This is a genomic window from Desulfopila aestuarii DSM 18488, from assembly GCF_900143695.1.
Classification (GTDB): domain Bacteria; phylum Desulfobacterota; class Desulfobulbia; order Desulfobulbales; family Desulfocapsaceae; genus Desulfopila; species Desulfopila aestuarii.
In genome coordinates, this window is record NZ_FRFE01000026.1 from 1 (window position 1) to 57,671 (window position 57,671).

44 protein-coding genes and 1 pseudogene (1 of these 45 running past the window's edge) are annotated in these 57,671 nt (G+C 48.5%); 41 read left to right on the forward strand and 4 right to left on the reverse strand.

The genetic code is table 11. The features are described from left to right. Positions 1-598 precede the first annotated feature (598 nt). The 8 genes and pseudogenes from BUF15_RS19910 to BUF15_RS28440 all read left to right on the forward strand — a co-directional run bounded on the left by BUF15_RS19910 (position 599) and on the right by BUF15_RS28440 (position 13,362). The gene (locus BUF15_RS19910) at positions 599-1,873 is read left to right on the forward strand and encodes a replication initiation protein (RefSeq protein WP_073615475.1); all 1,275 of its coding nucleotides are present in this window, start codon (positions 599-601) and stop codon (positions 1,871-1,873) included. Between the two features lie 279 nt (positions 1,874-2,152). After that, positions 2,153-2,350, forward strand: a pseudogene (locus tag BUF15_RS28435) (DUF4172 domain-containing protein); the annotation flags it as partial. 1,565 nt (positions 2,351-3,915) lie between these two features. After that, positions 3,916-4,530, forward strand: a complete 615-nt coding sequence (locus BUF15_RS19925; RefSeq protein WP_073615478.1) for a hypothetical protein — start codon at positions 3,916-3,918, stop codon at positions 4,528-4,530. Positions 4,531-5,039: 509 nt separating this feature from the next. After that, the gene (locus BUF15_RS19935; protein WP_073615480.1) at positions 5,040-5,315 is read left to right on the forward strand and encodes an HU family DNA-binding protein; all 276 of its coding nucleotides are present in this window, start codon (positions 5,040-5,042) and stop codon (positions 5,313-5,315) included. Next, a complete protein-coding gene (locus tag BUF15_RS19940; RefSeq protein ID WP_200802433.1) occupies positions 5,316-10,589 on the forward strand; it encodes a RecQ family ATP-dependent DNA helicase in 5,274 nt (1,757 codons plus the stop codon). Positions 10,590-11,388: 799 nt separating this feature from the next. Beyond that, entirely contained in the window at positions 11,389-12,378 is a 990-nt protein-coding gene (locus tag BUF15_RS19945) for a MarR family transcriptional regulator (RefSeq protein ID WP_073615482.1), read from the forward strand. Continuing rightward, complete coding sequence (locus BUF15_RS19950) at positions 12,372-13,133, forward strand: hypothetical protein (RefSeq protein WP_073615483.1); 762 nt, start codon at positions 12,372-12,374, stop codon at positions 13,131-13,133. Before BUF15_RS19945 ends, BUF15_RS19950 begins: the two co-directional genes overlap by 7 nt. 121 nt (positions 13,134-13,254) lie before the next feature. Further along, positions 13,255-13,362 carry a DUF262 domain-containing protein gene (locus BUF15_RS28440; protein WP_200802434.1) on the forward strand — a complete coding sequence of 36 codons (108 nt, stop codon included), beginning with the start codon at positions 13,255-13,257 and terminating at the stop codon, positions 13,360-13,362. A 122-nt stretch (positions 13,363-13,484) separates the two neighbouring features. Here the strand turns inward: BUF15_RS28440 and BUF15_RS27840 are convergent, their stop codons facing one another. Then, entirely contained in the window at positions 13,485-14,504 is a 1,020-nt protein-coding gene (locus tag BUF15_RS27840) for a YecA family protein (protein ID WP_073615484.1), read from the reverse strand. Between the two features lie 173 nt (positions 14,505-14,677). Next, positions 14,678-15,547 (reverse strand): DUF72 domain-containing protein, encoded by an 870-nt coding sequence (locus BUF15_RS19965; protein ID WP_073615485.1) that lies wholly within the window; start codon positions 15,545-15,547, stop codon positions 14,678-14,680. 617 nt (positions 15,548-16,164) lie between these two features. On the opposite strand from BUF15_RS19965, the gene BUF15_RS19970 reads away from it, so the two are divergent. From BUF15_RS19970 to BUF15_RS20040, 14 genes are all read left to right on the forward strand, one after another. Next, on the forward strand, positions 16,165-17,655 hold the full coding sequence (locus BUF15_RS19970; protein WP_073615486.1) for a PAS domain-containing sensor histidine kinase: 1,491 nt from the start codon (positions 16,165-16,167) through the stop codon (positions 17,653-17,655). Beyond that, positions 17,642-18,310 carry a response regulator gene (locus tag BUF15_RS19975; protein ID WP_159441338.1) on the forward strand — a complete coding sequence of 223 codons (669 nt, stop codon included), beginning with the start codon at positions 17,642-17,644 and terminating at the stop codon, positions 18,308-18,310. The genes BUF15_RS19970 and BUF15_RS19975 overlap by 14 nt, the downstream gene beginning before the upstream one ends. A gap of 396 nt (positions 18,311-18,706) precedes the next feature. Beyond that, entirely contained in the window at positions 18,707-19,483 is a 777-nt protein-coding gene (locus BUF15_RS19980; RefSeq protein WP_084554269.1) for a substrate-binding periplasmic protein, read from the forward strand. Positions 19,484-19,915: 432 nt separating this feature from the next. Next, positions 19,916-21,571 (forward strand): fatty acid--CoA ligase, encoded by a 1,656-nt coding sequence (locus BUF15_RS19990; RefSeq protein WP_073615490.1) that lies wholly within the window; start codon positions 19,916-19,918, stop codon positions 21,569-21,571. A 52-nt stretch (positions 21,572-21,623) separates the two neighbouring features. Further along, entirely contained in the window at positions 21,624-22,760 is a 1,137-nt protein-coding gene (locus BUF15_RS19995; protein WP_084554272.1) for an acyl-CoA dehydrogenase family protein, read from the forward strand. Between the two features lie 61 nt (positions 22,761-22,821). Continuing rightward, a complete protein-coding gene (locus tag BUF15_RS20000; RefSeq protein ID WP_084554274.1) occupies positions 22,822-23,622 on the forward strand; it encodes an electron transfer flavoprotein subunit beta/FixA family protein in 801 nt (266 codons plus the stop codon). Between the two features lies 1 nt (position 23,623). Then, positions 23,624-24,640: an electron transfer flavoprotein subunit alpha/FixB family protein gene (locus BUF15_RS20005; RefSeq protein ID WP_073615491.1), complete on the forward strand. Its 1,017-nt coding sequence runs from the start codon at positions 23,624-23,626 to the stop codon at positions 24,638-24,640. Positions 24,641-24,711: 71 nt separating this feature from the next. Further along, positions 24,712-26,184, forward strand: coding sequence for a 4-hydroxyphenylacetate 3-hydroxylase N-terminal domain-containing protein (locus BUF15_RS20010; protein WP_073615492.1), 1,473 nt, complete (start codon positions 24,712-24,714; stop codon positions 26,182-26,184). Positions 26,185-26,299: 115 nt separating this feature from the next. After that, on the forward strand, positions 26,300-27,904 hold the full coding sequence (locus BUF15_RS20015; protein WP_073615493.1) for a BCCT family transporter: 1,605 nt from the start codon (positions 26,300-26,302) through the stop codon (positions 27,902-27,904). A gap of 279 nt (positions 27,905-28,183) precedes the next feature. Continuing rightward, a complete protein-coding gene (locus BUF15_RS20020; RefSeq protein WP_073615526.1) occupies positions 28,184-29,440 on the forward strand; it encodes a thiolase family protein in 1,257 nt (418 codons plus the stop codon). 31 nt (positions 29,441-29,471) lie between these two features. Continuing rightward, complete coding sequence (gene fabG, locus BUF15_RS20025) at positions 29,472-30,212, forward strand: 3-oxoacyl-[acyl-carrier-protein] reductase (RefSeq protein ID WP_073615494.1); 741 nt, start codon at positions 29,472-29,474, stop codon at positions 30,210-30,212. 104 nt (positions 30,213-30,316) lie between these two features. Continuing rightward, the gene (locus tag BUF15_RS20030) at positions 30,317-31,918 is read left to right on the forward strand and encodes an acyl CoA:acetate/3-ketoacid CoA transferase (RefSeq protein WP_073615495.1); all 1,602 of its coding nucleotides are present in this window, start codon (positions 30,317-30,319) and stop codon (positions 31,916-31,918) included. A gap of 51 nt (positions 31,919-31,969) precedes the next feature. Further along, positions 31,970-32,788 carry an epoxyqueuosine reductase gene (locus tag BUF15_RS20035; RefSeq protein WP_073615496.1) on the forward strand — a complete coding sequence of 273 codons (819 nt, stop codon included), beginning with the start codon at positions 31,970-31,972 and terminating at the stop codon, positions 32,786-32,788. 20 nt (positions 32,789-32,808) lie between these two features. Further along, positions 32,809-33,342, forward strand: coding sequence for a PaaI family thioesterase (locus BUF15_RS20040; RefSeq protein ID WP_073615497.1), 534 nt, complete (start codon positions 32,809-32,811; stop codon positions 33,340-33,342). Here BUF15_RS20040 and BUF15_RS20045 read toward each other — a convergent pair. Together BUF15_RS20045 and BUF15_RS20050 are read right to left on the reverse strand one after the other, a co-directional pair. Next, a complete protein-coding gene (locus tag BUF15_RS20045) occupies positions 33,329-34,138 on the reverse strand; it encodes an alpha/beta fold hydrolase (RefSeq protein WP_073615498.1) in 810 nt (269 codons plus the stop codon). The two genes, BUF15_RS20040 and BUF15_RS20045, sit on opposite strands and share 14 nt — an antisense overlap. A gap of 130 nt (positions 34,139-34,268) precedes the next feature. Further along, entirely contained in the window at positions 34,269-35,003 is a 735-nt protein-coding gene (locus tag BUF15_RS20050; protein ID WP_073615499.1) for a hypothetical protein, read from the reverse strand. An 865-nt stretch (positions 35,004-35,868) separates the two neighbouring features. On the opposite strand from BUF15_RS20050, the gene BUF15_RS20055 reads away from it, so the two are divergent. The 19 genes from BUF15_RS20055 to BUF15_RS20145 form a co-directional block, all read left to right on the forward strand. Then, entirely contained in the window at positions 35,869-36,123 is a 255-nt protein-coding gene (locus BUF15_RS20055) for a FitA-like ribbon-helix-helix domain-containing protein (protein ID WP_073615500.1), read from the forward strand. Beyond that, entirely contained in the window at positions 36,120-36,536 is a 417-nt protein-coding gene (locus tag BUF15_RS20060) for a type II toxin-antitoxin system VapC family toxin (protein ID WP_073615501.1), read from the forward strand. The genes BUF15_RS20055 and BUF15_RS20060 overlap by 4 nt, the downstream gene beginning before the upstream one ends. A 244-nt stretch (positions 36,537-36,780) precedes the next feature. Continuing rightward, positions 36,781-37,023, forward strand: coding sequence for a type II toxin-antitoxin system Phd/YefM family antitoxin (locus tag BUF15_RS20065; RefSeq protein WP_073615502.1), 243 nt, complete (start codon positions 36,781-36,783; stop codon positions 37,021-37,023). Then, the gene (locus tag BUF15_RS20070; protein ID WP_073615503.1) at positions 37,020-37,283 is read left to right on the forward strand and encodes a Txe/YoeB family addiction module toxin; all 264 of its coding nucleotides are present in this window, start codon (positions 37,020-37,022) and stop codon (positions 37,281-37,283) included. The genes BUF15_RS20065 and BUF15_RS20070 overlap by 4 nt, the downstream gene beginning before the upstream one ends. 265 nt (positions 37,284-37,548) lie before the next feature. Beyond that, positions 37,549-37,878, forward strand: a complete 330-nt coding sequence (locus BUF15_RS20075; RefSeq protein WP_073615504.1) for a hypothetical protein — start codon at positions 37,549-37,551, stop codon at positions 37,876-37,878. A 563-nt stretch (positions 37,879-38,441) separates the two neighbouring features. Beyond that, on the forward strand, positions 38,442-38,828 hold the full coding sequence (locus tag BUF15_RS20080) for a RidA family protein (RefSeq protein ID WP_073615505.1): 387 nt from the start codon (positions 38,442-38,444) through the stop codon (positions 38,826-38,828). A 23-nt stretch (positions 38,829-38,851) separates the two neighbouring features. After that, positions 38,852-39,850, forward strand: coding sequence for a D-cysteate sulfo-lyase (gene cuyA / locus BUF15_RS20085; RefSeq protein ID WP_073615506.1), 999 nt, complete (start codon positions 38,852-38,854; stop codon positions 39,848-39,850). Positions 39,851-39,958: 108 nt separating this feature from the next. Then, positions 39,959-41,227, forward strand: coding sequence for a dicarboxylate/amino acid:cation symporter (locus BUF15_RS20090; RefSeq protein ID WP_073615507.1), 1,269 nt, complete (start codon positions 39,959-39,961; stop codon positions 41,225-41,227). A 180-nt stretch (positions 41,228-41,407) separates the two neighbouring features. Then, on the forward strand, positions 41,408-42,403 hold the full coding sequence (locus BUF15_RS20095; protein WP_073615508.1) for a TRAP transporter substrate-binding protein: 996 nt from the start codon (positions 41,408-41,410) through the stop codon (positions 42,401-42,403). Positions 42,404-42,468: 65 nt separating this feature from the next. Further along, positions 42,469-42,969 carry a TRAP transporter small permease gene (locus BUF15_RS20100; RefSeq protein WP_073615509.1) on the forward strand — a complete coding sequence of 167 codons (501 nt, stop codon included), beginning with the start codon at positions 42,469-42,471 and terminating at the stop codon, positions 42,967-42,969. A 12-nt stretch (positions 42,970-42,981) separates the two neighbouring features. Continuing rightward, positions 42,982-44,262, forward strand: a complete 1,281-nt coding sequence (locus BUF15_RS20105) for a TRAP transporter large permease (protein ID WP_073615510.1) — start codon at positions 42,982-42,984, stop codon at positions 44,260-44,262. Between the two features lie 420 nt (positions 44,263-44,682). Next, entirely contained in the window at positions 44,683-45,555 is an 873-nt protein-coding gene (locus BUF15_RS20110) for a hypothetical protein (RefSeq protein ID WP_200802435.1), read from the forward strand. A gap of 320 nt (positions 45,556-45,875) precedes the next feature. Then, a complete protein-coding gene (locus tag BUF15_RS20115) occupies positions 45,876-46,541 on the forward strand; it encodes a GntR family transcriptional regulator (protein ID WP_073615512.1) in 666 nt (221 codons plus the stop codon). A 315-nt stretch (positions 46,542-46,856) separates the two neighbouring features. Beyond that, complete coding sequence (gene tnpA, locus BUF15_RS20120; RefSeq protein WP_073615513.1) at positions 46,857-47,282, forward strand: IS200/IS605 family transposase; 426 nt, start codon at positions 46,857-46,859, stop codon at positions 47,280-47,282. 417 nt (positions 47,283-47,699) lie between these two features. Beyond that, positions 47,700-47,852: a hypothetical protein gene (locus BUF15_RS27845; RefSeq protein WP_234981231.1), complete on the forward strand. Its 153-nt coding sequence runs from the start codon at positions 47,700-47,702 to the stop codon at positions 47,850-47,852. A 230-nt stretch (positions 47,853-48,082) separates the two neighbouring features. Further along, positions 48,083-49,402 carry a group II intron reverse transcriptase/maturase gene (gene ltrA, locus BUF15_RS20130; RefSeq protein ID WP_073615527.1) on the forward strand — a complete coding sequence of 440 codons (1,320 nt, stop codon included), beginning with the start codon at positions 48,083-48,085 and terminating at the stop codon, positions 49,400-49,402. A gap of 917 nt (positions 49,403-50,319) precedes the next feature. Further along, positions 50,320-50,895, forward strand: a complete 576-nt coding sequence (locus BUF15_RS20135; RefSeq protein WP_073615515.1) for a response regulator — start codon at positions 50,320-50,322, stop codon at positions 50,893-50,895. Then, entirely contained in the window at positions 50,882-55,822 is a 4,941-nt protein-coding gene (locus BUF15_RS20140) for an MASE3 domain-containing protein (RefSeq protein WP_159441340.1), read from the forward strand. The genes BUF15_RS20135 and BUF15_RS20140 overlap by 14 nt, the downstream gene beginning before the upstream one ends. 61 nt (positions 55,823-55,883) lie before the next feature. Next, positions 55,884-57,671 carry the 5' end (the start) of a response regulator gene (locus tag BUF15_RS20145; protein WP_073615517.1) on the forward strand. Its footprint extends 2,115 nt past the window's final position, so the window shows 1,788 of its 3,903 coding nt (coding positions 1-1,788); it begins with the start codon at positions 55,884-55,886; the stop codon falls past the right edge of the window.

Here is a 57,671-nt window from a genome sequence, read left to right on the forward strand (position 1 = left end):
GGAATGTTTTCTCTGGAATAAAAGGTCTAGAGATTTACGGTCGAGATCTCCAGCAGATAACTCAAGGCATAGAGATCTACGGTGTGCTTCTCTTCTAGGTCGTCACTGCAGAGGTCTAGGGATGTACGGTGGGGCTGTGGCCGGGTTCATCTCAAGGTATAGAAATCTACGGTGAGAACGATGGAATGTTTTCATAAAACGAAAGGTCTAGGGATTTACGGCCCAGATTTCAATGAGATGTGGAAAGGTCTAGGGATTTACCGGCACTTCCGTCCTTGAGCGTAGCCTTTGAGGTCTAGGGATTCACGGTGGGGGTTCGGTTGCTTTAGAAAGGTATAGAAATCTACGGTGAAATTTTAGCGGTGAGATCGTCTTTTTGAGCAACTCCAGGGGTTGGTTTCTTCGCCCACGCTGTGCCGTTTTTGTGAGTTAGAGCAGTTTTACCGATATTGTGAGAGCGGATTTTTTCTATAAAATCAATTAAAAACAAATAACTACAGATTCAGGTCTAGAGATTTACGGCAAAGGTCTAGGCTTGACACCTGTTCTATACCTTATTATGATGACGCAACCTTACACACACATCAGGAGAACTTTTGTGAGCAGCAAATTCACTAAATCACCCGTTGTTGTACAATCCAATAAGCTTGTTGAATCCAGGTATATCTTATCTGTCAATGAGCAGCGACTCGTTTTTGCTGTTGCGTCGATGATTCATCCCGATGATGTGGATTTTTATCCATATGAGATCAAGATCCGGGACCTGGCAGCTATCCTTGGCATAGACCTGAACAATGCCTATAAGAACGCTGACAGGATAACAGATCAGCTGATGCAGCGTGTCCTGGTTATCCCAGAGGATGATGGCCCATTGAAGGTGGGTTGGGTTTCCTCGTGTAAGTATAACAACAAGAAAGGCACGATCAGTTTCAGTTTCGATCCGCACCTCAGGCCTTATCTATTACAGCTAAAAAGAGATTTTACCCAGTCGAAATTAAGCATTCTCGCGCAATTTCAAAGCATCTACTCCATCAGAATCTACCAGCTTCTCAAACAGTATAAGAAGATAGGTTACAGAGAGTTTGGTGTCGATGAACTCAAAGAAATTCTTGGCATTGATAAGAAAAAATATTCTCAATTCAAACAATTTCGTCAATGGGTCCTGAATCAGGCCAAAAAAGAGTTTGAAAAGAAGAATGAGGCCGGCTTTCCCCAGTGTGATTTAACCTTCAAGTTGGAAACGATTCGAGAAGGGCGGACCATTGCCAGGATAAAATTTATTATTATTCCACTCAAATATCAGGAAGCGCTTCCTTTCGCCAAGTCTGGACAGCTTCTGCCTATTGAGCCTGATCGCACTGAAGATCAAGAACTGCTCGAGAAGTTGGAGTATTTCGGGATATCAGCATTAAGAGCCAAGGCGTTTATTGAAGATATTGGCCGGGAGAAGATTGAACAGATCCTCGATTACTACACGAAATGCCTTGCAGCGGACAAGGTAGAAAAGAAGGATGGGGCTTTTCTAGCCTACCTGCTTCGCGAGCAGATAACGGGAAAGAGCAAGTTTGAGGCTGAGCTTGAGGTAGAAGTTGTTGAGCAAAAAAAGATTGAACAGCAATTAAAGAAAAAAGAAGAAGAGCGGGCACGCCGCCATGAAGAGCAGGCAAAAGTCTCTTTAGGAAAATTTCAGAGTCTTTCTCCAAAAGAGAAAGGGCTTGTACTCCAAGCGTTTCGTGAAAATTTGGTCGAACTGGGGAATAAAACCATGGTCAAGGATTTCGACCAAGCTGGGATCGACAATGCGAGTGGGGCGATGATGGCGTTATTCCGGTTGTTCTTACGAGAACAATATTTTGATGAGGATACTGATTGATTTGATATCCTTTCCGATTTTAAAACAACTGCACAAAAGAAAATTCCACAGTATTGCCGCCTTGGTGGGTCGAGGGCTGGCACTGGTTCCAGTTTGGAACTGCCAATATTAATCTTCGATTTGGTTTCGCACGGTCTTGTTGTGGTATAAACCAAATTCGCTACAAAGCGCTGCCAGAGAACCGCAAACGAGGCAAGGATTTCTCCGCAGGATGAAAAGAACATATCAAAAAGTAAAGAATATACCTCTACTCTTCTTAACAGGATGCGTTTGCGGTGAATAGCAGCATTAATCACCGCAGATATTGTTGTTGCTCGGCACCGGCAGGGGCGTTTACTGGGTAAGATGGAGGCGCTAGGTTTCCCGATCAGGCAGAAGGCCAGCTTAAATACCCTCACAACTGATGCTGTAACCTCGTCAACCATAGAAGGTGAAAGACTTGATACTGATGAAGTCCGATCTTCTATGGCTCGACAATTTTACGGGGCACATGACCTCATCGAAATATGCCAAAATCGCCAAATGCTCATCGGACACCGTTCTTAGAGATATGCGGGAACTTGTCGCTCGCCACATTCTGATTCAAAATCCGGGCGGAGGACGAAGTACAAGTTACCGCCTGATCTCGGCAGAGGAGATGGAGCAATCTGGTAATGAGTTGATAAGAAAACAATAGAATGTAATCGGGGATAGATAACGGTTTTAAACATTCATTCCCTCACTGACCTCTCCTGGCCCCAATGCCTTGAAATTCCGCAATTGCGACCGGGTTGTTCGTTGTCGCGTAATATGTAGCTGATAATACATCATTCTTTTGAGATGTTGAGTGAGCAGAAGTTATTGAATAATTACCTGCTCTGGGCAATAGTTTTTCGGCGTGTACTAAATGCTTATGAGTGGAATAAATTTTGCTAGCCTAACCCTTTGATGGCATTCTGTTGGAGCGTATCAGGTGCCAATTCAATGAAACGATGAACCATGAAGAGGAGACGTCTTGTGGTTCAGTGACCGCTCGTTCGCAGTTTGCTCTACAACAATGATCTCCTTGAGTGTCGAGGTGTGTCAGAATGATAATATGACACACCCTATAGGCTTTTTTCCTGAATATAAGACGACTTCGTGCCATAGAGCGAGGATATGGGTCGCAATATCAAGCGAAGGTTGCAATCTTCTCACTCGTATCACCTTGAGAGCAGGATATCCGCTTTGTCGTGTTTCTTTTAGGGTTGCAGCAATATAAGATCTCTCACGACTACAATAACTTAAGGCGTAAAATCACACTTGAGCTATCTGAGCCATACGTTTTAGCCACCACGATTGAGTTTTGAAGCTTCACCTGTAATAGGGGAGAAGCGCTCCGATTCCTGCTATTGAATATACGAACGAGCCAGTATTAATGAGTAATTAATTAATGAATTCATTACCTGGGAACCTCTCTAAGGGGAACGTTATTGCCGTATAGTGTTGAGGCATTTGTACGCATCGTATCGGTGCCAAACACCCTAACCAAGGAGCTTGAAGATGGGACTCAACCTTGCCGAAGTGATTAACGCCTTTTGTGAAAAGGTAAATCGTAATTGGGAAAGCCCAGCTGGTTGAGTTGTATTCCAACACCACTGGAAGAAGGATTTTTAGAAACTGTCGAATCATTTTATCAACGGTGGAATCTGGAAGATTTCGGCGAGCAACCTTTTTCTATCTTCACACTGACCGGTGAGTGTGAATTGGAAATTCAATAGGCCAGCAATCAGAACCCCGCCGCAACCCTCGAACTGACCTTCAATAACCTGGGGTTACGCCTTAATGATTTCCTGATAGCTGAAAATAACGCTTTTACAGGGATCTTTCTCAGAAATCCTGAGGAAGCGACCTCTGAGGAGAATACGTTCACAATCGCGCTCAAAGCTTCTGGGGGCACGAACTTTCCACAATCGCTGCAAGGTGTTTTTGAGCGGAGCAGAATCCTCAATACATCGTTTTTCATTACTGCCACGATTCATTTAATTGGCCAGGGTTCACCGATTGCGCTTAGGCATGTCGAAGTGGACTTTCCAGCCGATTTTGGGCTTGACCCTAAAGATGAAACTGGACAGAGCAAGATTGTCATTACAAATGCCTCCTTCTCGTATGAGAAAGGTTTTTATGGAACCATCTCTTTGGGTAATGTCAATGCAGATGGCTCTATCGTCAAGCTGCTAGGTAATGATTTTGCGCTCACAAATCTTCAGATTCCTTTTCAGACTAAGCGAGAAGAAGGGGTAGCGTCACAATTCTCTATTACGGGGAAGCTCAAGCTACCCTTCTTTGAGAACGAGATAACTGTCACCCTGAATATTAATTCAGATTCGGAAACATACGTTCTCGGAATCACATTGGATGAGGATCGTATCAATCTGCCGGACGATGATCCCTGCTGTTCCGTCAAAATTACCAAGCTGCAAGTTTCCCATGGGGGAGATCAGAGCATGCTCATGCTTGACGGTAGTATCTGCCCTGAAAGTGGCCTGTGTGATTTTCTTGGTATAGCTGGTGAGGACGCAGAAGATGCGTTGAACTTTCTAGTCGCTTGGGCTCGAAAGTTTTGTCGTTTCATGCTGGCTCCCAGAAAGCCTTTAGACAGGTCGATCTGGAACTGGTCACACGAATTGCCACATTGAAGCGAGAGCAGGGGACTAAACAGCTCATCGTCGTCCTGCCATGGGAGCCGACGAAAATTCCCAGGTGTTTTATAGCCGCATCAAAGGCGAGATGGAAAATGCTCTGCAGAAACTGACTTTTCCGTGCCTACGCATCGTGCGCCCCTCATTGCTTCTTGGCTTCAGAAACGAACTACGCTTTGGGGAGAGGGTAGGAGGGCCGCTTGGCCCGTTGGTAAATTTGCTTTTACAGGGAAATCTCAAGAAGTACCGCCCCATAGAGGCGGAATGTGTGGGCCGCTTCACGGTCGAGGTAGCCAAGCATAAAACGTTCGGTGGTCTGCATGCTTATAAATCCGATGAGATCGCTACCAGTTGTAAGATGCTGTGAACAACCTGCCATTTGTGGGAATCTGATTATTTTTATTGAAAAAACACCCTTGGAAAGCGTAATACTGGTATTTCGTGATGCTCCACGGCCCTTTTAGCCGGCCAAAAGCGCAAAAAACAAAAATTGGAAGAGATGCCAAATGACCAAGAAAGACCTGATCGACACTATCGCCCAGACAGCCGAACTCAATAAGACCCAGGCGGCTAAAGTGCTGGACGCAACACTCGAAAGCATCACCAAGAGCCTCAAAAATAAAGAGGCAGTCACCCTGGTCGGCTTTGGTACCTTCTCCACTGCCGATCGCCTGGAGCGTCCCGGGAAAAACCCACAGACCGGGGCCCCCATCACCATACCTGCAAGGACCGTCGCCAAGTTCAAAGCGGGTAAGGGGCTCGCGGAAGACGTCAACAGCTAAGTGCAACCTCTTCCCCACCCGAGTTCTCCTCCGGTGGTCGATGAGTGCGGGCAGGAGCCCAGTCGCCACGGTACGCTGGACATGGATGACGAGAGACAACGATTTTGTACGCGATGTCTCCTTGTTGACATTGAGGTCAACGAAAAGGGCGTTGTCTACGCTATTGGCGGCGTCCAGGGAGACAGGACCTTTCGCTCACCCTCCGGCAAACCCGTCACTCGCGAGTCCCTTACCGACCTAAATCGGTTTGCAGGAGAGGCCGAGTTTTTGCTTGGTCACAACATCCTCTCCCATGATCTGCCCAACCTTAGGGCGATCCTCCCTGAACTACCCTTGTTTGCCAAGTCGGCCATCGATACCCTCTACCTCTCGCCGCTCGCCTTTCCCGCCAACCCATACCACCGGCTGGTCAAGAACTACCAGCTCGTCCGCGACAGTCTCAGTGACCCGGTGGAGGACGCCAAACTGGCAGGGCAAGTGTTTGTAGAGCAGTGGGATGCGTTTGGCAAGCTGCTTGCGGAACACTCCGATATTCCAGTTCTCTACCGCAGCTTTCTCCACACTGACGAGCGATTAGCCGGTACCGCCAGTGCATTTGCCGCCATGGGAGTGCCGCTGCTGGAAGGCGATGATCTCTACGAGGCCTTTGGCTGGTTTGCCAAAAAACACGCCTGCAGGAGTGCGGTCTATAGATTGCTCGATCAGCTCTATGACAATGACCCGTCACTGCCAAAACCGATGCTCGCCTATGTGGCGGCTTGGCTCTCGGTTGCCGGGGGCAACTCGGTGCTCCCGCCCTGGGTGCGACATACCTTTCCCCTCATATCATCAGTACTTCATGCCCTGCGCGAAAACGGCTGTGACGACTCGCAGTGCGACTATTGCCATACGCACCACAACCCGCGCACCTTTCTTAACAGTTTTTTCAACTTTCCCGACTTCAGGCCGGAACCAGCCACCCAGGAAGGCAAGAGCCTGCAGGGGGAGGTGATCATCGCCAGTGCGAAGAGTGGGACAATCTTTGCCACTCTGCCAACCGGTGGCGGCAAGTCGCTCTGTTATCTTTTACCAGCTCTGATGCGCTATCAACGGCGAAATTTGCTGACCATTGTCATTTCACCTTTGCAGGCCTTAATGAAGGATCAGGTCGACAATTTCTCCAAACAGACTGGAACCAAGCTGGCGGCGGCTCTCTATGGCATGCTCACCATGCCGGAGCGTGGCGAGGTTATGGAGGGGGTGCGTCTCGGAGATATTGGCGTCCTCTACGTCTCTCCCGAGCAGCTTCGTAATCGCTCGTTTATCGAAACCGTCTCCCAACGGGAGATAGGCGCCTGGGTGTTTGACGAGGCCCATTGTCTCTCCAAATGGGGACATGATTTCCGGCCGGACTACTTCTACGCCATTCGTTTCATTCGCGAGTTTGCAGTCAAGCACGGTGTCCAGATCCCCCCGGTGCAATGCTTTACCGCCACCGCCAAAAAAGATGTGAAAGCCGAGATCATTGACACCGTGCAGAGTGAACTCGGTCTAAAGGTCCTGCAATTCGAGGGGGGACATGAACGCACCAACCTCCACTATGAGGCGTTCTCCGTCACCCGCCACGAGAAGCTACAAACGATCCTTCAGCTGCTCAAGGAACGCTTTTCCGGCAAGGGTTGCGTTGTCATCTACTGCGCGACGCAAAAAAACACCGAACAGCTTGCAGAGTTCCTGCAAAAGGCCGGCTATACGGCGGAGGCTTTCCATGCCGGCCTGGAAGCACCGCTGAAAAAAAGGCTTCTCGAACAGTTCATCGCCGGTGAGATCCCGGTGATCTGTGCAACCAACGCCTTTGGCATGGGGATCGACAAGGACGACGTCCGCCTGGTCCTGCACGCCGATATCCCCGGGTCTCTGGAAAATTATCTCCAGGAGGCCGGTAGGGCAGGTCGAGACCGCAAGGACGCGGAGTGCATCCTGGTCTTTGATGAGCAAGACATCGAAAAGCAGTTCAAGCTCAGCGCCATGTCACGCCTCACCCGGCGAGAAATCGCCCAGTTGCTGCGCGGTATCCGCTCAGCTTCACGCAACAATCAGGAGGTGGTGCTTACTGCGGGTGAACTGCTGCGAAGAAAAGAGGTGGACCTTGACCCTGATGCGATAAACGACGGCGATACCCGGGTCCGCACCGCCATTGCCTGGCTGGAACGTGCTGGTTTTCTCGAGCGTAACGAGAACAACACCAGGGTGTTCCAAGGAAAGGTTCTGGTGCCCGACCTCGAGGAAGCCGCCCGCCGCATCGCGAGCCTTGATCTCTCAGAGCGGCAGAGCAAGCGGTGGCTCGATATCCTCCACGCAATTTTGAACAAGGAGGGCAGCCAAACGGGATTTAGTGCCGACGAACTGGCAGCGATCACCTCGTTTGCCCTCTCGGAAGAAGACCCAGGTTACGAAACGGAGACACAGCGGGTGCTGCGAACCCTACACGACATGGCAGAACAAGGGCTGCTCTCTAAAGAGACGACCCTCTCCGCCTATCTCCGCTACAAGGTGGGAAATCATGCCGGGTTGCACCTGCAGCGAACCTGTGCACTCGAACGCGAATTTCTGGCAGTGCTGCGAGAACTGGCCCCTGACGCTGAGCTTGCAGAACCCCTTGAACTAGACCTCAGGCAGTTCAATCAACGACTGATCGACAGATCGTTTCCCGAGAGTACCCCCCATATGCTGAAACTCTTGCTCTATGGGCTCACTCGGGACGGGAAGGGACTGGCCGGCCAGAGTGGCAGCATTAGTTTACGGGCAAGGGGAAACAGCAGCTTTGTCGTCTACCTCCAGCGCGGCTGGGAGTCTTTGGCCAAAACCATGGAGATCCGTCAGCAGGCAGCAAGCAGAGCATTGGAGGTGATCCTTGCAGCCATCGATCCGGCCGAAAAGGCCAACGCCAATCTCTATGTCGAGTTCACCCTGGAGCAGATCGTCGATGGCCTAAAAAGTGATCTCCTGCTTTTTTCCCAGATGAAAAAGCCCCTGGCAGTCGCCGAGCGGGCTCTGACCTTCATGCACGAGCAGGGTGTCCTCGACCTGCAGCAAGGGTTGGCCATCTTCCGGCAGGCCATGACCCTTATGTTGAAGGCCGAAGCGGAGGGGCGGCGCTATGCGGTGAGCGACTTTGAGCCGCTGAAAACCCACTATACCGAGCGCAACTTCCAGATCCACGTGATGAACGAATATGCGCAAAAGGCTTTGGAGAAGATCAGTACCGCCATGCGCCTGGTCGCATCCTATTTCAACGATGACAAGGAGGATTTTGTCCAGCGCTACTTCCCCGGCAGAAAGAAGGTACTCGATCGGGCGACCAGCGAGCAGTCCTACACCCGCATCGTCGATGACCTCAAAAACAAGGCGCAAGCGGCGATTGTCTCGGCCTCTCCAGAGAAAAACATGCTGGTTCTCGCCGGGCCAGGTGCTGGCAAGACTAGGGTGGTAACCCATCGAATCGCCTATCTGCTGCGGGTCGAACGGGTACCCCCTGGGGCCATCCTGGTGCTCTGCTTTAACCGCAGTGCCATCGTGAGCCTTCGCAAAAAGCTCCAGGAACTGGTCGGCCCCGACATGGCTGCGGTGACGACCTTGACCTTCCACGGCCTGGCCCTGAGATTGACCGGGAGGTCCTTGGCCGTTGCCGCCGGCTGCAGCAACACCGGTGAGATAGACTTCTCGCGCATCATCACCGATGCGATAGCACTGCTCAAAGGCGAATCCGCGGCACTTGGTTTTGAGGGGGAATCGGCACGAGATACGCTCATCGGCCGTTTCAGCCACATTCTTGTGGATGAGTACCAGGATATCGACCAGGAGCAATACGACCTGGTGTCGCTGCTTGCCGGCAAGGGTCTTGAAGAGCAGGACCAGAAGATGACTATCCTGGCGGTAGGAGACGACGACCAGAACATCTACCGGTTTCGAGGAGCCAATATCAGTTTCATCCGGCGGTTCCACGAGGACTATGGTGCAGAAAAGCATTACCTCATCGAGAATTATCGCTCGACTGCCAACATCATCGAGGCCGCCAACCAGCTCATCTACCACAACCGCGATAGGATGAAGACCTCTCACCCCATCCAGATCAACCAGGCCAGACGCATGCTCCCTAGAGGCGGTAACCGGCAGATCACTGACCCGGTGACACGCGGTAAAGTGCAGGTTCTCAAGGCCAGTGGAGTACAGGAACAGGCCAGGGGACTGGTCAAGGAGTTGCAGCGGATGCAGCGGATAGAAGGGGGTGTCGATCTCGACAGCTGTGCGGTGCTGGCACGGGAGTGGAAGGAGCTCGATCTGGTGCGCGCCTTGCTTGAAGCCAACAACATGCCGGTCAACCTGCACTGGGGCAGGGGAAGGGGCTTTCCCGGTCTCCAACAGATCCGGGAAAACGCACTTTTTCTCGAGTACCTCAGCCAAAGGCGTCATGAGACCCTCACGGGTGGTGATCTCATCCGGCAGCTGCCTAGCAGACTTGACGTGGGAGACACCATCTGGCTGGCCAACCTGCGACGGTTGATAGAAGAATGGCTAGAGGAGACCAACGACACCCCTCAACCGGTCCCCTTGATCGAAGAATACCTCTACGAAGCCTTCAGCGACCAAAAGAGGGCAAAAAATCTTGGTAACGGTGTCTTCCTCTCCACCGTCCACTCCGTCAAGGGGTTGGAGTTCGACCATGTGTTCCTGCTCGCGGAGCACTGGCCCCAGTTGACACAAAAGGAAATGGAAGAAGAGCGGCGACTTTACTATGTCGCCATGACCAGGGCCCGGGAGACGCTGCAGCTCTTCACCTTAAAAGGTGTCGATCATCCTCACGTCTCCCTGCTCTCAGGTGTTGGATGTATATTTCGTGAGCTGCAGGAAGAGGGGGCAAGCACAGGCCCTGTCTCTCGTCGTACCCTCCTGGGGATGGAGGATCTCTTTCTCGATTATGCCGGGCTACGAAAAGAAGACAGCCCTGTAAGGCGTGGACTTGACGAACTCAATGCAGGCGATATCTTGCACCTCACGATGTGCAACGACAACCTGGAGCTGGTCAATACACAAGGGATCTCCGTGGCCCGGCTCTCAAAGGCTGCCCTGGCAACCTGGTGGGAAAGGGTAAAGGATGTAGAAGAGGTGAGAATCGTAGCCATGGTCAGGCGTTATAGAGACAACCTCGCCGATGAAATATTTAGGAACAGGTGCATTGGCGAGGTATGGGAGGTGCCGATAGTCGAAGTGCGCCATGCCCCCGTCTCTGTATAGTGTTCCTTCCCCCGACTTTTCGGTTTTTTGCTGATGAGGACGTGCACGGTGCTCGCGATCTCTTGCGGCCTGTTAATTCGATATCGGTATGAAGAAAACAACTCAAGCTCAGAAAAATAAATTTTGGGTAATTGTGCTTCTATTCAATAGATGGCTTTACATCTTGAAGGTTCAACATCAACGTCATTGGCTCTATAAAAACAAGTGTACTATTTCATGAACAAGTGTTTGACGAGAATTATACCAAGGTGGACATATTGATCAAATCTTACTCAGAAAGAGTGTGAATGGATTCTAGATGTTCACTCAATCCTGAGCCAAGATGGGTCTATTTGGGATCCTGAAGATTGCCACCGATATGAGAAGAAAAGAAAGGCCGTCAATATAGTTTATAAAAAGCCATTAACAGCCTACTCGTAGAGGATGAATTTATCATTGCTGCTTCCGTTGATTAGTTGCCTGATATGGTTGGAAAATTCAACGAGATCAGAGTCGAGATTTGCAATGATCCAAAACTTAGCATGGATGACATCGATGAGATTGTATAAAAAATGCACAATTACGGAATTTTACGTATGGATGAGCAGATAGATGAATGGTCTGAAAGCAAATTTGCGAAACAACCAGGCTGAAGTATCTAGACTTTCCTACTACCTCTTTAAGGGCGGGAAAATAAACGACCAGCATCTAACATGTGCAGAAAAAAGAGCTGCGAAAAAAGGTCGATAACATATTTTTTTGTACAGTAACATCGTTTATGTTATCGTGCAGAAAATATGTTATCGATAAGGAGCTGCTCATGCAGGATCTTCCACAAAAGTTTGAAAAATATTGTTTTGAAAACCTCGGGGTAACACTCCGACTCCAACCATGGGACCTGGAAAGCGGATTGCCATATTTTTTGCGTGATCTCTATAGGTTATTTAAGTGTGAACTGCTGTCATCACCAGTGCTGGTGATGACAGCCCGGGATGAGGAAGATGCGACACCCGCAACCATCCGCAAGCACATCAGCCAGTTACAAAAAAAGTGGGAGCATGAAGTTCTCTACTTGGCGCCTTCAATCTCGACCTATAATCGTAAGCGTCTCATTGAGCAGAAGATAGCTTTTGTTGTCCCTGGCAATCAGATGTATCTGCCAACCTTTGGCATAGATCTGCGGGAACATGTCCTGCAGCTGCGCAAGGCAGGCACGAGAAAGAAATTCAGTCCTTCGACTCAGGTGGCGTTGTTTTCCATGCTCTATGAGTGGCCTGCAGGGGGCGTAACACCGTCCCAGCTTGCTGAAAGACTGGGCTACACCCCAATGACTATGACCAGGGCCTTTGATGAAATTGAAGCGGCAGGTTTGGTGACTGTGGGTATGGAGTGGCGCGAGAGAGTCTTACGTTTTGAGGAGGACAAGAAAAGTGTATGGGAAAAGTCGCTTCAACGCCTGCGCTCACCAGTTAGCAAACGTGTTAAAGTCACGGGAATTGTCAGTCTAGATTCGTTTCTCTTTGCTGGGGAATCAGCACTGGCACGTTTCAGTATGTTGGCTGAACCATCTTGCCCTGTTGTCGCTGTGAGCAAAGAACGGTGGAAAGCAATGCTCCTGACGGGTTCGGTTACTGTTCTACCGATGTTCGAGCCGGAAGGCACGGAGATTGAGGTCTGGAAGTATCCTCCGGAATTGTTCGCTCGAGGTGAAAAGGTGGATCCGCTCTCCCTGTATGTAAGCTTTACAGACACCAAAGATGAGCGCATTGAAATAGCACTTGAAACGTTAAGCGAGGCATTTCCATGGTAAGGGGGCTGGCTAGGTTTAAAGACCATTTCCAGAGGTACGAAGACCACTATGTGCTCATTGGCGGTACTGCCAGCTCACTTGCCATGGAGGAAGCGGGTCTGCAGTTTAGGGCAACTATCGATCTTGATATCGTACTCTGTGTAGAAGCTCTCGATGCAGATTTTGTAAGAACGTTCTGGGATTTTATCCGGCTTGGCAATTATCAGAACAGGCAGAAAAGCACCGGAGAACGACAGTTCTATCGATTTTCTGGACCGGAAGATCAGTCATTTCCGGAGATGCTGGAACTTTTTTCCAGATTACCTGATGCGCTGGCGTACGAGGGTGAAGGGCATCTTACTCCAATACCCATGGGTGAAGAGGCATCAAGCCTATCTGCCATCTTACTTGATGACTCGTATTATGCATTCCTCCATGCCGGTAAGCAGGATCTCGATGGCCTGTCAGTACTTATCCCAGAATACATCATCCCACTGAAGGCACGGGCCTGGTTGGACCTCTCCGCAAGAAGGGAAGGTGGCGAACGGTGTCTTTCAAAACATCTTAAAAAGCACAAATTGGATGTATTCAGGCTTTTTCAGGTGATTTCGGCGGACACGAGAATTGAAGTGCCTGGCGTTGTTGGTGTCGATATGGAAAACTTTTTTACAAAGATGGCATCGGAATCAATTGATTTGCGGCAGTTGGGCTATAGAAGAGGATCATTGCTGGAAGTGCTGGAAGGTCTGAGGAATATCTATGGCTTGACAAAATGAGGCGGTTCTCATCTGCAATGCAATTATGGCTATCAACCCAATAGGCAAAGGAACCAGAATATAAATGATTGAATCCGTAAATAACTACCTGGTTTCACAACTTTTTGATATTTAAACGGGCGTGGTCTACGCCATTCCCCGTTATCAGCGGGAGTATACCTGGACCAAGAATCAATGGGAAAACCTGTTCGATGATGTGCTGGAAAATAATCCAGTTGGGATCATCTGATTGACGCCCTGGAGGGCTGTATCAAAACTGCGGCTTTCAATTCGCAATCCTGTCTTGTTTTGGACAGCAGTGATTATTCTCTAATGATTTAATGGAGTGAAGGCGGAGTTACAGGGAAATCGCTACGACAGAGTAAAAGTCACAACCTTATCAAGCAATGGTGTCTTTCTCACATCATAATGATCAAGACGACCAGCAGGAGAGGCGGTCGGCAGTACCTCGGCAAGTCCGAAATATCTAAAACAGCGGCGAAAGGTTCGTAATGAATAAATGTTTCGGAGTTGCTCTTCTGCAGTCCGATACGGTTTGTCCTGTACCTCCTTTAGAACATTGGGGAAAGCTTTGAGAAAGATGTCCTCGTAAAATTCTTGTGGCCTGGCTACATCTCCATATTTGCTCAGGATATAGAGCGAAAAGATAAAGGACTGTTGCACGAAGGGAATGTCTTCATACCCATCTCCATAACCCCAGTTGAACTGACTACAATATGCTTGCAGAAGATCCTGGTAGACCACCTCAGGGCCATGTTTGTCCAACTCCTTTCTGTAGGAGGTGCCAATAATAAACTTGCCGTTATATTTGCGCAAAATTCCGCATAGACCAGATAGTAGTCTGAGGCAGTGTAGGTCGTAAAAATCCTCTTCGTTTCGACTCAGTGGTCTTGAGTAGCGATTGATAGGAACACCCTTCTCGGAATAATAGGCGAGGGTGGCCTCTGTGCAGAATTTCCTGGGAAGATTCCCTTTTGCCGTTGCTTTTAAGCCGTCATTGCCAATCGCCTCCATTAGAAGAGATAACAATTTGAGGATAGGAGCGGAAAGATTTGATCCGTTAAGTGCATTGAAGTGTACAAGATCCAGGCTTGAGAACGGATAATGGAGAAACCTGTACATCTGTGAGGAAGACAACCCATGAAAATCTTCTAAAGGTGCAGCATTTTTTTGATTAACGACCTTATCTAACAGCGCCTGGGCTTCTTCCAGTGATGAAAACTCTCTGTGCGCTAATAAATTCTGTATTTTCTGCGATAAAGTTGACGCACCGTTGGCAAACTGATCGCTTTGATGCCGGCCGTGCATGCAGCAGTGTTTATACTTTTTTCCGCTGCCGCAGGGGCAGGGGTTATTTCTTCCAGTAGTCATCGTTGCTTTACCAGGTGAGTTCAGCCATTAACGGCGATTGGTTCGCTACCTTTACCAATGCGTATTGAGTATTCTGATATATTCGGTCAGTCGTTCTAGTTGGAGTTGACCGAACACCAATTCTACGGGATTTTGATCTGCTTTCATAGTGACTTAGGTAAGCCTGATAGATGCTAAAGGTAGTGCATTGCCTCAACGATCCTGGAGATGGTTCTGGGGGCTGAACCTTCGAAATGGTTGTTCACCAAGAGATAGAGCTTCACGTTTTGAGTCTTGAGATCCTCAAGCATTCGGACTAGCATTTTTATGTCCTGATCCTTCGGTGCCACGACCTGACTCCAGTCATCGCCCACAAGTTTCTCAATTTCCTTTCTGTCCGAGCCGTGGAGCCTGATCACCGCCAGTTGCCCAATCTGCTCCCGATACTTCCGATAGACATCGAAAATAGAGGGCATGTAGTAGCCTTGGAGGAATACGTGGTGGAGGCCTGTGGACTTAAGGAAATCGAAGTAGACAGCATTCAGGTAGTTGGGATTACGGGACTCGATGCAGTAAGTGAAACCCTTGGGTAGTTGCTCGATAAACCGCCCAAGCTTGTCGATGAATTCAACAGCTCCTGACATTTTCTGTTTGTTCAGGTACTCGAACTGGAACATCAAGGGTCCCAAAGCATGATGCATGGGCTGCAGAGAATCCAGAAATCGCTCCATTAATTCTATCGACAGAAAGGTTGGGTTTAGCACCAACGGGTCGGACTTGTTTTTGTTGTAGTGGTGGGTAAGGGTAATGCTGTTTGGCACCTTTACGCAAAAGGTGAAATTCTCCGGTACTGAGGCCGCATATTCACTGACTACCTCGATCTTTGGCAGCACGAGTTTATCGCTGGCGAATAGGCTCCAGAACCATTGGTCAACCTCGACCGTGTTGTAGTGGTGGCTGTATTCTTGCAGGTAGTTGGCCGGTTTCCTTTCTGAATAGACCAGGCCTTCCCATGATGGATACTTCCAGCTGCAAGTGCCGATATGAAGACTTTCTACTTTCATGATTGAAAGGTAAGACGGCCAGGCGGGGAACGCAATTATGATGAACGGTGATGCAGTTAGTGGTGTCTAGCTGGAAATTATCTGGCTGATGCCTGACTGATATGTTCACAATGTGCTTGGATGCGCGATAGTTATCTCTCGCTGAGGTTCTGTTGCACTCATAAGAGGTGCTCTTTGGTTATCTTTAGGTTGCAGTTACTCCATTTCTTATCAATTCTCTAGGTTTAGCCTGTCCTGTCCTGTAGGGAATAAGGTCAAAACTGGCTGTCTGTAAAGCTTTTAACATTGCCAACGTATATATTCAGTGAGATTACTGAACGGTTTGGTTTCCACAATTGACAACCTACATGCTTCTGAGGTCAGTCATTTTCATGAATGGTGGAGTTGTCTTCACAATGATCAACCAACTGGGGGGTTGCTTGCCATAGATTGGGGAGGACTACCCATATATCTCTCGTGTCATCTGTGATATAAGAAAAAAAGTGCGACTTCGTAAATCGTAATAAATTGTAGAATGACTACTAGTTGCTAGAGAGTAGACATTTAACCAGCGCAGATCTATTGCAATCATTACCTGGTATAAAATCCCTATGGTTCATGATCAAGAAGAAAAGTCAATGGAATTGCTTAGGAAAGAGTTGGCTAAAAAGGAAATACTCCTTTCAACGTTGAGGCAGTCTGAACAGAAATATCGCCATTTCTTTGAGCAAGCCCCTACCATGATTTTTGTCGTTGATCGGCGTGGTGTGTTCGTGAATATCAATGCTGCCGGGGTCGAAATGCTTGGTTTTCACGAACAGTCAGAAGTAGTGGGGAAACGTTTCGATGATTTTTTCACGGCTGCTGAGGGTGACTTCCGCCGCTACCGGAGGCTTATTGAGGAGAACGGAGCGGTCAAAGATCTTGACGCAAGGATGAAGAGCACCTCGGGTGAAGTACGGGATGTCCAGCTGTCCGCTGCGCTCAGGAAATCGGTAACCGGGAAGGTGAAAGGATATGAGGGGTTTGTCATCGACATTACTGACAGGAAGAATGCCGAGCGAAAACTTGCTGAGTCGGAGATTAGGTACAAGACCGTTCTGGATAACTCGCTGGCTGCCATCTACATGTTTCAGGACGGTGGTTATTTCAGCTATGTGAATCCCCGGATGGTCAGTTTGCTGGGATATGACAACGCCGATGAGATTCTCGGAAAACCGTTCTGGGAAATCATCGCCTCAGATGACCGAGAGACCGTCAAAGCAAGGGGGCTGGAGCGGGAGCAGGGGGAAATCAGTCCTCGCCGTTACACCTACCGAATGTTGAAAAAAAACGGTGAAGAGATCTGGGTGGATATGCGCGCATCGCACGCATCCTATCTGGGGCGGCCGGCGGCGGTGGGTAACTTTATTGACATTACTCGGGAAATAAAAGCTGAGGAGCAGATCCGTTATCTTTCACGACAGTTGATCGATGGCATTGAGGAAGAACGACGCTCGCTGGCCAATGATATTCATGATGAATTCGGTCAGTTCCTCACTTCTCTCCAATTTGAGATAGAGACGCTTACGACCAAAATCCCCTTGGAGTTGACGGAAGCGGGCGATAGTTGTGCCAAGCTTATCTCGCAGATTCAGCTGCTGGCTGACAAGGTGAGGGATACGACCTCAAAGCTCCGGCCCGATCTACTAGATCACCTCGGCCTTGTACCAACTTTGAGATGGCATATCGATGAACTTGTCGCGCGTAGGCCAGAAGTAGAAGTGCATTTCCAGGCTGCAGGGTTGAAAAAGCGGTTGTCAGCCGAGGTAGAACTGGTGCTGTACCGGGTCTTTCAAGAAGGTTTGAACAATATCGCCAAATATGCGAAGGCACGTAATATCCATGTGCAGCTGACCTATAGCCACCCGGATATCATTTTCATCATCCGCGATGATGGCTGCGGTTTTACCATCAATGAGAGCGGTATGCCGGCGAACAGCACGAGACAGGGTATCGGCATTCTGAGCATGAAGGAACGGGTCGCATCACTCAACGGAACGTTGACTATTCGTTCCGCACCAGGAGAGGGAACCGTTTTACGAATTAAAATTCCTATAAATGCAAGGCAGAACAATGAAACCGATTAGTGTATTTATCGTTGACGATCATTCGATAGTCCGGGATGGAATACGTCAGCTGATTGTATCCCAGAATGACATGGAATTCTCTGGAGAAGCTGGCGACGGTGCCGAGGCACTCAAATTGGTGAAGAACGCCAGGCCCGATGTTGTACTCCTCGATATCGCAATGCCAGGGCTCAACGGCCTTGAAACGATCGGTTTGATAAAAGATGCTCTTCTGGATCTCAAAATCGTCATCTTGTCTATGCATTCCAAAGAGAGTTATGTCCAGCAGGCTTTGGGAGCGGGTGCTCTTGGCTATGTACTGAAGGCATCTTCGAGTAAGGATATTCTGAGTGCCATCCGCGCCGCTGCCAGGGATGAGTATTTTTTAAGTTCGAAGATCAGGGCCGGAGTCATAGAATCATACCTCAAATCGAAGAAGCAGGTTCCGGCGGTACGAGGATACGATCTCTTGACCGAGCGTGAACAGCAGATATTTCGTATGATCGTTGAAGGAAAGACCACCAAGGATATTGCCGATATCCTCTGCATCAGCACAAAAACGGTAGAAAAGCATAGAACAAGTGTTACCACGAAGCTAGGGGTACACGGTCGTTTGGAAATGTTGAAGTATGCCATAAAAATAGGCGTAGTCGATCCAGAGCTGTGGATAGAATAAAAGGTTTGCCTCCATGGTCCGATCAAGGAATATGTAGTGCATCACTCTGGGCTCATTAAAAAATATATTATAACAGATTATCTTCATAAGTCTTTGAGCTGTGGGTAGCGGTCGAACTCTTCTTCATTTTCCTTTAAGCTGATGTTCTCCTCTTGACTTCCCCTTATATAGGGGTCCCCTCGCATCAATTGGGTGAGACTCCCCATATACAGACCGCCTGTAATACCTGTAGTCTTTTATCAGGATCATAGCGCCAGCATGATACCATGCAGGCACAATTCTCAGTAAAGGAGGATACTTCCCTGGTATCCCCAAGGAGAAAACGCAAACGGTATTCTGAAATGAAAAAAAATGCCGAGCTATGGTTGAACAACTATTTTTCTACAGAAAGGTGACATGATGAAGAAATTGACGATGCTTTGTCTGGTAATGGTTTTCTCAACCGCAATATGTGTCCATTCAGGAAATGCAGGAGAGAAAGTAACCTTGGCTAATGGCGATTGGGCACCATATTTTGGTGAAAATCTTAAACACAATGGAGTAGTTTCCCGAATTGTTAAGGAGGCTTTTGCCCTTGAAGGAGTTGATGTCGATTATGCTTTCCGACCCTGGAAACGAGGTTTCGAGGAAGCTAAACAAGGGAAACTGGATGGTGCTGTCGGTTGGGTAAAAAATGATGATCGCTTGAAGGATTTCTTTTTTTCAGCACCGATCGCTAAAAATACCAACGTCTTCTTCGTCAAAAAAGGAACAGACTTTTCCTGGAATTCTGTATCTGACCTTGGGAAATATAAGATTGGCGGAATAGTTGGTTTTTTCTACGGAAAAGAGTTCGAAGACGCAGAAAAATCAGGGGCGATCATGATCGATCGTGTGCCAGATGACGAGACAAATTTTAAAAAGCTCATAGCTGGCCGTATGGATTTGATAATTGCAGATTTGGAAGTTGGGTACGATTTAATAAATACAAAAATGGGTGAAGCTGCAGGGCAACTTACCCATAATGCAAAGGCGATTACCGAGGAAGATCTGTTTCTGCTCATGAACAGGCAAAACACCTCCAATGAACAACTCATCGAAACGTTTAACAAAGGTCTTGAAAATCTCCAGACAAGTGGCAAGTCCGACCAGTATTACGAAGAATCTCGCCGCGGGGAATACAGAGTTAAGTAAGTCCATCATGACCTTAAGCAGTTTCTCGGGCTACTGGTCGTTTGTCGTGACCACTTCAACTTGAATTACCTGATGCATGCCAATTCCCCGCCTTTGCTCCTGATTGACCTGTAAACGACAGGTCAATCAGGAAACAACAATGCTGTACATTTTTCTCTCCTTTCTTTTTTGACTTTCCGTTCAGAAATCCTCGAGTACCAGCCTCCTGTTTTAGCCTTGCATCACTCCATCCGCAGTCAAGCCCGATCAGAATATTTACAGCAAAAGACAAAATAGAGGGTCCTTCCCCTTGATATTGGGGAGGACCCCCCATATACCTCCCTGCCCGCATCACGGTATAAGCACATATATCGCAACCGAAACGATCATTGTGAGCGATCATATGGTCATAGCGAGATTGTTTGATCTAGTTTTCAACAGGAGATTTTGAATATGGGTGTAAAAATCATAGAAAAGAGTGCTTCAGCATACACATACCCACTGTTGATTAAAAACATTCTGACAGCCCCTCTTCGTTACGCGCCGGAGCAGGAGATCGTCTACCGGGACAGCCACCGTTACACCTATCGTGAGTTTGCCAAAAGAGTTGCCCGCCTGGCTCATGCCCTTGGTGATATTGGCATCTGTGCCGGAGATACTGTGGCGGTCCTTGATTGGGATAGCCATCGCTATCTTGAGTGCTATTTCGCGGTACCCATGATGGGGGCCATTCTTCATACCCTGAATTTCCGTCTCTCACCTGAGCAGCTTGCCTACACCATCAATCACGCAGAAGATGATGTGATCATCGTCCATCAGGATTTTCTGCCGGTATTCGAGCAGATCAGGCCGCTACTGGGACGGGAGATCAAGGTTGTTTCAATTGCCGAAGGAGAGCAGGAATTCCAACTTCCTGAAGCCGTGGGAGAGTATGAGGAACTTCTGTCCTGGAAAAGCGACGACTACATCTTTCCCGATTTTGACGAGAACGCTGCCGCAACCATCTTCTACACCACCGGTACCACCGGCAGGCCTAAGGGCGTGTCCTTTAGCCATCGTCAGATTGTTCTTCACACCTATGGTTTTATTTCGGGACTCTGTGCCTTTGAGAGTTTTGTGTCGGTGAATTCGGGCGATGTCTATCTTCCGCTTACGCCTATGTTTCATGTACATGCCTGGGGCATGCCGTATCTGTTCACCATGCTTGGAGCCAAGCAGGTCTACCCTGGCAGGTATGAACCTGCCAAAATTCTGGAACTGGTTGCCAGGGAAGGGGCAACCTTTTCCCACTGTGTGCCCACCATCATGCACATGATCTTGAGCGATCCATCTGCTGAAGTCACTGATCTTTCCGGCTGGAAGGTGGTCATTGGAGGTTCAGCACTTTCACAGGGTTTATGTGTCGAGGCTGAAAAACGAGGGATCAATCTCTTTGCCGCCTACGGCATGTCGGAAACCTGCCCTCTCCTCACCATTGCCATCCCCAAAGCCCATATGCTGCAACAGGAGGGCGACCTGACTATCATTAGGTGCCGAACGGGACTGCCGGTGCCAATGGTGGACATGGAAATTGTCGACCCTGACGGTAAACCTCTTGTCCGTGATGGGAAACAGAAGGGAGAGGTTGTGGTTCGCAGCCCCTGGCTAGCTCAGGCATATGTGAAAGACCCGGAAAAGAGTGAAGAACTTTGGCGGGACGGTTGGCTGCACACCGGCGATGTTGGCGTAATTGACCCGGAAGGATATCTGCAGATAACTGACCGCATCAAGGACGTCATAAAGACCGGGGGCGAGTGGATTTCCTCGCTCGAACTGGAGGACCTGATCAGCCGGCATGAAGCTGTAAGCGAGGCTGCCGTCATCGGCGTTCCGCATGAGAAGTGGGGGGAACGTCCAGTCACGCTGGTGGTCCTGAAGCAGGGTTTTGGGAGAGCCGTTACCGAGGAGGAGCTGAAAGAACTATATGAAGAGTCTGCCGAAAGCGGGCTTATTCCAAAATACGGTATTCCGGACCGGGTATTGATCGTTTCTTCCATCGCCAAGACAAGCGTAGGGAAACTCAACAAGAAAGCATTGAGGGAGACATATCGCACCGCCCTCAGCAATTAGGACAGACAGCGTAATGTCAACCTATTCAACAACACGATAAGGAGCAAAAGGCATGATCGATTTCACCTTTACCGAAGAACAGGAAATGTTTCGCAAAGCGGCCCGTGAGTTTGCCGAGACTCAGGTCGCACCCTATGTGGCCGAGATGGAGAAGACAGCCAAGGTTCCGGCCGGACTGGTAAAAGCACTCGGCGAGGCCGAGATGATGGCCATCACCATTCCCGAAAACTACGGAGGCCTCGGGCTTGGTTATACTGCCCGTCTCATCGCTCTTGAGGAGATCAGCCGGGTATCCGTGGCCACAGCTATGATGCTGCAGGTTTTCGCTCTCGGTATTGAGCCGATCATCCTGTTTGGTACCGAGGAACAAAAACAGAAATATCTCCCTGGTCTTGCAACCGGAGAACGCCTTGGCACTGCTGCGGTTACTGAGGCCACAGGCGGTAGTGACCCGACGGGCATCAGGACCACGTACCGTAAAGATGGCGATGACTATATCGTCAACGGTCGGAAATGTTTCATCACCAACGCCCACATTGCCGACACCTTGACCATCTTGGCCAAGAGTGAAGACGATCCCAAAGCCTTCTGCGCCTTTATCGTCGAGAAGGGAATGGAAGGTTTCCGCGCAACCCATGAGGAACACAAGGTGGGTATGCGTGGCTGTAATACCGGCGAGCTGTCCTTTGAAGATCTTCGAATCCCCAAGGAAAACCTGCTGGGCGAAGAAGGCAAGGGCCTAAAAGTCACCATGGCGGCGATCGGCGATGTTGGACGCGGCGGCATGGTTGGCTGCGCGTTGGGACTTCAGGCGGCATGTCTGGCCGAGTCGGTCAAATTTGCCAATGAGCGTATTCTTTACGGCAAACCAATCAGCAAGCTCGCCACCATCCAAAGCAAAATCGCTGAAATGCGGATCGATCTGGAGGCCGGACGCCTCCTTGGTTACCGCGCAGCCGCCCAGCATGACGCCACCGGTCGGGCCAGCAATGAGTTTGCGGTTGCCAAATACTTCACCACCGAAGCGGCCCAGAAAGCTGCGAAGATCGCGGTAGATATCCATGGCGGTTACGGCTGTATGGAGGAGTACGCCGTGAGTAAATACCTGCGCGATGCGGCGGTTGTAGGGCCTTCTGCCGGTACCTCCGAAATCATGAAAGTGATCATTGCCAGATGGACGCTTGGCTAAGAAATGAGTTCGGGCCGGCATTACTGCCGGCCCTCACCGAGTGAAGTGAAGGAATATCCGAATGATGAACATCGTAGTGTGTGTAAAGGCAGTACCTGATCCAAAAATGGCGGATAAGATCAAAATCGATCCTGTGACCAAGACCCTGGTACGGGAAAATATTGACCTGGTCATTAACCCGCTGGACAGGAATGCTCTAGAAGCTGCATTGCAGCTGAAGAAAACGAATGGCGCCCATATCACCGTACTCAGCATGGGACCTCCGATGGCAGGCAATATTGTCAAAGAGTGCCTGGCGTTAGGGGCCGATACCGGCATCCTTCTTTCGGACCGGGCATTTGGCGGTGCCGATGCCTATGCCACGGCCTATACGTTGGCCAAAGGTATCGAGAAAATTGGTGCCTTCGACGTGGTTTTCTGCGGTATGGCCAGCAGTGACGGTGCTACGGAATGGGTCGGCCCTCAGGTCGCGACATTTTTACGGATCCCGGTAGTTACCATGGTGCATGAACTTATCGAGGATGAGGGTGCGGATTGGCTGGTGAGAGCGGCATGGGAAGAGGGATATCGAAAGGTTGCCATCCGTCTGCCAGCCCTTTTCACCGTAGCGCGGGATCTCAATCAACCAAAGAACCTCAGTTTTTCTGGCATACTCAAGGCCAGAAAGAAGGAGATTACCTCCTGGAGTATTGATGATCTTGGGGTCTCGCCGGATTCGGTTGGTTGCAAAGGTTCACCGACCATTGTCGGCGATTTCGGTACGCTGGAAACCGGGCGATCTGTCGAATTTCTTGAAGGCACCGCTGAAGAGAAGGCAGAGAGACTGGTGCAAATCTTGACCGATTCAGGGGCTATCGCTTGATATGACAACGGAAATAAAAAATCACAATGGCGCGGTTTGGGTTCTTGCTGAACAAAAAAACGCCAGTCTCCAGGCAGTCTCCCTACAGCTCACAGGTAAGGCCCGGCTGTTGGCTGATCAGCTTGAGGTCCCCATGGAGGTAGTTCTTTTTGGTGACAACCTTGAAGCGTCGGCAAAAACACTCATCGCCGCGGGAGCGGATACCGTTTATCTGGCTGAATCTGCCGAGTTGGCGGGATACCAACCGGTAATATACGCGGATATCTTCGTTAACCTTGCCAGGACAAAACAGCCGGACATTGTGCTCATGGGTTCGACCTGCATGGGCAGAGAGCTGGCACCGATACTGGCCGCTCGACTGGAAACCGGCCTGACGGCGCATTGCATCAACCTTGTCCTGGGCGAGAATAACATACTGAACCAGCAGATACCCGCCTATGGGGGACTCATTTCCATTCTCTGTCCCGCAAGAAAGCCACAGATGTCGACCGTGGCCGGTGGGGTTTTCCCTACCCCGGAGCTGAACCAATCTCGCAGCGGCACGATTAAGCGTTTGGAGGTCAATATAGCTCAGGATCCACGGGTTAGGGTAGTCGAGATCGTCAAAGAGGAGCGCTACGAACAGTCGCTAGATGCAGCCGAGTTCATTGTGGCAGGCGGCGCAGGGACCGGCGATCTGGAGGGGTGGAACACGCTTAAAGAGCTTTCCCGTGTGCTGAACGCAGGCCTTGGCTGTACCAGGCCTGTGGTGGATGAAGGGTGGGCTGAACTCGAAACAATGATTGGCCAGAGCGGAAAGATGGTCAGTCCGAAATTTTACCTGGGAGCTGGTTTGTCTGGCGAACTGCAGCATATGGTCGGCATCAAGGGAGCCCAGTTGATGATCGCCATCAACAATGACCCTAAATCGCCAGTATTTGAGCAAGTGGATTATGGGGTTGTTGAGGACTGCAGCACCTTTATTCCGCTTTTACTGGAAAAACTCAAAGAATCCGGACTAAGGCACACAAGCTCCTGAAAATGCACTGACCATAGAGATATCTTGGTTTTGGAATAAATAGATAATCATCCTTTAAAGGAGTACCGATCATGGCAATCAAGAACAGAGACGACTATTTGCAGGCCTTAAAAAAGATGAGACCAAACATCTATAAATTCGGAGAACGTATTGAGGATGTTACCACTCATCCAGCGACCCGGCGGACGGTTGAGAGTCATGCTATAGCCTATGACGGCGCCAATGATCCGAACCTGCAGAAGATGTTCACCACTACCTCAATGTTCACCGGTGAGAAAATTCATCGCTGGAACTCCATGATGCAGGAAGAAGGACACCTGATCAGCAACATGCGACTCAAGCGGCAGAACTACCGCCGCACCGGCACCTGCACTGGCGGGGTTTGCGTTGGCTGGAATGCCCAGAACGTGATGTGGGCTGTCACCCATGAAATTGATGAGGCAAACGGCACCAACTACCAGGAACGGCTGAAAAAATGGATTCTCCACGCTGAAGAAAACGGTCTGACCGTAGCCGGAGCGCTCACCGATGCCAAAGGTGATCGCAGTCTGTCACCGTCAAAGCAGACGGAACCGGATACTACCCTCCATATCAAGGAAATTCGCGAAGACGGTATCATTATCCGCGGCGTCAAGGCGATGATCTGCAGCACCGCTGCTGCCCAGGAAGTTTTTCTGCTGCCCGGTAGTGTCTATGGTGAAGACGATAAAAACTGCGCGCTGTCCTGCGTAGTACCTCGGGATATAGAAGGGCTCACAGTGGTTGAGGCCACCCGGCCTAGTGATCAGCGGGAATTTAATGAGTCGGGCATCCAAGAAGTCCCCGATACCGGCATCACTCAAGGCTGGCTGTTGTTTGACGATGTCTTTGTTCCGAACGACAGGGTCTTCATGTGCCATGAGTACCAGTTCACCAGCAAGGTCATCACCTATTTCACCGCTAATTATCGGGCCTGCATCGGGGCGTGCGTTGCCGGACAGGGTGATGTGATGATCGGTGCCTCGATCCTTATGGCCCGGGCTAATGGTCTGTCATCGAAGACGTTTATGAGCAAGCTGGTAGATATGTCTGTCAACAATCAGGTCACCTTCGGCCTGGGCGCCGGTGCCCTTGCCATCGGCAAAAAGCATCCATCGGGAACCTGGATCGCCGATTCGCTCACCGCACATACTAACAAGGTTATGGTCGCTACCCTGCCATATGAGGTGAAGCGGCTAACCCAGGAGATCGGCGGCGGCATTGTTGAGACAGGTTGCATGCCTTCATCAAAAGATCTGGATAGCCCGGAGTACGGCGAGATGCTGAGAAAGGTCATGAAGGCTGGGTCTTGTTCCACCGAAGCGCGGGTCAAGGCTGCCAGATTGTCCGAGTGGCTGACTCTGGGTGGTGGTATTCCGGGCTGTATGCACGGTGGCGGTTCACCGGATGGGGCAAAGCTGGTCGTGCGTTTCACAACCCCTATGGAGGAGTATGTGGATTACGCCAGAAAGATCATGAATATCGAAGAGGAGATCCAGGATCCCCAGAAACCCTTAAAAAAATAAGGGACTGTAGGAAAACAGCATGGATTTGTTGTAACGTTATTTTAGAGGGTGGTGAGAAGTGATTTCGAGCTGCCCTCATCACTTGAAAAAACGCAGGGTCTCACAGGAGGAGCGTATGGCAGGCAAAACAAGTGGTACTTCGGCCGAGATAGATAAAGGTATTTTCTTGCCGGGGATCATAACAATTCTCGCGGTAGTGGTGTTTATGATCGTTTTTGAAGAGTCATCCAAAAAGGTCATAGATGTCGTTTTTAATTTCTGTACCGATCAGCTCGGTTCGCTCTATCTGTGGTTCGGCGCGTTTGCTCTCGGGTTTTGTGGGTGGCTGGGTTTCGGCAGATACGGCAACGTTCGGCTCGGTGGACCTGATGCAAAACCGGAGTTCAGCCGCTGGAGCTGGATCGCGATGTTTTTTTGTTCGGGCATAGGCACCTCACTGATCTACTGGGCCACCATCGAGTGGACCTATTATTACACCTCACCGCCTTTTGCCGGTATTGAAGCAAAATCCCAGGCAGCGGCGCAGTGGGCCGCGATGTACCCCATTTATCACTGGGGTCCGATCGGTTGGGTACTTTATCTGCTCTGTGCCTTCCCCATCGGTTATGCCTACTATAACAGAAATATGCCTTCTCTGCGTTTATCCACCGGTTGCGCCGGAGTTATCGGCGAGAAAAATGCGAAAAACGGTATTGGCAAATTTATCGATATCTTGATGATTTTCGGCCTGGTTGGTGGTACCGGAACCAGCCTTGCCTCCGGCACCCCGATGCTCGCTGAAGCTGTCAGCCAGATGCTTGGTGTTGCCCATACTCCTATGGTCGATATGGCGGTTGTAGTTGTCTGGACCGCTCTATTTACTACATCGGTTACCCTGGGCCTTAAAAAGGGCATTAAAGTCCTCAGTGATATCAACGTTATTGCCGTATTCGTTTTGTGTGCCATTATCTTCGTATTCGGACCTACGGCTTTTCTGATTAGCATGTTCACCGACAGCATGGGTCTGATGCTGGATAACTTTGCACGGATGTCCTTTTACACCGATCCTGTCGGGCGCAGCATGTTCCCGCAGTGGTGGACTATTTTCTACTGGGCCTGGTGGATTGCCTACGGACCATACATGGGTATTTTCATCGCCAGGATTTCCAAAGGCCGTACTTTCAGGGACCTGGCTGTGACGGTTACCCTCGCCGGTGCAGGCGGTTGTGCATTGTTCTTCATGGTCTTCGGCAATACTGCCATGTACTACGAGCTGAATAATATTTATCCCGTTCTTGCCACCATTAAGGATCAGAGCGCGTCTGCCGCCATTCTTGGTGTGCTACATCAGATGCCGCTTTGGTACGTAGTTCTGCCGCTCTTTGTCCTGGTTGGTTTTGTTTACTCGGCAACCACGGTTGATTCGTCAGCCTATGCCATCGCCGTTGTCGCTTCCAAAGATACCCATGGGGATCATGAGCCTAACCTCGTTAATCGTGCCTTCTGGGCCATCGCCCTTGGTGCCATCGCCCTGGTGCTTATGAAGTTGGGCGGACTTGGACCGTTGAAAACTGCCAGCATCGTCGTCAGTGTTCCTTTGATCGTCTTGATGGGTATCTCCGTTGTTTCCCTGCTGCGATGGCTGAAGGAAGACCAGGCTGATCTCGTTCATGCCAAATCAACAGTAATAGCCGAACGCAACAAAAAAGCGACTGCGGCAGCTGAAGAAACCAAGAACTAATCTGCCACTTCATGGCTGCTTTCCGGACCTGTTCCGGAGAGCAGCCTGGCAATGTCTGGTCAACAACAGTATCCCCAGAGTCATAGAAAAAAACAACTCCATTCCTCGGTCAATCCGATATCCACGGCAGGCATCGGGAACAGCATGATGCCTTTGTCCACTGAGTATTCACCTGTGGCGGAAGAGCTGAGCTGGAAAAAACTATATTGCCTAAGGAAGGTCATGGAAAAAGAAGTTACAGAAACATTGAGCCAATACTGGGCGTCCCAAGCTAAGGAAATGCAGGATAGAGATGTTGTTATTGTTTCTGCCTGCAGAACGGCTATCGGCGCTTTTGGTGGAAGTCTGAAAGATATGAATGCTGCTGCAATCGGCAGTGTGGTCATGAAAGAAGCGGTAAAGAGAGCGGGTATTGACCCGGTTATTCTAGACGATGTTAGATTCGGCTGTTGCATGGAGCCTGCCGATGCCTGCAATGTCGCAAGAGTCAGTGCCCTCCTTGCTGGCATTCCTGAGTCAACACCGGCAGTGACCATTAACCGGGTCTGTATATCCGGTATGGAAGCTGTATTGTCGGCAACGGCGATGATCCAGGCAGGCATGGCTGATGCCATTCTTGCTGGCGGTGTGGAACACATGTCCGGCGTACCATATATCGTTCCGCAGGCCAGGTGGGGCTGCAGGCTGCAGGACCAGGTCTTTGCTGATGCAATGATCCATGCCCTGCATTGTGGCTCGCATATCATTCCGCATCCTGAAGAAGGCCCTGTCAACGAAAAGGAGCCGCCAATGAGTCAGTTTGTCGGTAAACCCTACATCATGGGGCATACGGCAGAGTTCGTGGCCCAGCATCTGAATATCAGCCGAGAAGAGATGGATGAGGTTGCTCTTAGAAGCAACAGCAATGCAGAGCGGGCCACCAGCGAAGGAGCCTTCGCTGAGGAGATTGTGGCCATTGAGATTCCTCAACGGAAAAAGTCGCCGATAATCTTTGATAAGGATGAGCATTTCCGCCCAGGGTTAACCCTTGAGCAGTTGCAGAAACTGGCCCCAGCCTTTGTGCCTAAAACTGGCAAAGTCACCGCCGGTAACTCCAGCGGTCTGAATGACGGTGCGGCGGCAATGGTGCTGATGTCTGCAGGTAAAGCACGAGAATTGGGGATCAAGCCATTAGCACGCATCAAGGCGGTGGGCAGCGGTGGCTGTCATCCTTCGGTGATGGGACTTTCACCGATTCCAGCTGTGAATAAACTACTGGCCTCTTCAGGGATGAAAATATCAGACTTTGATCTAGTCGAGGTGAATGAAGCGTTTGCCGCGCAGTATATCGCCTGTGAGAGAGAGCTTAGCCTGAATCGGGACATTACCAATGTTAACGGTTCCGGTATCGGGCTTGGCCATCCGGTGGGAGCGACCGGCGCCAGAATTATTGTGACCCTACTCCATGCGCTCAAAAACAGGGACAAAAAGATGGGTCTTGCCACATTGTGCGGCGGTGGCGGTGTTGCCATGGCCTGTGCCATTGAAATGATGTAACTGCAGGACAAAGGAACTGGTGGGAAAAATTATGAACTTTACGGGAAAAACAGCCCTTGTTACCGGTTCAGGTAGTGGTATCGGTAAGGCAATTGCCCTGTTGCTGGCTCAGCAGGGTGCAGATGTACTGGTTAATGATATTTCAACTGAAAATGCAGCGCAGACTGTTGGCGAGATTACCGCCCTTGGTCGGAAAAGCGGTTCAAGCACCGCAAATGTAGCGGTTCATGCCGAGGTCGAGGGGATGTTCGAACTGGCAAGATCGATGTTCGGCAGGGTCGATATCCTAGTGAACAACGCTGGAATAACCCGCGATAATCTGTTGATGAAGATGACCGAAGACCAGTGGGACCTGGTGATCGATGTCAACTTGAAGGGGGTCTTCAACTGTTGCCAGCATGGGGCGCGTATGATGTCGGAGCAGCAGTACGGTAAGATCGTAAATATCGCCTCTGCCTCTGCCCAGATAGGTAATATCGGTCAGTCAAACTACGCGGCCAGCAAAGGGGGGGTTATATCCATGACCAAAACCTTGGCAAAGGAGCTGGCCCGATTCAATATCAATGTCAATGCCGTCGCTCCTGGTTTTATCGCCACACCTATGACTGAGGAAGTGCCGGACAAGGTGAAGGAATACCTTATTCAGCAGATCCCTTTACGGCGTGCAGGAAATCCGGAGGACATTGCCCATGCAGTGGCCTTTCTGGCTTCCGATACTGCATCGTATATCACCGGCCAGGTCCTTTCATGTAATGGTGGCATGTACGTTTGACATGCCGGTCGGTCGTAATCCTGCGGTTTCCGGGAGAGTTGCTACCCGAAACCGCGGATAACGATGACACACCGTCTCAACTGACAGTAAACAGGATGGATTAGATGGGAAGCGCAGGATTACGAAAGAAAAAATCCGGATGTGTAACAAAAATAGTGACGGCGGAAGAAGCAGTCAGACTCATTCCGGATGGTGCGACGATAACCACCGGCGGTTTCTGTGGAGCGGGGTTTGCCGAGCATATTGCAATCGAGATAAAGAAACAGTTTTTAGAATATGGTCGGCCATGTGATCTGACACTGGTCTACTGTGCCGGACAGGGGGATTTCAAAACACGAGGACTGGGACACCTGGGAGAAGAAGGCCTGGTTGGAAAGATAATTGCTGCCCATTTCGGGGCGTCCCCACTTCTTTCCAGATTCGCCATAGAGGGCAAAATTCCAGCCTATAACTTTCCTCAGGGAGTGATGTCCCAGATGTTTAGGGATATTGCTGCCCATAAACCGCGGACTATCTCAAAGGTTGGTCTGCACACCTTTGTTGATCCTCGTCTGGAAGGGGGAAAGGTGAATCATCTGGCGGCAGAATCGCTAGTTGAGGTGATGGTTATTGATGGCGAGGAATATCTTGCCTACAAAACCTTTCCAATCGATGTGGCCATCTTGCGTGGTACTACGGCGGATGAGGATGGCAATATCACTATGGAACGGGAGGCGCTGACGCTTGAATCCCAGGCTCAGGCTATGGCTGCGAGAAATTCAGGTGGGCTCGTCATTGTCCAGGTCGAACAGATTGTGCAGCGTGGTACACTGAATGCCAAGCACGTAAAAATCCCCGGAATCATGGTAGATGCAATGGTGGTGGCCAGCAGTGAGCATCACTGGCAGACGTATACTGAACGGTATAATCCATCGTTTAGCGGTGAGGCCAAGGTGCCGATGGCGCAGATTTCGCCTCTGACCATGAGTCCTAGAAAGATTATCGCCCGTCGTGCCGCCCTGGAGTTACAGGCCGGTGATGTGGTCAACCTCGGAATCGGTATGCCGGAGGGCATCGCCAGTGTCGCTAACGAGGAAGGGATTCTTGGAAAACTGACCCTTACGGCAGAGCCGGGGATAATCGGTGGAATGCCGGCAAGCGGCCTGAGTTTTGGCGCAAGTTATAACCCCCAGGCTATTATCGACCAGCCTTCACAGTTCGACTTTTATCACGGAGGCGGTTTGGACTGCACTTTTTTGGGACTCGCCCAGGCGGACCGTGAGGGCAACCTCAATGTCAGCAAGTTTGGCCCGAAACTGGCTGGTGCAGGTGGGTTTATAGATATTTCGCAGAATGCCGGTAAAGTCGTGTTTGCCGGAACCTTTACTGCCGGCGGTCTGGATGTTGCCATTGAAGATGGGAAAATTGCAATCCTTCAGGAAGGCCGTTCCCAGAAATTTATCGAAGCCGTTGAACAGGTGACGTTCAGTGGTAGATATGCCGTAGAAAGGGCGCAATATGTACTGTTTATAACTGAGCGTTGTGTGTTTGAACTCACTAGGGAAGGCCTGAAACTTATCGAGATTGCGCCCGGTGTGGATTTGCAGCGGGATATCCTAGATCAGATGGGTTTCATCCCTGTCCTCAATGGTACCGTAAAAATTATGGATCAGCGGATATTCCAGCCGGAACCTATGCGGTTATCTGAAGACTTCTGTTGCATGTAACCGGTGGGGCTGAATAAAACCCTTTTTGGAAGTATACATAAGGATCTTAATATGTTGGAAGATTTACGAGTGGGTTTGAGTCAGGATATTATCGCCAAGGCCAAAGAGTTCGGAGCAGACCTTGCCGGTATTGCCCGCGTGGAGGATCTGAAGATCTCCCCGTCCCATGTCATGGGTGGTCAAATACCGGATTTTGGTGGTGTCGGTGCGAAGGAGGTGGATGGACGTAAACCAGGAGTGGTGGAATGGCCGAAGAGTGCAAAATCAGCCATCGTTATCGCCATTGCCCATCCGCCTGAAAAACCGGAGTTGGACTGGTGGGTACTTGGTGGGAAATCAGCCGCCGGCAATACAGCTGGAAACAAGGTACTTATGTCCATCAACAAAAAGCTGGCGGAATGGCTTGAGCATGAAACTGGCGCACAATGCATGAAGTTACCTTATCATGTAGAGTTTGGTGGAATCTATATGAAGGATACTGCGGTGATGGCCGGACTTGGTTGTATAGGTAAAAACAACATCCTGGTAACACCCGAGTTTGGGCCACGCCAGCGACTCAGGGTGATGTTGGTTGATATAGATCTCGCTCCGACTGGCCCCATCGATTTCGATCCATGCGTTGATTGCGCCATGTTCTGTCGGTCAGCCTGCCCGCAGAAGGTTTTTGATGCGCAGATCTACACATCAGAAGAGTATGGATTGACGCAGCTGCCCGGACGGACTGGGGTTTACAGCAGGCCCTTGTGCAATAAACAGATGGATATTGATACTGCCAATCAGCAGGTGGTGGTGGTTGAAGGTCAGGAGGAGCCGGTGAAAAAAACCATGTTCTGCCGAGAATGTGAATTGGCCTGTCCGGTCGGAGCTTAAAAAGCAGAAAATGTGTTTGCATGGTGACCAGTATGGATGACAGGGTGAATGGCTTAAAACCAATTCTCAACATTGAAGATCAGACTTGCTTTGGGTGTGGAGCTGCTAATTCCAACGGCTTGCAAATGACCTTTCATAAAGATTTGCATCATGTCTATTCATTTCTCACCGTTCCCGCTTCAATGGGAGGTTGGGACCGGATTGTTCATGGTGGAATCCTTTCGACCATCCTGGATGAAATTATGGGTTGGACGGTGATCGCGTTATTACAGAAGATCGGGGTGACCAAAACCATGACGGTCGATTTTCTGCGTCCGGTCAGTGTAGGTCAACAGCTAAAGGTGGTCGGCTCTGTTATGGAAATGCCGTCTGAGCGAATTGCAACCATATCCGGCATGATCTATGATGACAATGATCGGGAATGTGCCACGGCAACCGGCACATTCTCAGTTATGCCTTCTAAGGTCGCGGTACGGCTGGGGGTCGTCAGCAAAGAGTTTATGGCACGCTTCGAGCGAGTACTAAACGACGGTAAGACATTTATGGACAAATAGCAGTAGTCGAAATGTTTGCAAGGAAATCAACCCAGATCCGATTGACTGTAGCCGCATGGGTAATGGGGGCCATATGGCCCCCGTCTATCCAGTGCATCTCCAGCTGCGGGAGGGTCCGAGCAATATTTTCTACAATTTTCCGGGTTGAGGGTGGGCTTTTTCGTCCGGCGATCAAACAGGTGGGCAGCTGCAGCCGGGCATAGTCATCGATTGTCAAGGGCTCATATATCCCAGCCTGAAAATCGAGGAGGACTTTCTGAATATAACGATTGAGAGATCTTTGCCTCTCCATATGTATATTGGCATACGTGCCGCCACCGCTCCAGAAATCGACAAAGATCCTTGTGCCTGTCGATAAATCGCCACAATCTACGGCTTGCTTTATCTGTTCGGCTAGTTTGACAATTACCAGCAGGGCTGGATCATCTTTGGCCAGCAGGTGAAAGGCGACAGGTTCATAGAGTGACAAGCTGAGCAGTTGCTCCTGATGGTCATAAGCAAATCGTAATGCGGTGGCGGCACCATAAGAGTGACCAAGTAGATGGAACTTCACGTCACCTATGAATTGTTTGATTATTGTTTGTATCCGCTCGGCTTCTTGCAGAAGGGTGAATTCGAAACCATTTGGAGGAAGAGGGCTTACTCCGTACCCATAGAGGTCGATGGCGATGACCTGATATTTCTCCTGGAGTACATCCATCAATTTGCCCCACTGTTCTTTGCTGCTCATAGAGCTGTGTAAAAGAACGACTGGGATACCGCTGCCGATTGTATAACATTCTGGGTGCTGATCCATATTTGCCGTTATGATTCGCCTAAAAAAAAGGACAGTTATTCTGGTTGGCAGAATGCTTATTTCGACAGCTGCCAGTTATCGATAAAGTACAGCAATCCATGCAATGTTTTAATCTGGTCTTCACAGTGTCTCAAAAGGTTGATGGCGGTTCTTTCTGAAAAAGCCACTCCCAATCCATACTGGCATCAGCGCTCCAAGATGCGCCGTTGTACTCTTCAAGAAGTTCATCCCTTATTGCTTCTGCAAGGTCTTCTCTATTGAGCTGCATTTTCCACCAGAGAAGGGTCAGATTCTGATAACGGCCAAAATCATAATCCTGCGGATTATCGTAATCATCTGCAGGAGCCCAGGCGTCTCTGTTATGGGTTCCATCGCTTATTGAGGCGTTTATGCCTCCTTTACCATTAAATTTTATCTGCTGCCAGGCCTGTTCATAGGATTCTGGGGGTGTCGTCGTGTCGAAATCGCCACCAACGATCAGCACAGGTCCGTTTTGTGTAACGTCGTTCCAGGCAACGCACTGAAGAAGATCTCGCTCGCGTGCAGACCACTGGTTGGCTGCAATTACAACAAAAGGACCATTTACTGCCCAATCAATAAGCCCAGGTTTATAACCCTCTGTCTCGTCTGAACTCTTTATCTCTCCTCCCCCCCAACCGTTGGCCCAGCCAATGATCGGATAAGTGACGCCTGTTGGAGCTTTATTGGCCCAAGGTCGAATGACCGTGCAGTCAAGCTGGTGGTTACCTTTTGGCGAGCCACCAACAACTTCCTCTGAATAAAGATTCTCTGCCTGTATAATGGATGAAGAACTCAGGATGGTAAACAATGCAGCTGTAAGAATCACTGACGATGATGTTGTCATGCAAACCTCCTTATTGAATGGTGAACGGTAAATAATACGAGGTGCTAGCCCCAGGTGTAGATCGGTAGAGATGAAACTCAGCAGTATGCGAGAATAGCTATTCTTGGATCTTTGGCTTGTCCCAGGCAGAAAGGTTGGTTTTTCTGCCTGGGACTTGGGGGATTTGGGCCGGTGAAACAATAGAGAATATACTTGTCGGGGGCGGGTCAAGATATGGGGGATACCCCCTATTTGTTGATATAGAAGCCCTACCTATTGAATGTTCAGTAGGGCTTAGCCGAGTTTGACACTAAAATGACTGAGACAGGATGTGAGGGTAGAACCCAAACCTCCTTTCATTTTTCTCTGAAAGGTATTTTTGAGAGAACCTGAATTTAGCCTGTTATGCGATTAATATTGCCCTGTCGAATGTCTGAAAAATACAACAATCCTTATGGTTTAGCTTTCTGCTGAATCCGGGAAGTTCTGTTTTTTCAAATTCCTAACAGGAAAAATGCAGTCTCTGACTGTAGATTATTCATGAGCTCATGATCGAATAACAGGTAATGAGATTGACAAGCATGACCTTCTGACCCTTATCTTTGGTAAGCTACATTCTGCAGTTGCTCCATTTCTGATCAACTTCAACCAAATCGTCAGGTCTACCAGCTCAGAAAAACCTCAAGAAGGATAAGCCGAAAACTGGCTATGACTACCATTGGAAATATCCTGTGGGGGTTACTTGATCATGCCACGTCATCGGTCACGGCCATTTTAAAAAAATGATTGCGACGCGACTCTTTAAAAAAATGATTGCGACTCTTGCCCTATTTGCTTGCATTGTGATATAATGTAAGCAAATAAAGCACAGGAGGGAGGTGAAATCATGCCATCAGTCACTGTCAGAAACGTACCGGATGAGGTTCATCGCGCTTTGCGGGTTAGAGCCGCACAGCATGGACGAAGCGCCGAAGCTGAAATTCGTGAGATACTAGAAAATGCCGTCCAGCCGGAAGGAAGGGTAAAACTTGGTTCTTTACTTGCCAGCATTGGTCGCAAAATCAATTTGAGCGATGATGAATTTTCGATTCTAGAGCAGAGTCGAGATAAATCTCCGGCCAAACCGGTGGAATTTGAATGATACTGCTAGATACAAATGTAATTTCTGAACCGTTGCGTCGTGCTCCTGAGGCCCGTGTTATTAGCTGGATTGATGCACAATCACTAGAAACGCTCTATTTATCAGCAATCACTGTGGCAGAACTGCGTTTTGGAGTTGCAAACCTTCCAGTTGGAAAGCGACGAGATGAACTGCAAAACAGTCTTGAAAATCAAATATTGCCGCTGTTTGCCGGACGTGTGCGTCCGTTTGATATGGACTGCACGACCGCTTATGCTGAGCTCATGGCCAAAGCCAAATTTGCCGGTTTAGCAATTGCTGCAGCAGATGGATACATTGCGTCTATTGCGGCGACTAACCGGTTTAGCGTTGCGACACGAGATGTCAGTCCATTCCAAGCTGCAGGTGTCAACGTTATCAACCCTTGGGAGTGATTAGACCGTCTTTGGTAAGCTCTGGTTCTCCGTTGCTCAATTTCTGCTCAATTCTCTATTTTTACCGCTTCCACCACATCAGAAAACATCCTGAGTCCTATCCATGAAAAACAGATAAAACCTGCCATTGCTCATCTTAATCGAGAGCTCACCGATATTGCAGTTGAAAAATGATAGCGGGATGATCGCCAACGCTTGACATTACGTACGCAAAAGCGTACCATATCGCCATGGAGGTACCACTATGAATATTCTCAATGTAACGGAAGCCCGAGCAAAACTATATGCCCTTATAGATGAAACTGCAGTTTCTCATCAGCCAGTAATGATCACCGGCAAAAGAGGAAATGCTGTACTCGTGTCCGAAGAAGACTGGAATGCAATATCAGAAACACTCTACCTTCTTTCGGTACCAGGAATGCGTGAATCTATCAAAGAGGGAATGGAGCAGGATCTATCTGAATGTTCAAAGGAGCTTGATTGGTGACTTGGGAAATCGTCTTCACAAAACAAGCTCAGAAGGATGCAAAAAAGCTGGCAAGTGCTGGATTAAAGGGCAAAGCACAAAAACTTCTCGAAGTAATCCGAGAAGACCCTTTCCAAAACCCACCATCTTACGAAAAGTTGATCGGAGATCTTTCCGGAGCTTATTCCCGCAGAATCAATATCCAGCACCGGCTAGTTTATCAGGTTTACCAACAAGAACGAATCATTAAAGTACTACGATTGTGGACGCATTACGAGTAGTCACCGGTGAGTAATTTTTCTGCACGATATCTGTCGGCGACAGCATATTCTCCTTATCAAAAAGCTCAACTATACCCTCACGCGACTGAGGCAAACAGAGTCTTTGGTAAGCTTTTGTTGGCAGTTGCTCCATTTCTGATCAATTCTCAAGATTTAGCCTGTCCTACCCTGTCAGGAAGTATACGTAACAAAAATGAAGATGAACCTATGATATAATCAGGTCATTAACATCCTGTTTTTTCTAAAGAAGAAAAAGGATGCATGTATGACCACATCGATCGTTTCATTTAATGATTACTTCCCCTATTGCTGGGATGAAGAGCAGCTGCAAGAGCAGTGGCCCGTAATTCATCAGCCACGCCAGAGACTTCAACTCCTTGCCGACAAATCGCACCCAGAACTCTATTTTTCTCCAATCGAAGATTCTATGCCCGTCTGGCTGCCCTCAAAACGACGGGCAACGTTGGACAGGTTTTGCCAGCGCCTTGAGGCAAGCAATTACAACGGTTCAGATCTGGCAATCGCACAATCTATCCAATATCAATATATAATGCTACAGGTGCGATTGGCCATTGCTATTCCCATGATAATTTGAAGGTCGCAATCTAAGATCTTTCCACTCCGAAAAATGTCGACATTAAGCAAGAAGTGTTCATTGATCCGAAATGAAGTCCATTCTTGTTGTTTTGTGTTGCTGTGTACTAATACTTGGTATTTTTTATAAAAACATAGTTATTTCGATATAAATTACATTAGTAAAAGCGATTCAACCCAGGATCGAGAGGGTAAGGTTAGATAATAGACAATTGTATTTTCGCATGGTGTACAGCATCTTAATATGAAGATAATAGAGAATAAACAAGCATGCCTGATAGGCGTCAGCATGTAACTGTTTCATTTGAAGGGTAGCAGAGAATCCAGGAAGGAAACGTATTGACCATGTCATTAAAAAAAAGCCTCCCCCATTCGTCCTGAATTACTAAATATTCTCCTCCAAGCCGTTGACACTAATATTTTTTGTTTGACACTGAAGGTCGAATCTGGCAAAAAGAAAAAGAAAAGTGTCGACATTCGGCATTTTCAACTAAAGATCAGGTTGATAATACAGGATCATAGCTGTATGAAATACATCGAAAAATGCATCATAAGGGAAAGGGAATGAAAGGAAAAATTGCAATCGAGACCAGTAACGCTCCCGGGGCAGTTGGCCCTTATTCGCAAGCTGTAAGAGTGGGAGAGCTGCTTTTTACTTCAGGTCAGCTGCCTATCGATCCGGCAACTGGCAAAATGGCGGAAGGGACAATTGCAAACCGCGCCCACCAAGCTCTTAAGAATCTCAAGGCTGTCATCGAAGCAGCGGGGGGAAGACTTGAAGACGTTCTCAAAACCACTGTTTTTTTGTCGGACATAGGAAATTTTCAGGAGGTCAATGCCGTTTACGCTGAATACTTCTCCTCACCTTTCCCGGCTAGAAGCGCATTTCAGGTGGCTGCTCTCCCATTGGGGGCAGATATTGAAATCGAGGCCATTGTTCTCATCAACTAACCCCTACATTAATAGGACACACTATGAATCTGACCAAATTTCCTAGAAGAAATTATGTGCAGGATGCCACACCGATAGAGGCGCTTCCGGCATTCTCGGCAGCCCTCGGTGGCAAAGTCAATATTTTCATCAAACGAGACGACCTTCTCCCTGGATGTGCAGGTGGGAACAAGACAAGAAAGCTCGACTTCTGTATCGCCGATGCTATGCAAAATGGGGCCGACACTATCATCACTTGTGGTGCTGTTCAGTCAAACCACTGCCGTCTGACCCTTTCCTGGGCTGTAAAAGAAGGACTGGATTGCCATCTTGTATTAGAGGAGCGGGTTCCGGGCAGTTACAAGAAAGACGGTTCCGGCAATAATTTCCTTTTCAAATTGCTTGGCGTCAAAAGTACGACCGTTGTCCCTGGTGGCTCCAATATGCTTGGTGAGATGGAAAAACTTGCCGAAAACCTGAAAAAAGACGGCAAAAAGCCATATATCATACCCGGTGGTGCATCCAATGCAATCGGTGCAACCGGTTATGTCGCCTGTGCCGAGGAGATCATGCAACAGTTGTTCAATAAGAACCTGTCCATTGATCATATGGTGGTTCCAAGCGGCAGTGCAGGCACACACGCAGGCATAGTTGTCGGCATGTACGGTACCAATGCTGGTATTCCAGTGTCAGGTATTAATGTTAGCCGTAAAAAAGACGTCCAGGAAGAAATTGTACACAAACTAGTGCTTGAAACGGCGAAACGCATTGGTATGCGTGAGACGGTTCCAGCTGACCAGATTACTTGCTATGACAGCTATGTTGGCCCTGGATATTCCATTCCCACCGATGGCATGACCGAAGCTGTCAAACTGCTCGCTCAGACAGAATCCATCCTGCTTGATCCGGTTTACTCTGGAAAGGCTATGGCCGGGCTCATTGACCTGGTTCGAAGTGGGCATTTCGCCACGGGCTCCAACGTGCTTTTCCTGCACACCGGTGGTTCCCCGGCACTCTATGCGTATCTTGATACGTTTCAATAAGTAAAAAAAGGCACTGTGACTCTGGTTACAGTGCCTTTTTTGTATAGTTGAATTAACCAAGGTATGACTCTTGCCAGACCGACGGCAAAACTAGAGAGGAGAATCACAATGAAACTGTATCATAAAATAATGATCGGCTTAGTTCTTGGTGTTATTGCCGGTCTGATTCTTGGAGAAAAAGCTGAGTATTTAAAGCCTATCGGCGATATCTTCATTCGTTGTCTCCGGTTAATCGTTGTCCCCCTGATTCTTTCAACACTCATATCTGGTGTTGTTAGTACAGGAAATGTTAAAAATTTAGGGAAAACAGGTGTTACCACTCTGATTTATTTCATGGTGACAACTACCTTGGCTGTTTGCATTGGCCTACTTGTTGCGAATGTCTTACAACCTGGTATCGGGCTTACCCTTGGTGAGCTTAAAGCTTTCAAAGCTCCTGATCCTGTTGGTCCAGCCCAGATGATTGTCAGTATGTTTCCAATGAACCCGATGGAAGCTCTTGCTGATGGCAATGTCCTGCAGATCATCATCTTCGCCTTACTTTTTGGAGCCGGACTTTCCATGACCGGTGAAAAAGGCAAACCTATTGCTAATTTTTTCCAAAGCCTTGCTGAGGTGATGTTCAAAGTCTCTGATATCGTTATTAGCTTTGCACCTTATGGCGTCTTCGCCCTTATTGCATGGACAACCGGAAAATTTGGACTGGATATATTGCTGCCAATGGGAAAACTCATTGTGGCGGTTCTTGTCGCCTGTCTCATACATATTTTTGCATCCTATGTCATAATTGTGGCAACAGTCGCGCGTATCTCTCCACTAGCCTTCTTAAAAAAGACGATGGAGCCTGCCTTGGTAGGTTTGTCCACCTGTAGTGCCGCCGCAGCTTTTCCTTTTTCCATGCGCGCACAAAGGCAGCTTGGTGTTTCATCAAAAGTTTCAGGTTTTACACTGCCGATGGCACTTACCATCAACATGGATGGGACAGCCTTATATCAGGCTGTTGCAGCCATGTTTGTTGCTAATGCGTATGGAATTGATCTGTCATTTACCCAGCAGGGGACAATTGTTGCAACGGCAGTTCTCGCCTCAGTCGGAACCGCAAGCATTCCCGGAGGTGGCTTGATAATGTTAACCATGGTTCTTCAGTCGGTGGGTTTACCTCTTGAAGGGATTGCGATTGTTGCTGGAATTGATCGAATTCTTGACATGTTCCGTACAACAACAAATATCTTCGGTGATAACTCAGCCGGCGTTGTCGTTGCAGCGTTAGGTGGTGAACTTGATCGTAAAATGGCAGTCACACCTCTCAGTGAGATGGAACATGGGAGTAGCGTTCATCTCGATGGAGAAGGGCATATTGTTGATGAATTGGGATAGATTTGTTAGCAGGTTGCAGGTTCGTATGAAAGATTCATGGTAGGACAAATGGTCTCCCATACCGTGCAAAATCTTTAGTATTGGGAGCCTTCTATGGCAGTGATACCTTCCTGCATAAAGGCGCGCTCTGTATGTGGTAGTGTATCAATTACCAAATGTATACATTCTCAGGAGGAAACAATGAAAAGTATTAAAACTGTTTTATCTGTACTGGTACTTTGCTTGTCCATGAGCATCTCATCAGCCTTTGCGGGTCCAATTGTTATCAAGCTCGCTCACCCGAATGTACCACAGCACCCGATGGGGCTTGCATTCATTAAATTCAAGGAATTGATCGAAGAGCGTAGCAACGGGGCATTCCGTGTCGATATTTTCGACAGTTCCAAGTTCGGCAACTTCGATAGCGTGGTCCAGGGGCTGCAACTCAACATGCTCCAAATGGGTTCTGCCTCGACCCCAAACCTTTCCCCATTTTCCGATGAATTTCTGATCTTTGATTTGCCCTTCCTCTTTCCTGACTATCCTTCCACTGACAAGATAACAGATGGACCCATCGGCATGAATGCCACAAAAGCACTAGAGAAAAGTGGCATTATCGGCCTTGGCTACATTGAAATCGGTTTTCGTAACCTTTGGAATAACAACCGGGCTGTAGCAACTCTTGAAGATGCAAAAGGTTTGAAAATTCGCTCCACTCCCTCGAAAGCCCACATCGCCACTCTGAAGAGTCTTGGCATGAATCCTACCCCTGTTGCATGGGGTGAAGTATACACTGCCATGCAACAAAAAACCGTTGACGGCATCGATATCGACCTCAACCTTGCCTGGTATAATAACTTCCCAGAAGTCAATAACCACGTCACCATTGTCAACAGCCTGTTCAGCCCGCACTTGGTTATGATTTCAAAGAAATTTTTGGACAGCCTTACTCCAGAACAGAAAGATATGGTGCTCACTACCTTTGATGAGATTAAGCTCTACGAACGCAAGCTCATTCGCGACGGTGAAAAAGAGATCCTCGCGCAGCTGGCGGACAAGGGCGTTACCGTTACCGTTCTGACCCCAGAAGAGCGTGAGCGTTGGGCTGCCGCCACAGCTGGTGTTTATGCAGAGTTTGAAGATCGCATCGGAAAAGATCTTATCGAACAAGCAAAAGCGACCATCGCCGGTGAATAACCAGCCCTAACCATACCGGGCGGGATTCGACTGCCCGGTATAACGAGACAATAGAGAGCATCAACATGAAAAATACGCCCAAATCGATGATTCCAAGCGTTGAGATGATTATTGCTTCTGTTTCGCTGGTTATGATGACAGGCATTACTGCGGTTCAGGTCTTTAACAGGTACGTTCTCCAGAGTTCACTTGACTGGTCGGAAGAGTTGGCCCGCTACCTTTTCATCTGGTCTGTCTATGTTGGCTGCAGTTATGCAACACAAATGGACAGGCATCTGGAGGTGACAATTGTCCGCACGATGTTCAAAGGAAAGTTTGCCCGGCCGGTCACTATTGCTGCTTCGATATTTACCTTGCTGTTCTGTGTTTTTGTGACAGTCCTTGGAGTCAAATTTATCATCTTCCTCGCCGGGACCGGTCAGAAGACACCTGCTCTTGAGATCAATGCCTACTGGGTTTATCTGTGCATGCCTGTGGGGCTTGGTTTTATGGGCTTAAGGACACTCGAAAGGTTGTGGTGGTTAATTACAGGGAGAATCAATCCTGCTGAAATAGAGATTAATTAAGGAGTCGTTGCAATGGATCTGGCTATTATTTTAACCTTTGTTTCGCTGGCTACGTTTCTTTTACTGAGTGTTCCCATCGGTGTAGCCATTGGGCTGAGCGTAATTGTCGGCATGGCCTCTAGCGACATGCTACCATACGAATTCCTGATACAGAAAATGATCACATCCTTGGATGTTTTCCCTCTGATGGCCGTACCATTTTTTATCATGGCGGGCGAGATTATGCAGAAAGGCAGCATGGCCCAGAGACTGCTCTCTGTATCACGAGCCTTGGTCGGTCATCTGACTGGTGGAATGGCTCATATTTCTGTTCTAACCAGCCTTTTCTATGGATCCCTTTCCGGTTCAGCTCCCGCAACCGTTGCAGCAGTTGGTGGAATAATGATCCCGGCAATGGAGAAAGAGAAGTATTCTAAATCGTTTGCTACAGCGGTGAATACTGCTGCTGGATGTCTCGGGGTTATTATACCGCCAAGCGTACCGCTCATTATTTACGGGACAACGGCTGGAGTATCTGTTGGGGACCTCTTTATAGCTGGTGTTATCCCCGGCCTTTTTATCGGATTGTGCTTAATGGTGTGTAGCCACATTTTAGCAAAAAAGTATGGTTTCACCGGAACAGGGAAACGAGCTCCTATCATGGAAATAGTGTCCACTTTTTTTCTCGCCCTGCCCGCACTTATGGTTCCAATCATCGTCCTCGGCGGTATTTACGGAGGATTGACGACCCCTACCGAAGCAGGTGTTATTGCCGTTGTCTACTCTCTCGTCGTCGAAGGACTTGTGCTCCGAACCCTGAGTTGGCAAAAGGTAATCGATGTGTTCAAAGGAACAGCTCTGACAACCTCATCTATCTTCCTCGTTGTTGCCACAGCCACAGCTCTTGGTCAGATATTGCTTTTCTACAATCTTCCGAGCATGCTCGTAGAGATACTGGTGAATATTTCTAATAATAAATACATACTATTGCCGATAATTCTTGTGTTCCTGCTCATCATGGGAACGTTTATGGATGCTTTGGCAAACATTCTTATCCTGACTCCGCTTCTCCTGCCGGTTGTCAAGGTGCTCGGCGTTGATCCGATCCATTTCGGCATTATCATGATAGTCTGCTCATCAATGGGTTTTCTTACGCCTCCGGTGGGTGTGAATCTTTTTGTTGGTTGCAGTATTGCCAATATTTCAATCGAACGACTCAGCGTTGCAGTTTTGCCGTTTTTGTTCACCATGATCCTTTCACTGCTGGTGCTCACATTCGTTCCGCAAATAGCACTTTGGTTGCCGGGACTGTAAGAGCAGCTGTCCGTATTCGTGTTTTATGCATTGTGAAGCCAGCCGAGAGAGGTATGAACAATGAAGGTAACTAAGAGTTCTGCATCACAAGGGATATTAGGTATAACCGGACATGCCGGTGCTGGCCACGTACATAGCCACTCCGGGTTTGTTCAGGATGACACGGCAGGATTTGCTGTCATTGCCTGCCTGCTCCGCAGGGCGTTACCGGTTTGCACCACGATCTCATCAGTTGAGGCTGACATAGATTCCGGCACAGTGACCGTAAAAACCCAGGACGGCGGTACTGGGACAGCAAGGGCAAGGAGGGGAATAACACCGTATGAAGCAACTCTCGCTCGACTTGTTATAGGGCTCGACGCCGTCTACAGCCAGAGCGCTGCCTTTGCCGCTTTCGGACGGATCTATGGCCAGGGATGCTTGGAACTTCCTGTAGCTCTTCAGACAGCCACTTGTCTCGCTGTAATTGACACCTTTGAAAAACGGTACCGGGAATCTGTTTTCACCTGTCCAGAAGGAATGGCAGGCAAGGTTGGCATGTGTATCGGCTCTGTTTTAGAAATAGATGAGATACCTGTATCTGTCATGGCAGTATTAAACGCCAATGAGGGAGGGTTAGGCCCTGATGAGGATCTTGAAGGCAATATAATGCTCGGCGAGAAAGGCGCGTTGATGAAGAAACTTGGCCTAGACCAAGTTCCAACGATCATTCTCGAAAGTAAAGCGTACGTACCAGCAGTTTGCAGGGGGCTGGAAGAAAATGCATTGTGGATAAGGATCAACAAGGATGTAGACAACAGGGTTGTTTACGATGCTCTGGTTCGGGGATGTAAGGAAGCGAATTTCAATTATATCAAAACAGATACAGCGTACAATCGAGGAACCGGTGAAATTGCATCAGCAACCAGAGAACTCGGCAAAAGGATTGCAGGCCTTGGCAATGCCCTGGTAGGTGCAGAAATGGCCAGGGATAAGGTCCGGATAATAGGTGAACTTGCGCTATTGGTTAGTGAAGATGCCGGTGGAGTTACCTACATGTCCTCAAAGCTTCATGATCAAGTTGGTGGTGGTGGAATTATGCCTGGGAGCTCTGCTGTCCTCTCAATGGTGATTTCCGAAACAGCGATTCGCATCTGGAAAATTCCTGCATTCACTGCACAGGATTCTGATATGTATCTCTCGGTTCTGGAAAAAGCTCTACCGATTCTTGCTGAAAATGTTGAGGAGGCATGTGACGAATTCAAGGCAAGATGCAGTTTTAAAGAAACAGACTTTACCTTTTTGTTGAAATAAAACGAATGTCCTGATTTAGTAGGAAAATTTCCTCTTTTGTGTTGTACAGCGTACCGCTTTCGATTCTGGGTTCGGATGTAAAAAACTACTTTCTGCTCCACACCATTTACAAGTGTTCATTTATTGATTAACGCTGTTTGGTGCGGTTGTGGTTTAATGTGATTAGAGAAATTTCATCCTCCGGATCCCTTCGCTACCACATTGTGCCGATTTCTCATATCCATATATGAGCAATATAGGCTATTACTGCTCCGTAGAATATCCATTGATTATAGTGCAAATTTCCCCCCTAAGTATTTTCCCTGAAAAGGAATATTAATTTGGATTTCAAAAAGCAGACATACACAGATCATGTAGTCACCTATATTAAACAGTCTATTCTTGACGGTACCTATAAGCCAGGATCCAAGGTGAAAGAGCTCGTCATTGCAAAAAAACTGTCGATAAGCAGAGCACCAATCCGGGAGGCCTTGCAAATTCTCATAAAAGAAGGGTTGGTTGTATGGACTCCTCAAAAAGGGAAATTCATAACAAAGCTTGATCCCAAACAAATCCGTGATAGTTATTTCACCGGTGGCATATTGGAAGCAGCAGCTGTTTGCTCAGTGATACAGAAATATACGGCAAGAGACATCAAAAGTTTGGAGGAACTGGCAGAGAAAATGAGGCTGGTTGCAGAGAATGGTGAGCCTATAGAAACGCTTGCTCCCCTGGATGATAAGTTTCACCAAATTCTCTTCTCCCGGATCGACAACGAGTTGCTCCTTGAATTCTGCAGAAGAGCATGCCAAGGAATTTCTAAATTTCTTCTCTTTAGATACTGGATTCAGCTCTATTCGGTGGAGGAAGTATACTGGAGACACAAAAATATTGTCGATAGTTTGAGAAAAGGGGATGTCTACGAGTTGGAAGGGTGCATTAGAAATCATTACCTGGATGCGGGTAAGCGAATGTCGGAAATTTGCCGGCGAGAAACTGAAAAATGATTTTTTAGTTTTGTATTTCTCTCGTCATTTTGATCCATTGAAGGGGGATAAAAAGAGGTGCCTGTTACCCGCACAGTACCACATTTGTTATTAGATTTTGATGAATTACTTAAAAAGGCAAGCGAGTTAGAAGCTCTCGCCACCCTTATAAGAAAAGTGCTGGATGGAGAAAAACGAGAAGTATAACATCAGCATCACCAGCAATTTCTACAACTATTGGAATAGTGTATTTTTTTATTGTTCCTGCAAAAGGTTAAAACCCCCGCCTTTCAGGCGGGTAACATTCTGCTAGTCGTTGGCTTATAATCAATAAGCATGAACTATCGCCAAGGAAGTCATACAAAATACAAGATTGAATACCACTTTGTTTGGGTGACGAAATACCGATACCATGTTTTGGAAGGCGATTTGGCCTTGCGTGTCCGAGAGCTTGTACGGCAAACCTGTGAATGTTTTGAGATCCAGATTTTGCGTGGTGTTGTGAGCAAAGATCATGTGCACATATTGGTCTCATCGCCTCCAGACATTTCTCCATCCGACATAATGCGGAGGATTAAAGGTCGTGTGTCCCAGAAGGTATTCGAAGAGTTCCCCCATTTGAAGAAACGTTACTGGGGGCGTCATTTTTGGGCGCGAGGCTACTTCTGTGTGACATCTGGGGAGCTCACCAAAGAGATGATTCAAGAGTATTTGTCTCATCACTTTGAAAAGGACCCCAATGACCAGTTTGATATCGAGTAGACCGGCTTTGCCGGTGTTGCTGGACTTTCAGTCCGCGCCGTTAAACCCACCGACTTAAAGTCGGTGGTTGTTTGTTTGCCCGGCATGGCGGGCAAACCCAGCCTGCGATACGCAGGCGTCACCCCGACCAGGGGGAAGACAATCCGAATCGCAAGGGCGTTGCTGGTAACGGCAGGGTCTGAAGGAAGCGATAGGAAGTAAGCGGTACATAGTGTAAACGAACCTGATTCAGCGGTGCGGGAGGGTAAGCGTCCAAACTAGCGTGAAGCCCGATACCTGGTCAGTCCCGTAACGTGTTTGAGGATGCGATCGCTCACAGGGGGTTCGCCTTAACCGGGGAAGCCTTGTACCCCGCCCTCAGATGTCGAGGAGAGAGAGGCACAAGAGGCAACTCAAGGCCGATCGAAGAGGTGCAAGGTGGCAGATGAACCCGTAGTAGTGTTGAAGTTCTGGCCTGTGAAAGCTGGTAACAGTGTGGAGGGCAAAACCGGAACGACCCGGTACTCGAGTTTCTGGGGGCTGGTATGCGTCAAAAGCCGTATCAGTTGCGAAGGGGTGAAGTTCATTTAAAAGGGCCTTGAATGGCTGCATGTCCAGGGTGTTGAACACAAACTGTCCGACGGGACAGGGCACATTATCGGCGGTGTACCGTGACAGGGAGTCTGCTGATTTTGGCCGTTCATCGGAGTAGGGCTGGCAGATATCGTACATTGCCGGAAGGCTAGAAGGCGATGCCACCAGCGTGAAGATTCGAAATGATCTTGGAACCGGCAGCAGACGAGGATCCGCAGGACAGCGAGATGGCGAGGATCTGGTATAGCCTATACGGGAGATTGCTTAGCAAAGGTGCACTGCGCGCGGCGTTTTTCAAGGTAAAGTCCGCGAATGGAGCTTCCGGTATAGACGGCCAGTCCGTCAGAGACTTTGCCGGCTCCCTCGATGCCGATCTGGACCTTCTCCTGACGGAACTGCGAGAGAAGAGCTACCGACCCCAACCGGTGCGGAGGGTGGAGATACCCAAGGCGAACGGCGGGGTCAGACTGCTCGGCATTCCCGCGGTCCGTGACCGTGTAGTGCAGCAGGCTCTGCTGGATATTCTTCAACCGATATTTGATCCTGACTTTCATCCATCAAGCTACGGCTATCGTCCCGGTCGGAGCTGCCACCAGGCGATCAGCAAGGCAACGATGCTCATACGCAAATATGAGAGGAAGTGGGTTGTGGATATGGACCTGTCGAAATGCTTTGACACGTTGGATCATGGCCTTATCCTTGGTTCAATAGCCAGGCGAATCAAGGACGGATCGATATTGGAGCTGTTACGGAAGGTATTGAAAAGCGGAGTGATGACGAATGAGGGGTGGCAGGCAAGCGAAGTCGGCAGTCCGCAAGGCGGAGTGATCAGCCCGCTGATAGCCAACATCTATCTTGATGCGTTTGACCAGTTCATGAAAGAGCGGGGTCACAGGATAGTTCGCTACGCCGATGATATCCTCATTCTCTGCAGATCGAAGAGTGCAGCCTGTAACGCACTTGGGCAGGCCAGCCGTTATCTTGAGGACGAGCTGCTTCTTACCGTGAACCGCGAAAAGACCCATATCTGCAATAGCTTGAAAGGTGTTACATTTCTTGGTGTATCGATTCATTCTACGTACACCCGGATTCAAGAGGCAAAGATATGGGTGTTCAAGGAGAAGGTGAGAGCTCTGACCAGGCGAAACGGGGGCAGGAATGTAGACGAAGTAATTGACGTTCTCAATCCTGTGCTCCGTGGTTTTGCCTTTTACTTCAGGATAGCAGACTGCAAGAAGGTGTTGCGGGATTTGTCGAGCTGGGTACGAAGAAGAATCCGGGCCATCCAGATGAAGCTCTGGAAGAGACCGGGGCGACTTCATCGCCGGCTTCGCCAGCTTGGCTACAAGGGTGAGTTCATTGATATCAAGATGAATTCATGGGCGAATGCTGCCTGCCCCTTGGCTCACTATGCACTGCCGAACAGGTATCTCCACAAGGAGCTGTGGTTATTCGATCTATCTGCTGTTCAAACCGGGATTCTTGTTCCCGATAGGAATGTAAATGGACAGGAGCCGTATACGAGGCCCGTACGTACGGTTCTGTGAGAGGGATGAGGTGAGAGTAATTAGCTCACCTCACCCTACTCGATAGTTTCTGTTCTTTCCAGCGTAGCTTCTATTTTTTCCGCCTCCAACAGTGATGAATAGTACTCTGTGCGAGAATGATAGCATGGGTAAGGTTAACCAGAGGCCCCCTACTATTACCCTGAAAAAATGCAATCTCACCTATCATAGTTTGATGGATAAAATTGTTTTCCACCAGCTGCAATCTCGTCATTTTTTTGCGCAAAGAGGATAACGATTGACACCACAAAATGATACCCTGGTTAAGCTTTCTCTCATATTTTCATGGAGAAATGTTCTGAAAATACTTAGCTGTAGCGGACCGCAATTATAAACACCCGGACCCGCAATCAACTTACTTCTGGGCCCACAATCAATGAAAATAAGAATAGGCCTCGATCCACATTAATCGAGAATATGACCGGCGACTCTTCTCTTAACCGTGGTCTTCATCATCTCGAACAGTATCTCTTTCTGCGCCTCCTCGTATGGCGGGTTAAGAAAATTGAGACTGTAAATCCTCCAATCTTCTTTGACCGAGCCAAAGTTTTTCAAGGACCGACGTGGTCCAAGGTTGGTGATGGTGATGAATAGTCACGGTTACGGGCACCCTGAAAAACAGGTTTCTGCTCTGTGTGCCATTGCATCAGCAAGACAAATGCACTCCTAGCCCCAAATAAGGGAAAGAACTTTTCCGCAGTACGTTCGAATCTGCCGCCCCCACCCAGATTGATTAACTACTTATTTTACCAATAAATCATCTTCTTTTGTCACAAGGCCATGCCACAGCTAGAGACCAAAAAAATGTTGTATTTGTCGAATATGTTATATACGATGATAATGGTGTAAATGTTTACGCATCGCTAACAATAAATTGTGACACCCTGAGAACAACAAAGATGATCCAGGAAAGAGATTTTTATACAATCCCACAGGCAGCAAGGATTTGCGGTGTAGATCGAACCACCATGTGGAGCTGGGTGAAGTCTGGAAGCGTGGAGGCACTGGTGACACCGGGAGGGCACCATCGGATTTTACAGTGTGAAATAGACAAGCTCCTAAAAAAAGCACAGGCACTTCCTGAAAAGAAATCCAGAGCTAGAACGGTGTTGGTCGTGGATGATGAGCCTCTCGTCCTCAAAACCTTCACAAGACTTTTGAAACGTAAGAATTACCAGGTTGAGACCGCTTCGGATGGGTTCCAGGCAGGTATGAAGGTGGTGCAGTTGAAGCCTGACCTGGTGGTGTTGGATCTTTTTATGCCAGGTATTGATGGTTTTGAGGTGTGCCGCACTATCAAAACCAACCCAGAGCTAAAATCTATCTTGGTTATTGCCATGACAGGGCAAGACTCACCTGAGAATGAATCGCGTATTCTGGGCGAAGGGGCTGACTTTTATGTCACCAAAACGGCGAACTCCAGGCAGATATTGGATCTTATTGACTCATCCTTTGAGGTTAATGATGAATCTTGAGATAATTGACGTAGATGAATGTCAATCTGGCAGGCTCTCTTCCCGCAGTAACGGGGAAAATTCAAACCGAGCTGTAATTGAGCAGAAAAATATCTGGTTTTCTCTTTTCTGGCTAGGAATACTGACATTTATTCTTTTGGCGGTATATTGGACGGACAGAAGCAATTATCTTCTTTTCCACTCATTCGCTGAGTTGGTCTCCATCAGCGTGGCATGGTCTGTGGGCCTGGTGGTATGGAACACTAGACAGTTTCTCTCTGATGACTCGCTTCCACTTCTTGGTATAGCCTATCTTTTTATAGGCGTTGTCGATCTGCTACATACCCTCGCATATAAAGGAATGGGGGTATTCCCGGAAGCCGGTGCGGACCTGCCAACTCAACTCTGGATTGCCGGGCGTTATCTTGAAAGCCTCAGTCTGTTGATGTTTGCCATTTTCATCGGCAGATCGCTCCGGATGAACGTCATATTGTCCGTTTATGTTGTTATCACCAGCTTAATGCTCTCGTCGATTTTCTACATTGGTGTATTTCCACACTGTTTTGTTGAGGGAACCGGGCTGACACCCTTTAAAAAGATCAGTGAATATTTCATCAGCTTGATTCTCGTTGTGTCGGCAGGCTTCTTGTGGCGAAAACGATCTGCTCTCAACCGAGTAGTCCTATGGCTAATGATGTTTTCCATCGGACTGACAGTTATAGCTGAGCTGGCGTTTACCTTTTACATTAGCGTATTTGGTCTTTCTAATCTGATCGGGCATTATTTCAAAATCATCTCAACTTGTCTAGTGTATCTGGCGTTGATACAAAAAGGGCTCAGGCAACCGTATGCAACACTCTTTCGTAATCTGGCTCACTCTGAACAGAAATTCCGGGTTGCCTATGATCATAGTCCATTGATGATGGGGATAATATCTCAGGATAAAGGCACCTGGATAGATGTGAACATGGCCTTTGCAGAAGCGACAGGGTATGCGCGACAGGAAGTGATTGGGAGTACCACCGAGGGTATTCCTCTTTTTTCAAAAGAGGATATCCAACATATTCAACACCTTTGCCTGAACGGGGATAAAGGGGAAAATATTGAGATTCAACTGCACACAAATAATGGCCACCAGCGAACAATCCTCCTGAATGGTGAAAAAATAGAAATCGACACCGTGCCTCACCTGCTCATAATGATGCAGGATATCACTGAGCAGAAGAAAACAGAGACCGAGCGGAAAATAAGTCTTGATCTGTTGAAGATTATCAACGAGCAGGCTGATGTGCATCAGCTTGTTCGTGATGTGTGCAGGAAGCTGGCGGAATGGGCGGATATGGAGGCAGTGGGAATTCGCCTGAAAGATGGGGAAGATTACCCGTATTATGAATGGTGTGGATTTCCTAATGCGTTTATTGAAGCTGAAAAGAGCTTGTGCTCAGTAGACTCCAGAGGAGATACAATCCGTGATGAGGCTGGTAATCCGGTGCTTGAATGTATGTGCGGCAACATCCTCCTGGGCCGATACAACCCTGAACTGCCATTTTTCACTGACAACGGCAGCTTCTTTACCAACAGTACGAGCGCACTGCTTGCCTCGACAAGTGAAAAGGACCGTCAAGCCAGAACCCGCAACCGCTGCCATGGAGAAGGCTATGAGTCGGTAGCTCTTATCCCTTTGCGTTTTGGTAATGAAGTCATAGGACTGCTGCAGCTGAACGACAATCGTAAGGAAAGATTCTCCAAAGCATCGATTAAGTTTTTCGAGCAGCTGGCAGGTAATCTGGCGATTGCCCTCAAGGAGCGTAAAGACGTCGAGATAATCGGCCAGGAGCGCTCTCTTATGAAATTAATCCTGTCTGCAGCTTCTCAAATTTTCATACTCAAAGATACCGAAGGCAGGTATCAGATGGTCAACCAGGCGTTCTGCCAGTACATCGGTAAGTCAGAGGATCAAATCATTGGCCAGAAGAATGATGAACTGTACCCGCCTGAGACAGCGAAGAGATTCAACCGGGAGGACGAGGAAACCATAGCCAACGGAAAAACATTGACCTTTGACAGAAGGCACGGAGATGACTGGTTTCTTGTCACAAAGACTCCCGTCTATGGGGGCGATGAGGGGATAGTCGGCATATTGGTCTCAATGAAAAATATAAGCGATCGGAAGCGCACGGAAAAGTTGCTCAGCTCCCGTTTGCTGCTCAGTGAGTTTGCCAATAACAATTCTCTAGAGGCACTCTTGCAAAAAACCCTGGATGAGGCGGAAATCCTGACCGACAGCAAGATCGGCTTCTTCCATCATATTTCGGAGCAGGAATCGCTGATAAGCCTTCAGCAGTGGTCTTCACAAACAAAAACAGGCATCTGCTCAGTTAACCTGACTGATCTTCATTACCCGGTGGAGCAGGCTGGCATTTGGGCGGACAGCATACGCCTTCGCAAGCCTCTGATATATAATGACTATGAAAATATATCCAATACAAGGGGGCTGCCGAAGGGGCATGTTCCTGTCACACGCATTTTAACCGTTCCTGTTTTTTCAGGCGACACCATAGTGGCAATGCTCGGTGTCGGCAACAAGCAATTAGACTATAGCGAATGCGATATCGAACAGGTCAGCACACTGGCAAATATGGCTTGGGATATCGTCACAAGAAAAAGAGCAGAAGAGTCACTCCAGAAATCGGCGAGAGAGGTCGAAAGGATGATGGATAATCTGCCCGGTATGGTATACCGCTGCGCCAACAATGAAGAGTGGATCTGGGAGTTCGTGAGTAACGGATCTCTGAGTCTCACGGGCTACGAACCAGAAGAGCTTACTGGTAATAATGGAGGGTTCTACGCAGATCTGATTGAGCCTGAATATAGGCAGGATATATGGAACAAGGTCCAGTCTGCGGCAGCAGCAAATGCTCCTTATGAGATTGAATACCCCATCCGACACAGGGACGGGACTGTCCGATGGCTATGGGAGAGGGGCCAGATGGTCAACCGTGACGGAAAACAGCCTTCTTGTTTTGAGGGGTTCATAGCTGACATAACAGATAAGAGAAAGATCAGGGAGCAGATTACTATGCAGGCCAGAGTACTGGCCCAGATTTCTGATAGTGTAACCATAACTGAACTGAATGGAAATATCATTGATGTCAATGTGGCCCAGGCTCGTGCAATGAAGCGGTCGCGGGAGTGGTTCATTGGCAAGAACATATCAGTTTTTGATCTGCCTCTAAAAACTAGCCCCTCCCAGGAAGAGATTCTCCAAAACACTATCGGCAAAGGTTCGTGGCACGGAGAAGTAGTTAACATCGCCTCAGATGGAAGTTTGCTATACCTTGATTTACGCACCAACGTAATCCAGGACGATAACGGTAAAGTAATTGCTTTGTGCGGTGTGGCGACAGACCTTACAAAAGCAAGGAAACGCGAGGCAGAACTGCGCAGGCTGGTTTTGGCTATTGACCAGGCTGCTGAGATTATCATGATCACCGACGACAAAGGGCGAATCGAGTATGTCAACCCCAGCTTTTCTCTGGCGTCTGGATATTCAAAGGAAGAGATAATCGGAGAAAACCCGAGAATATTCAAGAGCGGGAAGCATGATGACCAATTTTACAACGAGATGTGGGAAGACCTGAATGCGGGACGTATTTGGCAAGGACGAATAACAAACAAGAAGAAAGACGGCTCGCTGTATATCCAAGAGGGAACAATCAGTCCGGTAAAAGATGAAAAGGAAAGGATCGTAAACTTCGTCGCCGTGATGCGTGACATAACAGAGATGCTTGATATGGAAGATCGCTTTCTGCAAGCTCAGCGACTTGAGGCGATAGGCACGCTTGCCGGAGGAATTGCCCATGATTTTAACAATATACTTTTCCCAATAATAGGAGCTGCAGAGATTCTCCATGAAGATCTCCCCCAAGGAAGTTCGCTGCATAGTTACGTAACAGGGATAATGGATTCAGCTTTACGGGCAGCAGATCTGGTCAAACAGATTCTGACGTTCAGTCGTCAGGGTGAGCTCAAACTGAAGCCAGTGAAAGTTCAGATCATCGTCAAGGAGGTAGTCAAGCTTATGAGGGCAACACTGCCCAGCACCATTAATATTAGAGAAACCGTTCATAAAGAATGTCCACTGATTATGGCAGATGCTACCCAGATCCACCAGGTGGTCATGAATCTGGTTACTAACGCCTTCCATGCCATGGAAAAAAACGGGGGAAGACTCACCATTCTCCTCGATTCATTGCAGGTCAATGAGGATCTCGCAGACAGGTTGGAAGTGAAGGCGGGGCGTTACGTCTGTCTGACCGTAACCGACACCGGCGAAGGGATTGACGAGAAGGCCCTTCCTCGCATCTTTGATCCATATTTTACCACCAAAGCTGAAGGAAAAGGGACCGGGCTGGGGTTGTCTGTGTCGCACGGTATCGTCAGAAAATTTGGGGGGGCCATTGATGTAGAGAGCAAAAAAGGTGGCGGCTCGACCTTCAGGGTTTATTTCCCAATTTCAAATTATGGTGAGCAGGCTTTACTGCAGTTCCCTGATGAAAAACTCCAGGGCGGCAGCGAGCGGATCTTGCTGGTCGATGATGAAGTTTCGATCGTCAAACTCGTCAACTCAATGCTTACCAGACTTGGTTATCGCGTCACGTCCCGAACGTCCAGCATCGAGGCGCTTGAGTTGTACCTGGCAAATCCGCAGCAATATGATCTGGTTCTCACTGATCTTACCATGCCGAATATGACGGGAGAAAGGCTGGCCGCAGAAATCAAACGCGTGCGGCCAAGTTTACCCGTCGTTGTCTTTACCGGTTTCAGTGAGAAAATGGATGATGAAAAAAGCCAGCTTATGGGGGTAAACGGCTATCTGTTGAAGCCAGTTTTGAAAAAAGATCTGGCACAAATCCTGCGGCAAATACTTGACAGCCCGACGGGGTGAGGGAATATACGCCAAGCTGAGCGAGATGAATAGATTTTAATAACAGACCGGATACTTCCCAATGACCATATGCCATCTGCAGCGAGATAGCTCAGAAACCAGACATGCGATACTCATAGTCGACGATGAGGCAGATTTTATTGCAACATCACGACGTATGCTGAAAAACGAGCCCTACAGGCTGATTACCGCCACCAGTGGGAAGGAGGCACTTGAACTTCTCCAAAAACACCGCATCGATCTCGTTGTCTGTGATTGCTTAATGCCGGAGATGGATGGTGTGACTCTGCTTTCCATAATTCAGAAAAGGTATGGCCGCATCATTACCGTAATGCTTACTGCCGCCGTTGATATCAACATTGCTGTAGAAGCAGTAAACACTGCGGGGGTGTACAAGTTTTTCACCAAGCCGGTTGAATGGTGTGGATTTAAAATCATGCTCCGGAGGGCGCTGGAGTCACGAGACCTGCTAATAGAAAAAAAAAGCTTCGTAGCACTGCGCGAGAGGGCTGAACGACGTTTAAAAATAACGGAAAGCAAGATTGAAGCGATGAGCGAAGCGATCCACGATGCCATGATTATGATCGACGATACATCGAAAATTTTGTTCTGGAATACCGCCGCTGAGAAAATGTTCGGGATAAGCGCAGATAAAGCTGCCGGTAAAGATATTCATGAGCTGTTGTTGCCAAGTAAAACAGAAAGAACACAAGTTCAAGTTAGGTTGAAACGCTTCAAAGACACAGGGGAAGGGCACATAATCGGAGGGGTTCATGAGTTCACTGCTGCCCGTTCGGATGGGACCACCTTCGCCGCAGAGGTTGCAGTATCGGCATTTCAGATAGAGAAACAGTGGTACTTAGTGGGCACAATTCGCGACATCACCCGCAGGAAGCAGATAGAATCTCACATTCAAAGAACAAAACATGAGCTTCAACAGATTCTTGATACAGCTCAAGTCGGGATACTGGTTACACATGAAGATAGTGTGATTTTGCAATGCAACGACATGGCAGCGCAGATGCTGGGGTTTACTTCCGCTCTTAAAATGAAAAGCTTGAGCTTGCTTGATCTGCTTATGGAAAACGAAAAATGGGACACCTCTGTTGCGCAATTTCAAGAAGCCATCAAATACGGTCAGATTACGATGATGGAGGTGCCTCTGAGACACAGGACTGGCGATGTAGTCTGGTGCACAGTCTCTGCGAAAGCAGAAAGGACGGTTTTCTGTGGGGCGCATGAGCACAAAATTATCTGGACCATCAGTGATGTCTCTGAACTTAGGAGGAATAAAGAAATAGCCGAAAATTGCACCAGGGTGCGTTCAGAGTTTCTTGCAAAGATGAGCCATGAAATTCGTACCCCTCTGACCACGATCATGGGCTTTAACGGGCTGGTATTGCAGACAGAATTGACGGAACAACAATATAACTATCTAAGTAAATCCTCTGATGCCGCCGAGAGTCTATTGAACATTGTCAACGATATACTTGATTTTTCTAAAATAGATGCGGGTAAGCTGGATCTTGAGATTGTGCCTTTCAGGCTTGATGAGGTGCTTGGTAAGCTCAGCAATGTAATCTCTCTCAAAGCAGAAAGAAAAGGGCTGAAGATTATTTTTGAGATTGCACCTTCAATACCGGCCTCGTTAGTCGGTGATCCTTTACGGATCGGCCAGGTACTTCTTAATCTTGTCAACAATGCCATAAAGTTTACCGAAAAAGGGGAGATATCCATCGCGGCAACAACCCATATCTGTTCAGACCATGAAGTTTTACTCGAGTTTTCAGTTAAGGATACTGGAATTGGTATGAACAGAGACCAATTGGAAAGACTTTTTAAACCATTT

Coding starts and splice junctions, on each gene's coding strand:
- BUF15_RS19935 (WP_073615480.1), top strand. CDS start 5,040: ATGACCAAGAAAGACCTGATCGACACTATCGCCCAGACAGCCGAACTC.
- BUF15_RS19945 (WP_073615482.1), top strand. CDS start 11,389: ATGCAGGATCTTCCACAAAAGTTTGAAAAATATTGTTTTGAAAACCTC.
- BUF15_RS19950 (WP_073615483.1), top strand. CDS start 12,372: ATGGTAAGGGGGCTGGCTAGGTTTAAAGACCATTTCCAGAGGTACGAA.
- BUF15_RS27840 (WP_073615484.1), bottom strand. CDS start 14,504: ATGACTACTGGAAGAAATAACCCCTGCCCCTGCGGCAGCGGAAAAAAG.
- BUF15_RS19965 (WP_073615485.1), bottom strand. CDS start 15,547: ATGAAAGTAGAAAGTCTTCATATCGGCACTTGCAGCTGGAAGTATCCA.
- BUF15_RS19970 (WP_073615486.1), top strand. CDS start 16,165: ATGGAATTGCTTAGGAAAGAGTTGGCTAAAAAGGAAATACTCCTTTCA.
- BUF15_RS19975 (WP_159441338.1), top strand. CDS start 17,642: ATGAAACCGATTAGTGTATTTATCGTTGACGATCATTCGATAGTCCGG.
- BUF15_RS19980 (WP_084554269.1), top strand. CDS start 18,707: ATGATGAAGAAATTGACGATGCTTTGTCTGGTAATGGTTTTCTCAACC.
- BUF15_RS19990 (WP_073615490.1), top strand. CDS start 19,916: ATGGGTGTAAAAATCATAGAAAAGAGTGCTTCAGCATACACATACCCA.
- BUF15_RS19995 (WP_084554272.1), top strand. CDS start 21,624: ATGATCGATTTCACCTTTACCGAAGAACAGGAAATGTTTCGCAAAGCG.
- BUF15_RS20000 (WP_084554274.1), top strand. CDS start 22,822: ATGATGAACATCGTAGTGTGTGTAAAGGCAGTACCTGATCCAAAAATG.
- BUF15_RS20005 (WP_073615491.1), top strand. CDS start 23,624: ATGACAACGGAAATAAAAAATCACAATGGCGCGGTTTGGGTTCTTGCT.
- BUF15_RS20010 (WP_073615492.1), top strand. CDS start 24,712: ATGGCAATCAAGAACAGAGACGACTATTTGCAGGCCTTAAAAAAGATG.
- BUF15_RS20015 (WP_073615493.1), top strand. CDS start 26,300: ATGGCAGGCAAAACAAGTGGTACTTCGGCCGAGATAGATAAAGGTATT.
- BUF15_RS20020 (WP_073615526.1), top strand. CDS start 28,184: ATGCAGGATAGAGATGTTGTTATTGTTTCTGCCTGCAGAACGGCTATC.
- fabG (WP_073615494.1), top strand. CDS start 29,472: ATGAACTTTACGGGAAAAACAGCCCTTGTTACCGGTTCAGGTAGTGGT.
- BUF15_RS20030 (WP_073615495.1), top strand. CDS start 30,317: ATGGGAAGCGCAGGATTACGAAAGAAAAAATCCGGATGTGTAACAAAA.
- BUF15_RS20035 (WP_073615496.1), top strand. CDS start 31,970: ATGTTGGAAGATTTACGAGTGGGTTTGAGTCAGGATATTATCGCCAAG.
- BUF15_RS20040 (WP_073615497.1), top strand. CDS start 32,809: ATGGTGACCAGTATGGATGACAGGGTGAATGGCTTAAAACCAATTCTC.
- BUF15_RS20045 (WP_073615498.1), bottom strand. CDS start 34,138: ATGGATCAGCACCCAGAATGTTATACAATCGGCAGCGGTATCCCAGTC.
- BUF15_RS20050 (WP_073615499.1), bottom strand. CDS start 35,003: ATGACAACATCATCGTCAGTGATTCTTACAGCTGCATTGTTTACCATC.
- BUF15_RS20055 (WP_073615500.1), top strand. CDS start 35,869: ATGCCATCAGTCACTGTCAGAAACGTACCGGATGAGGTTCATCGCGCT.
- BUF15_RS20060 (WP_073615501.1), top strand. CDS start 36,120: ATGATACTGCTAGATACAAATGTAATTTCTGAACCGTTGCGTCGTGCT.
- BUF15_RS20065 (WP_073615502.1), top strand. CDS start 36,781: ATGAATATTCTCAATGTAACGGAAGCCCGAGCAAAACTATATGCCCTT.
- BUF15_RS20075 (WP_073615504.1), top strand. CDS start 37,549: ATGACCACATCGATCGTTTCATTTAATGATTACTTCCCCTATTGCTGG.
- BUF15_RS20080 (WP_073615505.1), top strand. CDS start 38,442: ATGAAAGGAAAAATTGCAATCGAGACCAGTAACGCTCCCGGGGCAGTT.
- cuyA (WP_073615506.1), top strand. CDS start 38,852: ATGAATCTGACCAAATTTCCTAGAAGAAATTATGTGCAGGATGCCACA.
- BUF15_RS20090 (WP_073615507.1), top strand. CDS start 39,959: ATGAAACTGTATCATAAAATAATGATCGGCTTAGTTCTTGGTGTTATT.
- BUF15_RS20095 (WP_073615508.1), top strand. CDS start 41,408: ATGAAAAGTATTAAAACTGTTTTATCTGTACTGGTACTTTGCTTGTCC.
- BUF15_RS20100 (WP_073615509.1), top strand. CDS start 42,469: ATGAAAAATACGCCCAAATCGATGATTCCAAGCGTTGAGATGATTATT.
- BUF15_RS20105 (WP_073615510.1), top strand. CDS start 42,982: ATGGATCTGGCTATTATTTTAACCTTTGTTTCGCTGGCTACGTTTCTT.
- tnpA (WP_073615513.1), top strand. CDS start 46,857: ATGAACTATCGCCAAGGAAGTCATACAAAATACAAGATTGAATACCAC.
- ltrA (WP_073615527.1), top strand. CDS start 48,083: ATGGCGAGGATCTGGTATAGCCTATACGGGAGATTGCTTAGCAAAGGT.
- BUF15_RS20135 (WP_073615515.1), top strand. CDS start 50,320: ATGATCCAGGAAAGAGATTTTTATACAATCCCACAGGCAGCAAGGATT.
- BUF15_RS20140 (WP_159441340.1), top strand. CDS start 50,882: ATGATGAATCTTGAGATAATTGACGTAGATGAATGTCAATCTGGCAGG.